Origin of the sequence: Kitasatospora sp. NBC_01266 (genome assembly GCF_036242395.1) — a bacterium.
Taxonomy (GTDB): domain Bacteria; phylum Actinomycetota; class Actinomycetes; order Streptomycetales; family Streptomycetaceae; genus Kitasatospora.
Window position 1 is genome coordinate 283,746 of sequence record NZ_CP108458.1, and the last position, 57,671, is coordinate 341,416.

Sequence of the window (57,671 nt, forward strand, 5' to 3'; positions counted from 1 at the left end):
GTCGGCACCGCCGTTCCGGAGCATTCCTATTCCCAGCAGGAGATCCTGGACATCTTCGGGATCCAGGACCCCCGGGTGCGCTCGATCTTCCTCAACAGCGCGATCGAACGCCGGTTCCTGACCCTGCCGCCCGAGGGTCCCGACGGCGCCCGGGTGCTGGAGGTGCAGGGCGAGCTGCTCGCCAAGCACAAGGCCCAGGCCGTCGACATGGGAGTGCGCGCCGTCCAGGAGTGCCTGAAGGAGGCCGGCGCGGACCTGTCCGACATCGGCTACCTCTGCTGCGTCACCACCACCGGCTTCCTCACCCCCGGCCTGAGCGCCCTGGTCATCCGCGAGTTGGGCATCGACCCGCGCACCAGCCGGCTCGACGTGGTCGGCATGGGCTGCAACGCCGGGCTCAACGCGCTCAACGCCGTCAACGGCTGGGCACGCGCCAACCCCGGCCGACTGGCCGTGATGGTCTGCGCGGAGGCCTGCTCCGCCACCTACGTCTTCGACGGCACCATGCGCACCTCGGTGGTCAACAGCCTCTTCGGCGACGGCGCCGCCGCCGTCGCGCTGCTCGCCGGCGAGCCCGAACTGCCGCTGCCCCAGGCCACCGGCCCGCACCTGCTGAAGTTCGCCAGCTACATCATCACCGACGCCATCGACGCGATGCGCTACGACTGGGACGGCGACCAGGACCGGTTCAGCTTCTACCTCGACCCGCACGTGCCCTACGTGGTCGGCGCGCACGCCGAACTCGTCGTCGACAGCCTGCTCGCGGGCACCGGGCTGCGCCGCAGCGACATCGGCCAGTGGCTGGTGCACTCCGGCGGCAAGAAGGTCATCGACGCCGTCGGCGTCAACCTCGGCCTGACCCGGCACGACCTGCGCCACACCACCAGCGTGCTGCGGGACTACGGCAACCTCTCCAGCGGCTCGTTCCTCTTCTCCTACCAGCGGCTGCTGGAGGAGCGGGTGGCCCAGCCGGGCGACTACTGCGTGCTGATGACCATGGGCCCCGGTTCCACCATCGAGACCGCGCTGGCCCGCTGGTGACCGCCCGCCCCGAGCAGCCCGCCCCCACCGAGCACGAAGGCCACACCACCATGAACCACACCCCCCAGCCGCTGCTCGTCGACGGTGCCCAGCCGCTGTCCGCCGAGACGGTGCAGGCCCTCAACGCGCGCTGCGACCAGGCCGAGGACAGCGGGACGGGTGCGCCGCTCGTCCTGCGGGTCACTGGCGCGCCGGCGACCGCGGTGACGGCACCGCTGCCGCTGGTCAACAAGTGGGAGCGCGCGCTGCGCCGCCTGGAGCGCCTCGACGTGCCCACCGTCGCGCTGGCCGACGGCGACTGCGGCGGCACCGCGCTGGAGGCCCTGCTGGCCACCGACCTGCGGATCGCCACGCCCGCGACCCGGCTGCTGCCGGCCGTCGGCACGGACGGTGCGAACGCCACGGACGGCGCGAACGGCGCGAACGGCGCGAACGGCACGGACGGCACGGACGGCACGGACGGCACGGACGGCACGGACGGCGCGAACGGCGTCTGGCCCGGGATGGCCCTCTATCGCCTGGTCAACCAGGCCGGCGCCGCCGCGACCCGCCGGAACGTCCTGTTCGGCACCGCGATACCGGCCGAGCGGGCGCTGGCCCTGCACCTGCTCGACCAGCTCGCCGACGACCCGTCAGCCGCCCTGGCGAGCGCCGCCGACCGGCTCACCGCCACGGTCGGCGCCGGGCTCGCCATCCGCCGGCAGCTGATGCACGACGCCACCACCGTCAGCTTCGAAGAGGCCCTCGGCCGCCACCTCGCCGCCTGCGACCGCCTGCTGCGCCAGGCAGCCGCCGAGGTGGCCCGATGACGACGTCCGCGATCGACACCGATCTGAGCGGCACGGACCTGCCCGGCACCGACCTGATCAGCACGGACCTGACCGCGGCCCGGCGCACCCTGGCCGGCGCGGCCGAGCGGACCGAGGCGCTGCTGGCCACGCTGCCCGAGCCGGCCGCCCGCACCCCCGAGCAACAGGCGCTCGCCACCGACGCCAAGAACGCCGCCCGCACGGTGCGCAGCCAGTTCATGCGGCAGCACGGCGAGGCCGTCTACCAGCAGCTGACCGACGGGCTCACCCTCGACCTGCGGCTGCCCGAGCTGGTCGCGGGCGCCACCGCCGGCTGGCCCGGACTGCTGGCCGGCGCCGAGGCGATGGCGGCCGAGCAGGGCAGGCCGCAGGCCGCGAAGGAGGGCCTGGAGATCGACCAGGGCATCTTCCTGCGCGAGGTGCTCCGCTCCCCCGTCTCGGGCCGCCACCTGATCGACGCGATGGCGCTGCCCACCGCCCGCGCGCTCCAGCTGCTGCCCGAGTTCCGCCGCACCGGCGAACTCGACCTCGGCTCGGTGCGGCTGGAGCGGCGCGACGGCGCGGCCCACCTGACCATGTGCCGCACCGACTGCCTCAACGCCGAGGACAACCGCCAGGTCGAGGACATGGAGACCGCCGTCGACCTGGCGCTGCTCGACCCGCAGGTGCGGGTCGGCCTGCTGCGCGGCGGCGAGATGACCCACCCCCGCTACCACGGGAAGCGGGTCTTCAGCGCCGGCATCAACCTCAAGAGCCTGCACACCGGCCAGATCTCGCTGGTCGACTTCCTGCTGCGCCGCGAACTCGGCTACATCAACAAGCTCTTCCGCGGTCTGCGGGTCGAGCACGCGGGCTCCTGGCACACACCCGTGATCGAGAAGCCCTGGGTGGCGGCCGTCGACACCTTCGCCATCGGCGGCGGTGCCCAGCTGCTGATGGTCTTCGACCGGGTCCTCGCCGCGGCCGACTCCTTCGTCAGCCTGCCCGCCGCCCAGGAGGGCATCGTGCCCGGCGCGGGCAACCTGCGGCTGGGCCGGCTGGCCGGCGGGCGCCTCTCCCGTCAGGTGGTGCTCTGGGGCCGCCGGATCCACGCCACCGAGCCCGATGCCGGCCTGCTGCTCGACGAGGTCGTCGAACCGGACCGGATGGACCAGGCTGTGGCCGAGTCGCTGGAGCGCCTCGACAGCCCGGCCGTGGTCACCAACCGCCGGATGCTCAACCTGGCCGAGGAGCCGCCGGAGCAGTTCCGGCAGTACATGGCGGAGTTCGCCGTGCAGCAGGCGCTGCGGCTGTACAGCCAGGACGTGATCGGCAAGGTCGGGCGCTTCTCGGCGGCCGCCACGGCCGCTGCTGCCGACCGCAGTTGACCGTAGCTGACCGTAGCTGACCGCGCGCCGGGCGAGATCGCTCCGGCCTGTGGTGCCGGCCCCGGCAGCACACAACCACCAGAAGAGCCGGAGAGCCGATGGACCTGGCAGACCTCACCCGCGTGCGCTACGAGAAGCGCGACCGCGTCGCCCATGTGACGCTGGACCGGCCCGACTGCCTGAACGCCATGGACCTGCGGATGCACGAGGAACTGGCCCGCGTCTGGGACGACTTCGAGGCGGACGACGAGGTGTGGCTGGCCGTCCTCAGCGGGGCCGGCGACCGCGCCTTCTCGGCCGGCCAGGACCTCAAGGAGCTCGCCGCCCGGATCGACCAGGGCAGCAACACCCCGGCCACCTTCGGCAGTCGCGGCAAGCCCGGCTGGCCCCGGCTCACCGAGCGCTTCGAGCTGGCCAAGCCGGTGCTCGCCCGGGTCAACGGCCACGCCTTCGGCGGCGGCTTCGAACTGGCCCTCGCCTGCGACGTGGTGGTGGCCGCCGAGCACGCCACCTTCGCCCTGCCCGAAGCCAAGCTCGGCCTGATGGCCGGCGCCGGCGGCGTCTTCCGGCTCTCCCGGCAGGCGCCGTACCGGATCGCCCTCGGCCACCTGATCACCGGCCGCCCGATGACCGCGACCCGCGCCCACGAACTCGGCCTGGTCAACGAGGTGGTGCCGGCCGAGGAACTGGACGCCTGCGTGGACGCCTGGATCGCGGACATCCTGCGCTGCGCCCCGCTGTCGGTGCGCGCGATCAAGCAGGCCGCGGCGGCCGCGGCCACCATGCCCCTGGAGCAGGCGTTCCGCACCCGCTTCCCGTGGGAGGAGCAGCGGATGCACAGCGAGGACGCGCTGGAAGGGCCGCGTGCCTTCGTCGAGAAGCGCGCACCGGACTGGAAAGCCCGCTGACCGACCGGCAGCCCGGCAAGTTGTTCCAGAGTTTGACCCTCGTTCACCGAACGGGCTCACGACATGACTCTGCCTCAGGCACCGTGACGCTCGAACATGATCCGCATACCCCCCGGATCGACGCCCGCCCCTGATCCGCGATCCACCGGGCCCGCGGCCCATCGGGCCCGCTGCCCACTGGATCCGGCCCCCACCCCCACCCGAAGAGACCACCTCGGAGTCTTCACCGCCGAGGTGACTCGCCTCTTCACCGCTGACCGTTGCCGCTGCCCGTCGCACGGCCACCGCTAGACGAACCGGAGCACCGAAGATGTCGGACATCCAATCCGTCACCTGGCCGCTGATGGCTGGACAGTCCGGGGTCTGGTTCGCCCAGCATCTGGACCCGTCGAATCCGTCGTACCAGATCGCCGAGTGCCTGGAGATCCACGGCCCGGTCGACCCGGTTCTCTTCGAGACCGCGCTGCGGCAGCTCGTCGCGGAGACGGACATCCTGCGGCTGCGCTTCGTGTCGAACGGCGCGGAGGTGCGCCAGGTGGTCGACCCGGCTCCGCAGTCACCGCTGCTGGTGCGGGACGTGAGTGCCGAGCCGGACCCGTGGGAGGCGGTGCAGGCGTGGATGCGGGCGGACCTGGCGCAGCCCGTCGACCTGGAGCACAGTGGCGCCTACTCGATGGCGATCTTCACGGCGGGCCCGGAGCGGTTCTACTGGTACCAGCGCGGTCACCACGTGGCCGGCGACGGCTACAGCGGCTCCCTGCTCGCCGGCCGGGTCGCCGAGATCTACACCGCCCTGGTCGAGGGGCGGCCCACCGGTGACCCGCTCCCGCCGCTGCGGAACCTGATCGAGGAGGACGCGGCCTACCGTGCCTCCGAGCAGTTCACCGAGGACCGCCGGTACTGGACGGAGCGCTTCGCCGACCACCCGGAGGCGGTCAGCCTCGGCGGCCGCTTCGCGCCGGCCGCGCACACCTGCATCCGCCACATCGAGGACCTCGCTCCCGAGACGGCGGAGCGAGTGCGCACGGCCGCCCGCCGCCTGAAGACCAGCCTGCCGGTCTTCGTCATGGCCGCGACCGCCCTCTACACCCACCGCCTGACCGGGGCCGAGGACATCGTCCTGGGCCTGCCGGTGGCCGGCCGCACCACCCGGCTCCAGCGCACCACGCCCGGCATGCTGGCCAACCTGCTGCCGATCCGCCTGACGCTGCGTCCGGACGCCGGCCTGGCCGACCTGACCCGCCAGGCCAGCAGCACCATGCGCGAGGCGCTGCGCCACCAGCGCTACCGCTACGAGGACCTGCAGCGTGACCTGAACCTGGTCGGCACCGGCGGCGCCCGCCTGTTCGGCTCGCAGGTCAACGTGATGGCCTTCGACTACGACCTGCGCTTCGCCGGTCACCCCAGCACCGCGCACAGTCTCACCAACGGCTCCGTCGACGACCTTTCGTTCGTGCTGTACGACCGCCAAGGCGGCCGGGGCATGCAACTGGTCGTGAACGCGAACCCGGCGGTGTACGACGCGGCCACCGCCGCCGAGCACGCCCAGCGGTTCGCCCGGCTGCTGGAGACACTGGCCGCCCCGGACGCGCTGGAGCTGCCGCTGACCCGGGTCGACCTGCTCACCCCGCAGGAGCGGCGGCGGGTGCTGGGCGAGTGGAACGACACGGCGGTCGAGGTTCCGGCGGGGACACTGCCGGAGCTGTTCGAGGCGCAGGCCGCGCGCACGCCGGACGCGGTGGCGGTGGTCTTCGAGGGTGTCCAGGTCGGCTACGGCGAGTTGAACGCGCGGGCGAACCGGTTGGCTCGGCTGCTGGTCGAACGCGGGGTGGGGCCCGAGTCGGTGGTGCCGGTGCTGATGGAGCGCTCGGTCGAACTGGTCGTGGCGCTGCTCGCGGCACTGAAGGCGGGTGGCGCGTATCTGCCCGTGGACCCGGACTACCCGGCCGAGCGCATCGCGTACGTGCTCGGCGAGGCGAACGCCCCGGTGGTCGTGACGCGTGAGCTGATTGACGAAGCGTCAGAATTTGTTACTGGCGACCTGGTTGGGCGTGGTCTGCGTCCGGAGCACCCGGCGTACGTCATCTTCACCTCGGGCTCGACCGGGCGCCCCAAGGGCGTTGTCGTCCCGCACGCCGGAATCGTCAACCGCCTGGCCTGGATGCAGGGCCAGTACCAGCTCACCACCTCCGACCGGGTCCTGCAGAAGACCCCGTTCGGATTCGACGTCTCCGTCTGGGAGTTCTTCTGGCCCCTGCTCGAAGGCGCCACCCTCGTCGTCGCCCGCCCCGGCGGCCACCGCGAACCCGGCTACCTGGCCAAGCTGATCCAGCACCAGCGGGTGACCATCACCCACTTCGTCCCCTCCATGCTCCAGGCCTTCCTCGCCGAACCCTCCGCAGTCTCCTGCACCGGGCTGCGCGCCGTCCTGTGCAGCGGCGAAGCCCTGCCCGCCGACCTGCGCGACGGCCTCACCCACCTCCTGCCCAACGTCCCACTCCACAACCTCTACGGCCCCACCGAAGCCTCCGTCGACGTCACCGCCTGGGCCTGCGCCGACGACACCACCAGCACCACCGTGCCCATCGGCCGACCCGTCTGGAACACCCAGCTCTACGTCCTCGACAACACCCTCCAACCCGTGCCCGCAGGCGTCCCCGGCGAGCTCTACATCGCCGGCATCCAACTCGCCCGCGGCTACCTGGGACGACCCGCCCTCACCGCCGAACGCTTCACCGCCGACCCCCACGGCCCGGCCGGCACCCGCATGTACCGCACCGGCGACCTCGCCCGATGGCGCACCGACGGCACCCTCGAATACCTCGGCCGCACCGACGACCAGATCAAACTCCGCGGCTTCCGCATCGAGTTGGGCGAAATCGAAGCCGCACTGGCCGCACACCCCGCCATCGCCCACGCCGCCGTCATCCTCCGCGAAGACACCCCCGGCGTCCGCAGACTGGTCGGCTACGCCGTCCCCACGAGCGAGTTCGACACCACCGACATACGGGCCCACCTCGCGGCAACCCTCCCCGAGTACATGGTCCCCACCACCATCGTCGCCCTCGACGCGCTGCCGCTAACCCTCAACGGCAAGCTCGACCGCCGCGCCCTGCCCGCCCCCGACCTCACCCCGACCACGGGCCGCACCCCGCGCACCCCACAGGAGGCACTTCTCTGCGAGGTGTTCTCCCAGGTCCTCGGCGTGCCCGAAGTCGGCATCGACGACAGCTTCTTCGACCTCGGCGGCCACTCCCTGCTCGCCACCCGCCTGATCAGCCGCATCCGCAGCACCCTCGACGTCGAACTGCCCATCCGCGCACTCTTCGAGGCACCCAGCGTCGCCACCCTCACCCAGCGACTGGACGACACCAGCAGGCGACGCCCGGCCCTGACTGCCGGTACGCGGCCCGAGGTACTGCCGCTCGCCTTCACCCAGCAGCGCCTCTGGTTCCTCAACGAGCTGGAGGGCCCGAACGCCACCTACAACATCCCGCTGGCGCTCCAGCTCACCGGCGACCTCGACATCGCCGCACTGGATGCCGCGCTGCGCGATGTCGTGGGCCGGCACGAGGTCCTGCGCACCGTCTTCCCGGCCGTCGACGGCCAGCCCCACCAGCAGATCCTGACCGCCGAAGCAGCGGGCTCGCTCCTCACCGCCACCGACTTCGACGAGCAGGCGATCATCCGGGCCGCCGCTCACGCGTTCGACCTGGCAGCCGAACTTCCGCTCCGCGCCTGGCTCTTCTCGCAGAGCACGGACAAGCACGTGCTGCTCGTCGTGGTCCACCACATCGCCGGCGACGGCTGGTCCACCGTCCCGCTCGCCCGCGACCTCTCCACCGCCTACACCGCCCGCCGCACCGGCCAGGCACCCACCTGGGAGGCACTGCCGGTCCAGTACGCCGACTACGCACTCTGGCAGCGCCAGTTGCTCGGCGCACCCGAGGACCCGGCGAGCCTGCTCACCGAGCAACTCACCTACTGGCGCACGGCCCTGGCCGAACTCCCCGAAGAACTGACCCTCCCCACCGACCGACCGCGCCCCACCACCGCCAGCCACCGCGGCGGCGACGTCGAGCTGGTCGTTCCCGCCGAACTCCGTCAGCGCTTGCAGGAGTTGGCGCAAGCCGAGGGCGTCACGCTCTTCATGGTGCTGCAGGCGGCACTCGCCGTCCTGATCTCCCGACTCGGCGCCGGCACCGACATCCCGATCGGCACCCCGGTCGCGGGCCGCACCGACGAGACACTGCACGACCTGGTCGGCTTCTTCGTCAACACCCTCGTCCTGCGCACCGATCTCACCGGCGACCCCACCTTCACCGAGCTCCTGCACCGCGTCCGCGAAACCGGCCTCAGCGCCTACGCCCACCAGGACATCCCCTTCGAGCGCCTGGTCGAAGAACTCGCCCCGACCCGCTCCATGGCCCGCCACCCGCTCTTCCAGGTCATGCTCACCCTGCAGAACAACACCCAAGCCGTGGTGGACCTCCCGGGGCTGGAGGCCACGGTGACGGCCGCCGGCCGGCCGGCCGCGAAGTTCGACCTGACCTTCGCGCTGGACGAGGAGTCCGGCACCTCCGGCCTGCACGGCAGCCTGACCTTCGCGGGCGACCTCTTCGACGCCGCCACCGCTCAGCAGCTCGCGGACCGCTTCCTCCGTGTCCTGCACACCGTGGCCGCCGAGCCGCACCGACCGCTCCACCGCGTCGACATCCTCGACAGCGCCGAGCGGCACCGGATCCTGACCGAGTGGAACGACACGGCGGTCGAGCCGGTGGCCGGTACGCTGCCGGAGCTGTTCGCGGTGCAGGTGGCGCGGACGCCGGACGCGGTCGCTGTGCTGGCCGACGGCGTCGAGCTGACTTACGCCGACCTGGACACACGGTCCAACGGGCTCGCCCGGCGCCTGATCGCCGAAGGCGTGGGCGCCGAGCACGGGGTCGCGGTGCTGATGGAACGCTCGGCCGACCTGGTGGTCGCCCTGCTGGCCGTGGTCAAGGCCGGCGGCTGCTACGTCCCACTGGACGCGCGCTACCCGCTCGCGCACCGCCGGACGATCGTCGCGGAGACCGGGGCGACGGTGGTCCTCACCGACGTCACACAGCACGAGCAGGCGGCGGAACTGGGACTCACTGTCCTGGAGGTCGGCACGGATTCCGGTGACGCCGTCGATGTGCGGTGCCAGGCAAGCCAGTTGGCGTACGTGATGTACACTTCCGGCTCCACCGGCCGCCCCAAGGGCGTCGCCATCACCCACCGCGACGTGGCCGCGCTCGCGATGGAGAGCCGGTTCGCGTCCCCGGACCTGGCACGGGTGCTACTGCACTCGCCGCACTCCTTCGACGCGTCGACCTTCGAGCTCTGGGTACCGCTGCTGACAGGCCGTCAGATCGTGGTGGCACCGGCACGCGATCTGACGGCGGCCTCGCTGGCCCGGGTGGTCACCGAGCACCGGGTCACCGCGCTCTTCCTCACCAGCGGCCTGTTCTCGCTCTTCGCGGACGAGGACGCGTGCTGCTTCGCGGGCCTGCGCGAGGTGTGGACCGGTGGTGACGTGACCTCCCCCGTCGCGGTGGCGCGGGTGCTGGCGAGCTGCCCGGACACGGCCGTGACGAACGTCTACGGCCCCACCGAGACCACCACCTTCGCCACCGCACACCTGGTGAGGGACACCCGCAGGGCGCTGCCGATCGGCCGCCCGCTGGACAACATGCGCGCCTACATCCTGGACGCACGCCTGCACCCGGTCCCGGCAGGCAGCATCGGCGAGCTCTACCTGGCCGGCGCGGGCCTGGCCCGTGGCTACCTGGACCGCCCCGCCCTGACCGCCGAGCGGTTCGTGGCAGCGCCGTTCGGCACCCCCGGCACCCGCATGTACCGCACCGGCGACCTGGCCCGCTGGAACCGCGACGGCGAGATCGAGTACGCCGGCCGCGCCGACCAGCAGGTCAAACTGCGCGGCTTCCGCATCGAGTTGGGCGAGATCGAGACCGCGCTGGTCACCCACCCCGCCGTCGCCCAGGCCGCCGTGGTCGTGCGCGCGGACACCCCCGGTGACAAGCGCATCGTCGCCTACACCGTCCCCACAGGCGAGTTGGACGTGCTCGCCGTGCGCACCCACCTCGCGGGCCTGCTGCCCGCGTACATGGTTCCCAGCGCGATCGTGCCGCTCGACGCCCTGCCGCTGACCGTCAACGGCAAGCTCGACCGCCGCGCCCTCCCCGCCCCCGACCTCACCCCGACCACGGGCCGCACCCCGCGCACCCCGCGCGAAGAGCTCCTCTGCGAACTGTTCGCCCAGGTGCTCGGCCTGCCGCAGGTCAGCATCGACGACAGCTTCTTCGACCTCGGCGGCCACTCCCTGCTCGCCACCCGCCTGGTCAGCCGGATCCGCACCGTGCTCGGCGTCGAACTGCCCATCCGCGCCCTGTTCGAGGCGTCGAGTGTCGCCACGCTGGCCGAGCGACTGGACGGGGCCGGCCAGGGACGTCCGGCACTCACCGCGAAGCCGCGCCCCGAGGCCGTACCGGTCTCCTTCGCCCAGCAACGCCTCTGGTTCCTCGGTGAGTTGGAGGGGCCGAGCGCCACCTACAACATCCCCATGGCGCTGCGCCTCACCGGCGCACTGGACGCGGCGGCCCTGCACCAGGCCCTGCGCGACGTGACCGAGCGGCACGAGGTACTGCGCACGGTCTTCCCGGCCGTCGACGGCCACCCGCGCCAGCAGGTGCTGCCGATCGACGCGGTGGGCCCGCTGCTGACCGTCGCCGAGACCGACGGGACCGACGAACCATCCATCGCCCGGGCCGCCGCTCACACCTTCGACCTGCGGGCCGACGTTCCGCTGCACGCCTGGCTCTTCTCGCGGAGTGCGACCGAGCACGTGCTGCTGCTGGTGGTGCATCACATCGCCGGTGACGGCTGGTCGATGGACCCGCTGGCCCGCGACCTCTCCACCGCCTACACAGCCCGCCTCACCGGCGGCACCCCCACCTGGGAGCCCCTGCCGGTCCAGTACGCGGACTACGCGCTCTGGCAGCGCGAGCTGCTCGGCTCACCCGAGGACCCGGCCGGCGTGCTCAGCCAGCAACTCGCCTACTGGCAGGCGGCACTGGCCGAACTGCCCGAGGAACTCGCACTGCCCACCGACCGACCGCGACCGGCCATCGCCAGCCACCAGGGCGGTTTCGTCGACCTGACCGTGCCCGCCGAGGTGCACCAGCGGCTGCAGGAACTCGCGCGGACCGAGGGGGTGACGGTGTTCATGGTGCTGCAGGCGGCTCTCGCCGTCCTGCTCTCCCGTCTGGGCGCCGGCACCGACATCCCGATCGGCACGGCGGTCGCCGGACGGATGGACGAGGGACTGCACGACCTGGTCGGTTTCTTCGTCAACACCCTCGTCATGCGCACCGACCTGACCGGCGGCCCCACTTTCACCGAACTCCTGCGCCGCGTCCGGGAAACCGGCCTCAGCGCCTTCGCCCACCAGGATGTGCCCTTCGAGCGCCTGGTCGAAGAGCTGGCCCCGGCGCGGTCCATGGCCCGCCACCCGCTCTTCCAGGTCATGCTCACCCTGCAGAACAACACCCAGGCGACCGTCGACCTGCCCGGCCTCACAGCGGCCCCCATGCCGACCGGGCCGGCGGCGGCGAGGTTCGACCTGGGCTTCAGCCTGGGCGAGGTCTTCGGGCCGGACGGGGCACCGGCCGGGTTGACCGGCCTGCTGACCTTCGCCGCCGACCTGTTCGACGCCATGACGGCCGAGCAGCTGGCACAGCGCTTCGTGCGGGTCCTGACGGGCGTACTGGCCGAGCCGCAGTCGCCGGTCGACCAGGTCGAGGTGCTGGGCGGCGCCGAGCGGCACCGGATCCTGACCGAGTGGAACGACACCGCCCACGAGGTCCCGGCGACCACCCTGCACCAGCTCTTCGAGGCGCAGGCGGCGCGCACGCCCGAGGCAGTGGCCGTCGCCCACGACAGTGCCGTCCTGAGCTATGCCGAGCTGAACACGCGAGCCAACCGCCTGGCCCGGCTGCTGGCCGGGCGCGGGATGGGGCCGGAGTCGCTGGTCGCGATCCTGATGGACCGCTCGGCCGAGGTCATCGTGGCCATGCTCGCGGTCCTCAAGGCTGGTGGCGCCTACGTGCCGATCGACCCCGACTACCCGCGCGACCGGATCGCCTACCTGCTGGACGACTCCCACCCGCAGGTCCTGCTCACCACCAGCGGATGCGCGGGCCGGGCAGGGGAACTGACGGATACTCAGATCCTGCTGCTGGACGGCCTTTCACTGTCCGACCACAGCGACGAGAACCCCGACACGGCTGCCACCCCGCAGCACCCGGCCTACGTCATCTACACCTCCGGCTCCACCGGCCGCCCCAAGGGCGTCCTGATCCCGCACGCCGCAGTCGTCAACTACGTCACCCGCTGCGCGGAGGCCTACCCCGAACTCTCCGGCAGCACCCTGCTACACGCCTCCATCTCCTTCGACGCCGGCATCACCGGCCTCTACGGCGCACTCACCACCGGCGGCCGGGTACGCATCGCCGCCCTGGACGAGCACCTCCCGGAGGTCCTCGCCAACGAACCGCTGACCTTCCTCAAGGCCACCCCCAGCGGCCTCTCCTACCTCGACGCCCTCTCCGACACCCACGTCCCCACCGGCCGCCTCATGGTCGGCGGCGAAGCCGTCCAAGCCACCCAACTCCAGCAGTGGCGACACCGCCACCCCCACGTCGCCATCGTCAACCACTACGGCCCCACCGAAACCACCGTCGGCTGCACCGACCACCCCCTCGACACCGACGAACTCGGCACCGTGGTCCCGATCGGGCGTCCCATGTGGAACACCCGCGCCTACGTCCTCGACGCAGCACTGCGCCCAGTACCCACCGGCGTCCCCGGCGAGCTCTACATCGCCGGCACCCAACTCGCCCGCGGCTACCTGGGCCGCCCGAGCCTGACCGCCGAACGCTTCATCGCAGCACCGTTCGGAGCCCCGGGCGAGCGCATGTACCGCACCGGCGACCTCGCCCGCTGGAACCACCACGGCAACCTCGAATACCTCGGCCGCACCGACGACCAGATCAAGATCCGCGGCTACCGCATCGAACTCGGCGAAATCGAAGCCGCCCTGGCCACGCAACCCGGCATCACCCAGGCCACCGTCATCGTCCGCGAAGACAGACTGATCGGATACGTAGCCGCCACACCGGACCTGGATGCCGCACAGCTCCGTACGCAACTCGCCGCCCAACTCCCCGACTACATGGTCCCCACCGCCATCGTGGTCCTGGACACGCTCCCCCTGACCGTCAACGGCAAGCTCGACCGCCGCGCCCTCCCCGCCCCCGACCTCACCACCACCACCCCGAACTACCGCGCCCCGTCCACCACACAGGAAACGGTCCTCTGCGAGGTCTTCGCCGAGGTCCTCGGCCTGCCCCAAGTCGGCCTCGACGACAACTTCTTCGAACTCGGCGGCCACTCCCTGCTCGCCGTCACCCTCGTCGAACGCATCCGCACCCACGGCATCAACATCAACATCCGCGCCCTCTTCACCACCCCCACCGTCGCCGGCCTCACCACCGCCACCAGCACCGGAGCCAGCACCACCGAGATCACCATCCCCCCGAACCTGATCCCCACCGACGCCCAGCACCTCACCCCCCAGATGCTCCCCCTGATCGACCTCACCCCCCACGAGATCGACCGCATCACCACCACCTTCCCCGGCGGCGCACCCAACATCGCCGACATCTACCCCCTCGCGCCCCTCCAGGAAGGCATCTTCTTCCACCACCTGATGGCCACCGGTGAGGGCGGCGAGGACATCTACGTCATGCCGACCATGCTGACCTTCGATTCACGCGAGCGCCTGGACACCTTCCTCGGCGCACTCCAGCGCGTGATCGACCGGCACGACATCCTGCGCACCGCCGTGCTCTGGCAGGACCTCGCCGAGCCGGTCCAGGTCGTCGCCCGTCAGGCCGCCCTCCCCGTCGAGCGGCACCAGCTCCACAGCGCGGACCCGGTGGCCGAGCTCTACGCCGCCTGCCCGGCGTCGATGGACCTGACCCGGGCGCCGCTGCTGCGCGCCCACATCGCCGCCGAACCGGGCAGCGACCGCTGGCTGCTGCTGCTCCAGCGCCACCACCTGGTCACCGACCACACCGCGCTGGACGTGCTGCTGGCCGAGATCCAGGCGATCCTGGCCGGCGAAGAGGACCGGCTGCCCGCCCCGCTGCCGTTCCGTGACTTCGTCGCCCAGGCCCGCCTCGGCGTCTCCCGCGAGGAACACGAGAAGTTCTTCACCGAACTGCTCGGCGACATCACCGAACCCACCGCCCCCTTCGGCCTGCTGGACGTACGCGGCAACGGCAGCCGGGTGACGGAGGCCGAACTCCCGCTGACCGCCGAGCTGGCCGCGCGAGTGCGCGAGCAGGCCAAGGCGCTCGGCGTCAGCCCGGCCACCCTCTTCCACGTCGTCTGGGCCCGGGTCGTCGCCGCCACCGCCAACCGCGACGATGTCGTCTTCGGCACCCTGCTCTTCGGCCGGATGAACGCCGGCAGCGGCGCCGACCGGGTGCCCGGCCTGTTCATCAACACCCTGCCGGTGCGCCTCTCCCTCCCGGGGATCAGCGCCCTGGCGGCGGTGCGCGCCATGCGCGGGCGGCTCGCCGACCTGCTGGTGCACGAGCACGCCCCGCTCGCGCTCGCCCAGCGGGCCGCCGGGATCGGTGGCTCAGCCCCGCTTTTCACCGCGCTGCTCAACTACCGCCACAGCCACGCCCCCGAGGACGGCACGGACGCCGGGCTGCCGGGGGTCGAGGCCGAGCACGGGCAGGACCGCACCAACTACCCGCTCACCATGGCGATCGACGACCTCGGCAGCGGGTTCCGGCTCTCCGTCCAGGCGATCGACCCCATCGACCCCGAGTTGGTCTGCGCCCTGGCGCACACCGCCCTGCAGGGCCTGCTCACCGCACTGGAGAGCGCCCCCGACACCCCGTTGACCGAGATCGAGGTGCTCACCGAGGCACAGCGGCACACGGTGCTGACCGGGTGGAACGACACCGCCGTCGACACTCCCGCCGTGAGCCTGACCGAGCTGTTCGAGGCACAGGTGGCTCGGACCCCGGACGCGGTGGCGCTGGTGCAGGAGGACACCGAGCTGAGCTATGCCGAACTCAACGCCCGGGCCAACCGCCTGGCCCGCCTGCTCGCCGAGCGCGGGGTGGGCGCCGAGTCGCTGGTGCCGGTGCTGATGGGGCGTTCGGCGCAGCTGGTGGTCACGCTGCTGGCCGTGCTCAAGGCGGGCGGCGCGTACGTGCCGATCGACGCGCGGGCGCCCGAGGCGCGGATGGCGGTGGTGTACCAGGACGCGGGTGCCGGGCTGCTGCTGGTGGACGAGGTGACGCGCGAGCACGGATTCGTCCGGGACGTCGCGGCGACGGGCGCCGACGTGCTGGTGGTCGACGCGGCCACCGGAGCGGGTGACGCGTCGGACCTGGCGGTGCACAACCCGGCGGTGCACAGCCTGCCCGATCAGCCGATGTACGTGATGTACACCTCCGGCTCGACCGGCGTGCCGAAGGGCATCGCCAACACCCACCGCGGCGTGGTGGAGCTGGTCTCGGACCGGTGCTGGCGGGAGACGGTGCCGCAGCGCGTGCTCTTCCAGTCCCCGCACGCCTTCGACGCCTCGACCTACGAGTTGTGGGTACCGCTGACGGCGGGTGGCACGGTGGTGGTGGCCCCGGAGGGCCGGCTGGACGCGGCGGCGATCCGCTCGCTCAAGACCCGGCACCGGTTGACCCACCTGCACCTGACGGCCGGCCTGTTCCGGGTGCTCGCGGAGGACGACCCGGCCGCGTTCGCCGGCATCCACGAGGTGGGCACCGGCGGCGACATCGTCCCCGCGACGGCAGTTCGGCGGGTGCTGGACGCCTGCCCCGGCATCGTGGTCCGCAACACCTACGGACCGACGGAGACCACGCTCTGCGCCACCCAGGTCCCGGTGGTCGACAGCGGGCAGGTGCCGCCGGTGCTGCCGATCGGCCGGCCGATGGACAACACCCGCGCCTACGTGCTGAACGACGCACTGCGGCCGGTGCCCGTGGGGACGGCCGGCGAGCTGTACCTGGCCGGGACCGGCCTGGCGCGCGGCTACCTGGGCCGGGCCGACCTGACCGCGCAGCGGTTCGTCGCGGACCCGTTCGCCCCGGCCGGCGGCGGCGCGCGGATGTACCGCACCGGGGACCTGGTGCGGTGGACGGCCGAGGGGCAGTTGGAGTTCGTCGGACGCGCCGACGACCAGGTGAAGATCCGCGGCTTCCGGATCGAACTCGGCGAGGTCGAGGCCGTGTTGAGTGCCCACCCGGCGCTCGCCGACGCGGCCGTGATCGCCCGCGAGGACCGCCCGGGCGACAAGCGCCTGGCCGCCTACGCCGTCCTCGCCGACCCGGCCGACACCACGGTCACCGTGGACGACCTGCGCCGGTACCTGGCCGACTCGCTGCCGGACTACATGGTCCCGTCGGCGGCCGTGCTGCTGCCGGCGCTGCCGCTGACCACCAACAACAAGCTCGACCGCAAGGCGCTGCCGGCCCCCGACCTCAGCTCGGCGGCTGCCCACCGGGCCCCGACCACGCCCCGTGAGCAGCAGTTGTGCGAGGCCTTCGCCCAGGTCCTGGGCGTGCCCGAGGTCGGCCTGGACGACAACTTCTTCGAGCTGGGCGGGCATTCACTGCTGGCGACCCGGCTGGTCAGCCGGATCCGCACCGTACTGAACGTGGAACTGCCGATCCAGGCCCTCTTCGAGGCGCCGACGGTCGCCGGGGTGGGCGAACGGCTCGATGCACTGAACAAGCTCAACAAGAAGGCACGGCCCGCGTTCCGGGCAATGCGCGGGCAGAAGGAGTCCTGATGATCCCGGTTTCATTCGCACAGCAGCGCCTGTGGTTCCTGAGCGAGTTGGAGGGGCCGAACGCCACCTACAACATCCCGCTCTGCCTGCGGCTGACCGGCACGCTGGACCCGCTGGTGCTGGATGCCGCACTGCGCGACGTGACCGCGCGCCACGAGGTGCTGCGCACGGTCTTCCCGGCCGTCGACGGGCAGCCCTGGCAGGACATCAAGGAGCCGGACTCGGTCGGCCCGCTGCTGACCGTGGTCGACGCGTCCGCCTTCGACGAAGCGGCGCTCAGCTCGGCGGTGGCCGGGGCCGCGCGCTGCGTCTTCGCGCTGGCGAGCGAACTCCCGCTCCGGGTCTGGCTGTTCTCGCGGAGCGCGACCGAGCACGTGCTGCTGCTGGTGGTGCACCACATCGCCGGTGACGGCTGGTCGATGGGCCCGCTGGCCCGGGACGTCTCGCAGGCCTACCAGGCCCGGCTGGCGGGTCTCGCCCCGCAGTGGGAGGAACTGCCCGGCCAGTACGCGGACTACGCGCTCTGGCAGCGCGAGCTGCTGGGTGAGGAGGACGACCCGGAGAGCCTGCTCACCGAGCAACTGGCCTACTGGCGCTCGGCCCTGGCGGAGCTGCCGGAGGAGCTGGCGCTACCGGCCGACCGCCCGCGCCCGGCGGTCGCCGGCCACCGGGGCGGCACGGTCGAATTCACCGTCCCCGCCGAACTGCACAGCGGTGTCGTCGAGCTGGCGCGGGCCAAGGGCGGAACCGTCTTCATGGTGCTGCAGGCGGCGCTCGCCGTGCTGCTGTCGCGCCTGGGCGCCGGGACGGACATCCCGATCGGCACGGCGGTCGCCGGACGGATGGACGAGGGGCTGAACGACCTGGTCGGGTTCTTCGTCAACACGCTGGTGCTGCGCACCGACCTGTCCGGGGACCCGTCCTTCACCCAGGTGCTGAACCGCGCGCGGCAGGCCGGCCTCGGCGCGTTCGCCCACCAGGACGTGCCGTTCGAGCGGCTGGTGGAGGAGCTGGCCCCGGCGCGCTCGATGGCCCGCCACCCGCTCTTCCAGGTCATGCTCTCGCTGCAGAACAACGCCCGGCCGGCACTGGATCTGCCCGGCCTGACCGCCGAGCCGCTGGCCGCCGGGCAGGCCCCCGCCAAGTTCGATCTGGCCTTCACCTTCGGCGAGGAGTCCGGCGCGGGCGGCGTGCCGGCCGGGCTGTCCGGGAGCGTGACCTTCGCACTGGACCTCTTCGACCTCGAAACGGCCGAGCGGATCAGCGCACGCTTCGTCCGGGTGCTGCGGGCTGTGCTGGCCCAGCCGGACCGGCCCGTGTCGGCCGTCGAGGTGCTCGATGAGGTCGAGCGGCGGCGGGTGTTGGTGGAGTGGAACGACACCGAGCACGAGGTCCCCGCCGGTACGCTGCCGGAGCTGTTCGCGGCGCAGGTGGCGCGGACGCCGGACGCGGTGGCGCTGGTCTGCGGGGACGTGGAGTTGACGTTCGCGGAACTGGACGCACGCGCCAACGGGCTCGCCCGACGCCTGATCGCCGAGGGCGTGGGCGTGGGCGCCGAGCGCGGCGTCGCGGTGCTGATGGAACGCTCGGCCGACCTGGTGGTCGCGCTGCTGGCGGTGGTCAAGGCCGGCGGCTGCTACGTGCCGCTGGACGCGCGCTACCCGCTCGCCCACCGCCAGACCATCGTCGCGGAAACCGGGGCGACGGTGGTCCTCACCGACACCACACTGCGCGAACAGGCGGCAGAACTGGGACTCACCGTCCTGGAGGTCGGCACGGACACCGGTGACGCCGTCGATGTGCGGTGCCAGGCAAGCCAGTTGGCGTACGTGATGTACACCTCCGGCTCCACCGGCCGCCCCAAGGGCGTCGCCATCACCCACCACGACGTCACCGCACTCGCGACCGACCGCCGATTCGCCGGCCCCGCCATGGAACGCGTCCTACTGCACTCCCCGCACTCCTTCGACGCCTCCACCTTCGAACTGTGGGTGCCCCTACTGACGGGCCGTCAACTCATCGTCGCCCCACCCGGCGACATCACCGCGGCCTCGCTCGGCCGCCTGATCACCGACCACGACATCACCGGACTCTGGCTCACCGCAGGCCTGTTCGCCCTCATCGCCGACGAAGACCCCCACTGCCTCCACGGCGTGCGCGAAGTATGGACCGGCGGCGACGTCGTCTCCCCCAACGCCGTCACCCGCGTGCAGACCGCCTGCCCCGGCACCACCGTCGTCAACGGCTACGGGCCCACCGAGACCACCACCTTCGCCACCACCCACACCGCCACCCACCACCCCGGCCCCCTGCCCATCGGCCGCCCACTCGACAACACGCGCGCCTACCTCCTCGACGCACACCTGCGCCCCGTCCCCGAAGGCAGCACCGGCGAGCTCTACCTGGCCGGCGCCGGCCTCGCACGCGGCTACCTGGACCGCCCCGCCCTCACCGCCGAACGCTTCATCGCGGCACCCTTCGGAACCCCGGGCGAGCGCATGTACCGCACCGGCGACCTCGCCCGCTGGAACCGCGACGGCGAACTCGAATACGCCGGCCGCGCCGACCAGCAGGTCAAACTGCGCGGCTTCCGCATCGAACTCGCCGAAATCGAAACCGTATTGACCGCCCACCCAACCATCGCGCAAGCCGCCGTCATCGTGCGCGAGGACAACCCCGGCGACAAGAGCCTGGTCGCCTACACCGTCCCAGCGGGCGAGTTGGACGTGCTCGCCGTGCGCACCCACCTCGCGGGCCTGCTGCCCGCCTACCTGGTCCCCAGCGCGATCATCGCCCTCGACACCCTCCCGCTGACCGTCAACGGCAAGCTCGACCGCCGCGCCCTGCCCGCCCCCGACCTCACCCCGACCACGCGCCGCGAACCCCGCACCCCGCACGAGGAGGTCCTGGCCACGCTCTTCGCCGAGGTCCTCGCGCTGCCCCGGGTCGGCATCGACGACGACTTCTTCGACCTCGGCGGCCACTCCCTGCTCGCCACCCGCCTGATCAGCCGCATCCGCACCACCCTCGGCGAGGAGCTGGCCTTGCGGGACCTGTTCGAGGCGCCCACCGTGGCCGACCTCGCGCAGCGGCTGACGACAGGGGCCGAGCTCGGCGACAAGTTCGCCGAGCTGATGCCCCTGCGCCGCGAGGGCCAACTGCCGCCGCTGTTCTGCGTCCACGCCGGATACGGCGTCGCGCTGGGCTACAGCCGGCTGCTGCCCTACCTGCCCGACCGTCCGATCTACGCCCTCCAGGCGCGCAGCCTCGCCCGGGACGAGGGGCTGCCCGAGACCGTCGAGCAGATGGCCGCCGACTATGTGGCCCTCATCCGCGAGGTCCAGCCGTCGGGCCCGTACCACCTGCTGGGCCACTCCTTCGGCGGCCTGGTGGTCCACGCCATCGCCGACCGGCTGCAGCGCCTCGGCGAGGAGGTGGCCGTGCTGGGCATCATGGACGCCTACCCGTACGCGACCTACACGGTGAAGGGCGCCGAGCGGGACGAGCAGGAGACGCTGGCGGTCTTCCTGGAGATGTTCCAGGTCGAACGCCCGAGCCCGGAGGGTGCGCCGCTCACCCGGGAGCAGGTGCTGCAGACCCTGGTGGAGGCGTCCTTCTCCACCTTCTCCGCCGAGGACCTCGGCGCGATGGGCGACGCCTGGGAGCGCCACGTCCGGATGATGCGGGACTTCGAGCCCGCCCAGGTTCGCGGCGACGTACTCTTCTTCACCGCCGACCGCCGGCGCCCCGAGGGCACCCCGCCGGCCACCGTCTGGGCCCCGCACATCGAGGGCCGCATCATCGACCACCACCTGGACGCCACCCACCACGGCCTGATGGATCCCGAGCCCCTCGCCGAGATCGCCCGGGCGATCACCGAGTTCACGAAGGGACGAGGCCTGACCGACGCGTGAGACGCGTCCGGGGCGGGCGGGCGGACAACCCGCCCGCCCCGGAACACGACGGGTCGGCCCGTCGGCGCTCAGACGTCGGTGAGTTCGCCCAGGCCGATGGTGCGGAGCGTGTGGTCGGCCATCTGCCGGTGGCCGACGGCGTTGGGGTGCGCGGGGTCGTCGAGCCACGGGATGGGGTCGCTGTCGGGGAAGCGGGCCAGCCAGTACGCCGCGTGGTCCACCAGCAGGGCACCGGTCTGCACGGCGATCTCACGCACGGCCTGGCAGTAGGCGGGCAGTTCGGCCCGGGCGGCGCGCCCGGCCAGGCTGACCAGGACGGGCGTGTGCAGCACGATCTGTGCGCCGCTGGTCCTGGCGATGATCGCGCTCATCGAGTCGCGGAACTCGGCGAGGCCGTCCAGCCCGGCGCGGGCGTCGTTGGTGCCCAGCGAGATGGACAGCACGTCGGGATTGAACCGGCCGATCAGGTGGTCGTACGCGGCCAGCACGTCCCTGGCGCGCCAGGCGGACACGCCGGTGTTGACGACGACGTCGGTCAGCCGGTCCAGCTGCCAGCGGACGCGCTCGTGGACGTGCTCCACCCACCCCCGCGCACCGTGGGTGTGCAGGACGGCCTGGGTGATGCTGTCACCGGTCATCACCCAGGTCATCGGCTCGCCGGTGAGTTCGACCATGTGACTGTCCCCCTGGGAGTTCCGTGTCCGACGGCGACGTTCTGCCGCGCCGCGAGAAGTTGATCATACGTATCCGCTGCTCCGGTAGTGAGCCGCCGCCTCCGCCCCACCTGGCGCTCGTCCCCGGTCGGCTCGTACCTGACCATGCGTCAGGAAGCGCTCGCTCCCTCGCTCGATCGGCGCCCACCGGAAGCGCTCCGCCCAGCGCGGTGCCAGCGTTGTCGCTGTGCGCCCGCACGCGTGGCGGTCCGCCGAGCCGCACCGGCTGCGGCCGCCCGTGCCCGCCCCGGTGCTCGCCGCCGGACCCGTTCAGCCGGACCCGTCCAGGGGGCTGATGACGGGGCGAGGCCACCGGACACCGAAGCTGAGGAGAGGTTCGCTCTTGGACACACGACGACGGCCCCGCGGACGCGGCAACGGGCGCGCGACCGGGCGAGGCGCCGCAGCCGGCGCGCGGCCGCTTCTGCGGTCCCTGGACAGCCCCAACTTCCGACTTCTCGCCATCGGCCAGCTGGCCTCCAACACCGGCACCTGGATGCAGAAGGTGGCCCAGGACTGGCTGGTCCTGAAGCTCTCCCACGGTGACGGTACGGCGCTGGGCATCACCACCGCCCTGCAGTTCCTGCCGCTCCTGCTCCTCGGACCGTGCGGCGGGGTCCTGGTGGACCGGTGCCCCAAGCGGCCGATCCTGGTGGCGGTCCAGGCAGCCCTGTGCGTCCTGGCGCTGATCCCCGGGTTCCTGGCGGTGACCGGCACCGCGACGCTGGGGTCCGTCTACCTGCTGGCCCTGGTGCTGGGCCTGACGACGGTGGTCGAGAAGCCCGCCCTGCAAGCCTTCATCGCCGAGGCGGTCCCCCCGGCCGACCTGCTGAACGCCCTGGCCCTGAACAGCACGGCGCTCAACCTGGCCCGCATCGCCGGCCCCGCGCTGGCCGGCCCGGTCATCGCCGCCTTCGGCGTGGGACCCGCGTTCTTCCTCAACTCCGTCTCCTACGCCGTCGTGCTCGCCACCCTGCTGCTGATGGACACCGCCGCGCTGCGCACGCCGCCCGCCGCCGCCCGCGCCAAGGGCCTGGTACGCGCGGGACTGCGCTACGTGCGCGCCGATCCCGATCTCGGCCTCACCCTCACCCTCGTCGCCTTCATCGGCGCGTTCGGCATGAACTTCCCCATCACCACCGCGCTGATGGCCACCCGGGTCTTCCACGCCCGGGCCGCCACCTTCGGACTCGGCGCCACGGCTCTGGCGGTCGGCGCGGTGGCCGGCTCGCTGCTCGCCGCCCACTACGGCCGCTGCGGACCGCGCTACCTGGCCGCCACCGCCCTCGCCTTCGGGCTGTCGGAAACAGGCGCCAGCCTGACCACCAGCTACCCGGCCTTCCTGCTCATGCTGGTGCCGACGGGAACGGCGCTGCTGCTCGTCATGATCGCCGCGAAGGCCCGGATCCAGCTGGGCGTGGCCGACGAGATGCGCGGCCGCGTGACGAGCCTCTACATGGTCGCCTCGCTCGGCACCACCCCCCTGGTCGCACCCCTCATCGGCTGGATCTCGCAGGAAGCCAGCCCCCGGGCCGGACTGGCTCTGGGCGGGATCGCGTCAGCGGGGGCCGCCATGGCGATCGGTCTGCTGTACCGGCGCCTGCCGGCGGTCCGGCCGCCACTGACCTCGGGTGCGCTGCGGCCGGTCTGAGCACCGCTGCACGCGTACGAGGCACTCCTGCTCGCCGGGTGAGCAGGGTGAGCCGCCCCGGTCGCACCGCCGCGCCGCCGCACTGCCGCACTGCCGCACTGCCGCACTGCCGCACTGCCGCACTGCCGCACTGCCGACAGCGAAACAGCCAGACTCATGGGGAAACTGACGATCCGTCATATCGTCGAAGGCGACGGCGGCGGGCAGGAGTGAGTATCAGGAGCCGATCGGATCAATCCGTGACGGGCAGGCACTCGGCGAGCAGAGCGACGACGTCACGCCAGGCTCGCTGTGCGTGCCGTGGGTGGTAGCCGACGCCGGGACGCACGGTGTGGTCGACCGCTGGATGGTGGAAGGCGTGAAGGGCGCCGCCGTAGACCACGAGGCGCCAGTCGACGCCCGCGGCCTGCATCTCTGCGGTGAACGCGTCCCGTTGGGCGGGCGCCATGATCGGGTCTTCCGACCCGACCCCGGCCCATACCGGGCAGCGGATGCGCGCCGCCTCGCCCGGTCGGCCCGTGATCAGCCCGTTGACTGTCGCGATCGCGCGCAGGTTGACGCCGGCGCGCCCGAGTTCCAGCGCGATGGCGCCCCCGGTGCCGTAGCCGACGGCGGCTATCCGGTCGGGGTCGGTTCGCGGTTCGGTGCGCAACACGTCGAGCGCCGCGTGGCCGATGCCTCGCATCCGGTCGGGGTCGGCGAGCAGCGGCATGCAGCGGGCCAGCATCTCCTCGGGGTCCCCCAGATAGCGCCCACCGTGAAGGTCGAAGGCCAGCGTTACATATCCCAGCTCGGCGAGAGCGTCGGCCCTGCGGCGCTCGACGTCGCTGAGCCCCGTGCCCTCTGGCCCGAGCAGCACCGCGGGCCGGCGGTCGGCACCGGCCGGGAGCGCGAGGTGGCCGATCATCGTCAAACCGTCGGCCGGATACTCGACCGTACGCGTCGTAATCGTCGTCATGAGTCTGGACGGTAATGACCGTTGCGCCCGCTCGGGGTGGTGTTCACCGATGGCAGACAGCAGTCTGTCCCGACTACAACACCCGGACGCGTCGCCCTCCTGTCGGCAAACGATCGTCTGACGACAGGAGGGCGACGCGTCCGATGAACCCGCTCAATCCGGGGGTTCGCGGCGGCTCGAATCCATTCGGATCCGATGGTGATTGCTGACAGGGTTTGACGACAGATAGGGTCCGGTCCTCCGTACGGAAGGGGCCCTCGGCGGCGAACCTGGTCTACAAGCGGGTCTCGACCGACCAGCAGTCCACCGCCCGCCAGGACCTCGTCCTGGACGAGGCCGGGATCGAGGACCCGGTCGTCTTCGAGGAAGACCCCGGCACCTCCAGCCACCTCCATCCGCTCCAACGCCCGAAGTTCCGCTAACTGCTCACCTACGCGCGGCCCGGCGACACCGTGCACATCTCCGAGATGTTCCGCCTCGTACGCGGCACCGGCCACATCCTCGACGTACTCGACGTCCTCCACCGCGACCGCCTGGCCCTGCGCACCCACGACGGAGCGTTCCCCGCGATGGACCTCACCGCCCGCCACCCACACACAGGCGAGTTGCTGTCCACCGTGAAGTTCATGGTGCAGACCCTCACCGCCGCCGGCGAACTCCAGCGCGAACTCCAGCGCGAGCTGACCTACGACGGACTGCGCGCCGCCGAGGCCAAGGGCAGCAAGGGCGGCCGCCGCCCCGCCGTGACGGCCGAAACAACCGACGCCGTGCGCACCGCGTATGTCGAGTGGCCGGGTGCTTTCCGCGGCGGGAGACCCGCTCGACGTTCCGCGAGCTGACCGAAGGCCTGCTCATGGAGTTGGAGGGCGTGAACTGCTGGACCCTCGCGGAGGCGATCGGGCACAGCGGGCCGCACCGGCTCCAGCATCTGCTGTCCCGCGCGAGCTGGGACGACCGGCAGGTCCTGGACCAGGCTGCCGCCTGGGCGGTGGCGTCGCTGGACGACGGTGAAGCGATACTGATCGCGGACGAGACCGGGGACGCGAAGTCCTCCACCGACGCGGTCGGCGCCGGCAACCAGTGCTACGGCTCCCTCGGCGGCGTCGGGGTGTGCCAGGTCGCGGTCCATCTCTCCTTCGCCAGCACTCTCGGGCACACGGTCATCGACCGCGCCCTGTACCTGCCCCAGGGCTGGGTCGCGGACGAGGAACGCCGCGAACTGACCGGCGTCCCCGAAGAGCTGGTCTTCGCGACCAAGCCCGAACTCGCCGCCGCGATGCTCACCCGCGCCGTGACCGAGAACCAGGTCAAGGCCGGGTTCTTCGCCGCCGACGAGGTCTACGGCAGCCGCCACGTGCGGCGCACCTGCCGCGCCCTCGGGCTCGGGTACGCGATCGCGGTCCGCTCCAACCACAAGGTCACCACCCCCGGTGGGGCCATGACCTGCAAGGACGCGTTACGGCTGATCCCGGAGCGAGCCTGGCAGCGGATGCGGACCGGGCACCGGGACCGAGGGCGCCCGCGACTACGACTGGGCCATGCTGGAGGTGGTCGCCGACGACACGCCCGACGGCCAGGACGACGCCGGGGTCTCGGTCCTGCTGGCCCGCCGCCACCGCTACACCGGCACCGTCTCGTTCTTCCGCTGCTGGTCACCGGCCCCGGCCCCGCTGGCGAGACTCGTGTGGGTGGTGTGCCGCAGGTGGCGGATCGAGGAGGACTTCCAGACCGCGAAGAACACCACCGGCCCCCGGTTGGCTGCCACGACCGTCACTCAATAAACAATGCATACAAAGACAGTTACTCCGTGTACATATTACGTCGATTGGTCGATTTGCACACCGTGCGGAAATGTGGGGTGATGGAGTGACGACGGTGGACAAAGCGGGCTCCTCATCCGGTCCGCCAGGTCATCGACCATGCCCAGGGATGCCGGCCGACGGCTTCGACCCCACACTGCCCCGACCTCACCAACGTGGCGGGAGAGGAAGACCATCATGACGACGATCGATATCGCGGTAACAAAGCGCTTCATCGCGGAGCTGGAACTCGCCGAAACGCCTCCCGCCGTCGCGGAACTGCCCTACGTTCCGATCGCGTTGACGACGGAAAAGTCGGCATCGGTCGCCGACGGAAGTGTCGTCTGCTTCACCGACGGGCTGAGTGTCCAGCACAAGCAGGATGTGCTCAACTCCACTCTGCTGGCCCAGCTCGCCGCGAATAAGAAGTACGACAGGGAGAAGCAGACCAAAGAATGGTATGCCTACTACAGGTCCGTTCTGGAGCAGGTCGGATGGGTCGTATCGGAGTGGCACTTCACGCGCTACCAGGCGGCGGCAGCAGCTTTTCAGGTGGACACGGTGGTCCTGCAGATTCTCACGGCCGTCGCGACCGGGAATGAAATAGCGCTGGCTATTGCCGTGATGGAGGCCCTGAAGCAGAACAGCGAAAGCCGCGCCAGTAAGCTGTTCGACCAGCAGAGCCACACAGCGTCAGACGGCTCGTTCCAGATTAGTTGCGCCTCCGGTGACGGCGAAAACGTGTCCATGGCGCTTGGTGCGTTCAGCTTTTCCACGACGACCAAGGTGACCAAGATCTTTTGGACGGAATTCAATTCCAGCCAAACGGACATGTACAAGGGCGGACAGAATGTCGTCCTGAATGAGCAGGTGTATTCTACGGTCCGCGAGGACGTCATTAAGAAGCTCGGCGACAAGGCCAAAGAGTTGGTCGCCGGCATCGAGATCTAAGACTCCTGCGCAGGAGCAGACCGCTGTTCACACATGCCCGGGCACGAAGGTACGCCACCCGCGCGCCCGGGCACAGTGACAAAGCAGCCTCCTTCATCGCCGATCTGGAGATCTGAAGGCCGGTCGGCGGCGGACGGCATCGGATACGTGCTGGCCTTCCGCCGACGCCCCGAATCGAGAGGCGCCCCCAAGGAGCCAGGCATGGCAATCGCGCGAGACGAGGAACGCGTCCGGCGCATGGTGCAGACACTCGACCGCCACCAGGCAGAGCTACTCGGCAGGAGAGGATGCACGGGGGTGGCCGTCGCCAGGAAGGAGGTGGGAGGAAGAACGACGGATACGCTTTCGATCACCGTGTACGTGCGGAACAAGCGTGCTGACCTATCAGTCGAAGAGCTGATCCCGCCAATGATCGGCGGCTTCCCCACGGACGTGGTCGAGGAGGACGAGCGGAGGTTCGAACTACTGGGAACCGACCCGTTCGCCCAGCACGATCCCCTGTTCGGCGGCATAGCAATTGCCGCGTGGGAGCTGCCGAAGGACTACGGGTCGCTCGGATGTTTCATCCGCACGACGGGCCGCCCCAATGAGGGCATAGACGCGGGTGATTACCTCCTCACCTGCCGACATGTTCTCGTCGGTGCAGTGCATAATGACCACCGAGTGATACAGCCGAACTATGACGGCAATGAACCCCCTGAAAAGTATTTCTGTGGCAACTATGTGGCAGGCTATCAGAACGCGGCCAACGACTGCGCCATAGTCAGGGTTACCTGGCGCTCCTTCGAAAATAAAGTACCCAACTATCCGTGGTGGCCGGGATTTCGATCCATCAAAGGCGTGGGTATGGCCGTCCCCGGTGACGCAGTCTACAAGTACGGCGCGACGACAAAATTCACCAAGGGTGTGGTGGACTGCATCGATTACACGTCACCGGAGGGCACGCGCACGCATGTGATCCTCATCCGGGGCACCGACGACGTATGGATTGCCGAGGGCGATTCCGGCTCGGTCGCCATACGGCAAGATGACGACTTCGTCGTCGCACTGAACTTTGGGGGAGATCCCGACCATATCATTTCCCCCGTCAGTCCTGTGACGTACAGCTACGGCTACAGCTACGATATCCAGGGACAGATGGACAACTTCGCCGCGACAGGTGGTCGCGTCGGCCTCGCCCCGTGAGCCCCGGCCTCCTGGTATTCGACTCCGGGTCATAACACGACGTGCATTTGCGGGGGCTCACACAGATAATGGAGCCCGAAACCGCGCAGCCTTGCCCATTCAATCCCGGGCTGGCACACCGGTCCCGTCACCACATGAACAGGAATCCTGGAACCCGCGCGCTTCCCGGCAGCAATTCTTCGATGTGTTCCTCGGCGGTAATTCAGCCCAGCCGGCGTTGAAGGAGTAGTACCGGCCCTCCCAGTCCGGGCTCAAGATCGCATCGAGCATCGCCAGTGAGCGGCACAGGTTCCGCAGGTCAGCGATGGAAGGGAGCCGGCGAGCTACGTCATAGGCAGTCACGTGCTCATCCAACCGGATGCCCCTGACACCCAGAATCTCCCCCCAAGGCTGTCACGCTCAGTAGCAATGCCGGAACGAACGATGTCGTCGAGGCGGCCCAGCCGATGATCGCCAAGGCCGCGAAGCAGTTGCGGGACAAGTCCTCGCCCGACAGGGCGCGGGTGGTGTTCATCGTGTCCCACTTTCTTGACCGGCCCTACGTGGAATGTCTCGACCTGGCGATTACGCACGCCTTGGCTGCCCCGACGCTGCCAGACGAGATCGACGCCGTATGGGTGTTCTTCGCGCCCACGCACCTGGTGGTGTGGTCGACTGTCGAGCAGCGCTGGACGCAGCTTCGTCTCGGCAGCAGCTCTGAGGAAGACGGGACAGTCCCAGAGATCGCCTTCGGGATGGAGTTGCTGCAGCACTACGAGGGGCTGTTCCTGGAGCGGGCGGGAATCGACGGGCCCTCGCTCTTCTACTACGGACTCGGGATTGGTGAGCCCGGATCCACGGTAGACGCAGAGTGAAGGCGGCCCGCATCCATCGGGCATACGCGACACCTCAACATGCGAGCCCACCAGTCCCGAGGCCGGTGTCAGGCCGGCACCAGGAACGCCAGGAACCTCGCGCGCAGCGCGAGCTGGATCGCCGCGATGATCGAGAGGTCGATCACCGTGTTGAACCAGAACCCGCGCGCCCCGAACGCGAACGGCACCAGGAAGACGAAGAAGCTCTGCGCGACGTAGACGTACAGCGAGCTTCGGCCGAACGGCAGCAGGACCTTCCCGGCGGTGCGCGCGATCGGCTCCTCGAACCTGCGGATCAGCAGGTACGTGCCGGCGAAGCTCACCGGCGCCACCAGGGGGCGCAGCAGGCCGAGCCGGTTGTTCTGGAACAGGCTGTCGTAGCCGGCCGAGGAGGCCAGGTCGGGGTGGTAGAGCAGGACCGTGCCGACGGCGTAGAGCAGCAGGGCGGCCACGATCAGCCCCGTGCGCAGGACTCGCCAGGTTCCCGGTGGCATCCGCGTCGGCAGGCGCCGCAGGTCGTCCCAGTGGTAGCCGGCGGTCATGCCCAGGAAGAAGTACACGCCCCACTGCAGGAACGGGCTGCCGGAGCCGGTGTCGTAGCACGAGGGCAGCACGAACCCGGCGTAGGCCGCCAGCAGCACCAGCGCTGCCAGTCGGCGCGAGAGGAGCCACACCGCCAGCGGCGCGAGCAGGAACATCGGGACGTAGAAGGTCAGGAAGTCCGCCCAGCCGTAGGTGTAGCGCAGCGTCAGCGCGTTCACCACGAGGGCGAGCGGCGTGGAGTGGTCGTCGAGGCCGACCTTGACCTGCGGCCTGCCGTGCGCCACCGCCAAGCGGCCGACGCAGGAGAACAGCAGCGTGAGGCTGACCGCGACCACGTAGAGTCTTCCGGCCCGCTGCCACGAGTTGCGTACCACCCGTGCCATCCCGTGCCGTTCCAGGTCGCGGCGGCGCAGCATGCCCACCAGCAGCCCGGAGATCATGAAGAAGCCCTCGGCCTCGGACGTGAGCAGTCCGCCGTGACCGTCGAACAGGCCGAGCAGCGAGGGAAGGTAGCCGAGGTGGATCGCGGCGAGCACGCCGACGTAGTAGCCGCGCATCAGGTCCAGCGTGACCACTCGCTCGCGTTTCGGGGCACCGCCGGCCGGCCTGGCTCCGCTGCGGACGCGGGCCGTGACGCCGGCGGTGGGCGCGGTGGGCAGGAGCAGGGACGTCATACCGATCAGTTCGCCGGATCCGTCTGTGAACCGGCTGAACCGACCTTCAGAGCTGCCTTAGTTCGCCGGGGCCGGCCTCCGGTGGCCGGCCCCGGCTCAACTCTTCCGACGGACCTCAGCCCGCCGGTACCGCAGTGGTGTTCGGCGTCGCAGCGCCCACCGAGCGGGTGATGATCGGCCATTCGCTGTGGTACTGCTTGAACGGCAGGTCCTTCTCGAGCAGCGGGGTGCCCAGGATGGCGATCCGCCCCAGCACGGCTCCGTTCACGTCGAGACCGCCGTAGAGGCCGGCCGTGCCGGTGACGGTGGGAGTGGCGCCGCTGCTGTCGATACTGGCCTCGCCGTTCACCGCCGCCCGCAGGTAGGGCTCGATGGTGGCCTTCACGCCCAGGCTGTCGTAGAGCGCGACGGAGCCGTCCGCGACCAGCCCGCTGCGCACGTCGGCGCTGCCCGTGAACGTGGCCCTGACCGGGGAGATCTTGGTGGTGACGGGTTCGGTCGCCGAGGTCCAGCCGGCTGCCTTGGTGTAGTCGGCGTGGATGCCCCAGTCGCCGTCGATCTGCTGCGTGGTGTCGACGGTGACGGTGCCGTCGGCACTGACCTCGGCGTAGACGGTGAGGTTGAGGGTGATCACCACGGGCACCTGGCCGACCATGATCGTGGGCGTGGCGGTGAGGGTGGCGATCGGGATCTTCACCTGGCCGGTGGAGCCGGAGAGGCTCGCGGTGAGGTGCCAGTTGGCGTGCGCGCCGAGGTCGAAGCCGACCCTGGCCTGGTCGGCGCCGAGCATGCCGGTGGTGCCGTGGTAGGAGAAGGCGACGCTGGGGTCGAGCTCCAGCGAGCCGCTGAGCGTGGCCGTGGAGCCGCCGGGCAGCGGAATGCTGTCGTTGGCGTCCAGTTCCAGGGCGGCCGAAGCGGAGCCGTTGCCGCCGTCGGGGTTCGGGACGTAGGAGGCCTTGAGGTCCTTGAGCTTCGGGGTGATCTGGATCTTGTGCGGGTCGAGGGCGCTCTTGATGTCGGCCCAGGTCTGACCGAGCAGTTCGGAGATGGTGGCCGGGCGGGTGCCGGCCACCACCGTGCCGTCGGCGGCGGGCTTGACGTCCGTGACGGCGAGCAGCGCTCCGTGCGGGGCGGCGGCCGACGGCGGGCTGTCGATCAGCTGGCCGGGTCGGACGGCAGCGGTGGCCGCGGCCGAGGCGGCCGGGCTGGGGGTGCCGGGGCTGCCGGTACCGGGGCTGGGGGTGCCGGGGCTGGGGGTGCCGGTGCTGGTGTCGGCGACAGCGAGGACGGCCTTGCCGCTCTTCTGGTCGTAGGAGTCCAGCGTGAGGTCGGGAGTGCTGGCCGCGACGGGCGCCCGGGACGGGGCCGGGCCGGTCGGCGTCGCGTTCGGCCCGGTGGCGCCGGCAGCGGTCGGGCCGCTCGACGGTCCGGTCGACGGTCCGGTCGGCGACGCGCTCGCCGATCCGGCCGACGAGCCGGCCGGAGCCCGGTCGGCGGCCGGAGTCACCAGGGTCACCCGCTGGCTCCCCGAGGGGGTCGGCGAGTCGGACGTGCTCCCGTCGGGGGTGGCGGGTGCGGCCGGGGCGGCCGCGTTGGAGGGGTTGGCGGACTGGGCGGCCGGTGCGGTCGGGTCGCAGGCGCTGAGCGAGAGCACAACGGAGGCGGCGAGCGCGGGCAGCACGAGGGTGCGCACGGACATGCGGAGGGTCACCTTCGGCGAAAGGCGGACAGGGACGGCTGGCAGAGCATGAGATGCCATGGTCATGCCAGATCGAGCGGCGGCAAGCTCCACCGCGGGAAGACCGCGGTGGCTGCCGGCATCGTGAAGGGGTCGCGTGGATGGCGGCCGAAGTCCGCCGTCGGCCGAGCCCGCGCGGACGAGTCGTCCGCGCGGCCCCGCCTGCCGCCACCGGGGTGCCAGCAGGCAGGGTCCACCTGACTCCCCCTAAAACTAGAGCCAGTAGTTTTGCCTGGCGAGAACGTACACTAGGCCGCGTTCACCGCCCAACACCGGGGTGGACGAGCCCGGACAGCAGGAGGAGAGCGAGATGGGCAGACCGCCACGGCCGCTGCTGACCCGGGCCGGGATCATGGAAGCCGCGCTCGCGCTGGTCGACGAGGAGGGCGCCGAAGCCCTGTCGACCACCCGGCTCGCGGCCCGGCTGGGCGTCAAGGGCCCGTCCCTCTACAACTACGTCGCCAGCCGCGCCGAGATCGTCGACGGGATCAGCGAACTCCTCGTCGTGGAGATGGATCTCGACCCGGCCATCCGCCCCTGGACCGCCGCGCTCGACAGCTGGGCACGCGCCTACCGCGCCACCTTCGCCGCCCACCCGAACATGGTCCCCCTGCTGGTGACGCGACCGACGCAGTCCATCGCCGCACTCCAGAGCTACGCCAACACCTTCGCCGTGCTGCGCGAGGCGGGCTGGCCGGAGGACCGCCTGGCGCCGATCGTCCAGTGCCTGGAGTACTTCCTCGCCGGCGCGGCCCTCGACTTCGGCCTGCCGCAGACGGTACCGCTGCCGAACCAGGGCGTGCCGCCCGGCCCGGACCCGACCCCCGGCGGCCCGTCCCAGCTCAGCGACCTGGCCTTCGAAACCGGCCTCACCATCCTGATCCGCGGCTTCGAGGAGACCCTGAACAGCCTGCGGACCCCGCATCAGCACTGACCCCCCACCGGGTTCGCGAGAACGGCCAGCTCGCCTGCGCGGGAGGCCGTCAGCGACCAAGGTGAAATGGCGCCGCGCCCGAGGAATCCTGGAACCAACGGAGACCCGAAGCGAGATGGTCAACCATGGACACGTCAGCGACCGGCGGCGGTCATCCTGCCGGAACCTTCGCCCCGGGGGCGGCCGTGGCCCTGGCGGCCGGGGACGGAGCGCTGACCGGCTGGAGTCCGGGCGCCCAGCAACTGCTCGGGTACTCGGCCTCCGAAGCCGTGGGCCGGGCCGCGACGGAGCTGCTCGCCTCCCCGCTCCCGGCGTCCGCCCACGGACGGCTGGCCGACCACGAAGGCTGGACCGGCGGCGTGGTCCTGCGCGATCGCGACGGACGGCCGGTGCGGTGCCGGCTGGCCGTGCGTTCGCTGGTCGACGGTGACGGGCGGGTCGACTGGCTGCTCCAGGCCGCCCCGCTGCCGCACGGGGAGAGCGACGACGACCAGCTGCTCCCCCTGTCGTTCGACCAGTCCCCGTTCGCCCTGGCGATCTACGACACCGAGGGGCGGTTCCTGCACGTCAACGAGGCCATGGCGGAGCAGCTCGGCGCCTCCCAGCAGGAGGTCCGCGGGCTTCGGATCACCGAGCACCTGTCGGATCCGCTGTTCGAGGGCCCGCAGCGCAGCGTCGAGCGGGTGGCGGCGACCGGAGAGCCGGAGCAGCTCGAGAACTACCTGCGGGTGCCGGGCGAGGCCCGCGCGCATGCCTGGATCACCCACTTCACCCCGCTCAAGGACCCGGCCGGGCTGGTCCGCGGTGTGCAGCTGGCCGCGCTCGACTTCTCCGAGCAGCAGGCGTCCCGGGAACGCCTGGCGCTGCTCAACGAGGCCAGCAGGCGGATCGGCAGCAGCCTGGACGTGGTCCGCACCGCCCAGGAGCTGGCCGACGTGGCCGTTCCCGCCTGCGCGGACTTCGTCTCGGTCGACCTGCTCGACGCCGTGCTGGAGGGGGACGAGCCCGCACCGATCCCGACCGGCGGGCCGCTGGTCCTGCGGCGGGTGGCCGTCCGCTCGGACCGGCCGGGCGTCGTCGCGGCCGGCCAGCCGGCCACCTACCCGGCCCGCTCCCCCAATGCCCGCTGCCTGGCCGCCGGCCGCGCCATCGCCCACCGGATGACCGATCCCGAGATCGCCCAGTGGCTGGCCGAGGACCCGGACCGGGCCGCCTGGGTGCGCCGGCACCACCCGCATTCGCTGCTCACGGCGCCACTGCGGGCACGCGGCACGAACCTCGGCGTCGTCCTCTTCACCCGGCTGGACCCCAACGCCGCACCGTACGGGCCGGACGACCTGCGGGTCGCCGAGGAACTGGCGGCCCGCGCCGCGGTCTGCATCGACAACGCCCGCCGCTACACGCGTGAGCACACCGCCGCCCTGGCCCTCCAGCAGAGCCTGCTGCCGCGGGGGACGCCCGAGCAGACCGCCGTCGACGTCGCGGGCCGCTACCTGCCCGCCGGCTCGCAGGCGGGCGTCGGCGGTGACTGGTTCGACGTGATCCCGCTCTCCGGAGCCCGGGTCGCCCTCGTCGTCGGCGACATCGTCGGCCACGGCATCCACGCCTCCGCCGCCATGGGTCGCCTGCGCACGGCCGTGCGCACCCTCGCCGACGTCGACCTGGCCCCGGACGAGCTGCTCGCGCACCTGGACGACCTGGTCATCCGACTCGGCACCGGGCAGGAGTGCGCGGACGTACCACCGGGAGAGCTCGGAGCCACCTGCCTGTACGCGGTCTACGACCCCGTCTCCCGCCGGTGCTCGCTCGCCGACGCCGGCCACCCGTGGCCCGCGCTGGTCACCCCCGACGGCACCGTGGACTTCATCGAACTGCCCACCGGCCCACCGCTGGGCCTGGGTGGGCTGCCCTTCGAGTGCGTCGAAACCGAGCTCCCCGAAGGCAGCCTCCTCGCGCTGTACACCGACGGCCTGATCGAAGCCCGCGGTCGCGACGTCGACACCGGCCTGAGCACCCTGCGCACGGCCCTGGCCACGGCTGCCGGCCCCTCGCTCGACACCATCTGCGACACCGTCCTGGCGGAGCTGCTCGACGCGCGGCCCACCGACGACGTCGCCCTGCTCATCGCCCGCACCCGTGCCCTGGACATCGCCCACGTCGCCCGCTGGGACGTCCCCGCCGATCCGGCCGTCGTCGCCGAGATCCGCGCGAAGGCGACCGCGCAGCTCCACGCGTGGGAGCTGGACGAGCTGGCCTTCGTCACCGAACTCACGGTCAGCGAGCTGGTGACCAACGCGATCCGGTACGCCGCCCCGCCCATCCAGCTACGGCTCATCAAGGACCGGACGCTGATCTGCGAGGTCTCCGACGCCAGCAGCACCGCGCCGCACCTGCGCCGCGCCCGCATCTTCGACGAGGGCGGACGCGGCCTGCTGCTGGTCGCCCAGCTCACCGAACGCTGGGGCACCCGGCACAGCGGCACCGGCAAGACCATCTGGGCCGAGCAGCCGCTGCCCCGCCTGCCCCGGCTCTGACCAGGCCCTGGCTCACGCCCGAAGCCGGGCTCGGCGGGGCGGCGGGTCCGGGCGCACTACAGCGGGCGCGTCGCTGTCCGGTCAGCCGCGCTCGACCGCGGTCTCGTCCGGGGTGGGCGGGCTGATGATCCACAGCACCTCGGTGGTGCCGGCCGCGGTGTTCACCAGGCGGTGCGGCACCGAGGTGGCGTACTCGATGCTGTCCCCGGTGCGCAGCACGTACTTCTCGTCGTCGAGCTCCAGGCTGACCTCGCCGTTGAGGACGAGCAGGATCTCCTGGGCGTCGCCGTGGGTGTAGGCGCCGTCGCCGGTGCTGGCCCCGGGCTCGAAGTCGGCGCTGTAGACCTCCAGATGCCGCAGCGGCGGCTGCGCGATCATGAACTTCCGCGAGCCGGCCTGGACTCCCACCTCGGGTCGGTCCTCGCGTCGCAGGACCTGGTGCCGCACCGGCGCACGGGTCTCGAAGAGGTCGGCGACCGCGATGCCGAGCGCGAGGGCGATCCGGCGCAGCGAGCTGACGCTGGCCTCGGTGCGCCCGTTCTCGAGCTGGCTGAGGAAGCTCGGGCTGACTCCGGCCGCCTCGCCCAGCGCGCGCAGCGTCAGCCGGCGCATCTGGCGGTAGTCGCGCACCCGGGCGCCGACGTGCGAGTCGCCGCCGTGCGTCGAGCGGGCGCCCTTGCCCCCGGGCTTCTCCTTGGGCTCGTCCTCGGGCTTGTCCTTGGCGGACTTCCCCCCGGATGAACGCATCCTGACCACCGTCCTCTGCCGTCGAGCCGCCTGCCCGATGAAGTCTAGGCCCGGGGGCGTTGACCTGGGTACATGTGACTCTTGCCACCACTGAACACCGATGATAGCTTCACTGAACAAGCTGTTCAATCAAGCTTTACGATCTTCGAGAGGCGATCCCATGCGGATTCTTCTGGTCGGCGCCGGCGGTGTGGGTTCGGCGGTCGTGGCGATCGCCGCCCGCAGGGACTTCTTCGAGCACCTGGTGGTCGCGGACTACGACCTCGCGCGGGCCGAGCGGGCGGTGGCGGCGGTGGCGGACAGCCGGTTCTCGGCGGTTCGCGTCGACGCCGCCGACCCGGCGGCCGTGCGGGCCCTGCTCACCGAGTGGCGGTGCGACGTGCTGCTGAACGCCACCGATCCGCGCTTCGTCCCGCCGCTCTTCGCGGCGGCGCTGGCCGGCGACGCAAACTACCTGGACATGGCGATGTCGCTCTCCACGCCGCACCCCGAGCAGCCGTACCAGCTGACCGGGGTCAAGCTTGGCGACGCGCAGTTCGAGCAGCAGGCCGACTGGGCCGCCAAGGGCCGGCTCGCGCTGGTCGGCATCGGCGTCGAGCCGGGCCTGTCGGACGTCTTCGCGCGCTACGCGGCCGACGAACTGTTCGACGAGATCGAGGAGATCGGCGTCCGGGACGGCGCCAACCTGACGGTCGACGGCTACGACTTCGCGCCCTCGTTCTCGATCTGGACCACCATCGAGGAGTGCCTGAACCCGCCGGTGGTCTTCGAGAAGGACCGCGGCTGGTACACCACCGAGCCGTTCACCGAGCCCGAGGTCTTCGACTTCCCCGAGGGCATCGGGCCGGTGGAGTGCGTGAACGTCGAGCACGAGGAGGTGCTGCTGATCCCGCGCTGGGTCGACGCGGGCCGGGTCACCTTCAAGTACGGCCTGGGCGAGGAGTTCATCAGCGTCCTGCGGACCCTGCACAAGCTCGGCCTGGACCGCACCGCGCCGGTCACGGTGGCCAGCGACGCCGGACCGGTGAAGGTCTCGCCGCGCGACCTGGTCGCGGCCTGCCTGCCCGACCCGGCCACCCTCGGCGACCGGATGCGCGGCAAGACCTGCGCCGGCACCTGGGTCAGGGGCACCAAGGACGGCGCGCCGCGCGAGGTGTACCTCTACCACGTCGTCGACAACGAGTGGACAATGCGGGAGTACGGCTCGCAGGCCGTGGTCTGGCAGACGGCCATCAACCCGGTGGTCGCGCTGGAGTTGCTGGCCCGCGGCACCTGGAGCGGCTCCGGGATCCTGGGCCCCGAGGCACTGGCGCCGCGGCCGTTCCTCGACCTGCTGGTCGAGTACGGCTCCCCGTGGGGGCTGCGCGAGCAGGACCCGACCGTCCGCGGCTGAGCACCCGCCAGGACCCGGACCGGCGGCGGGCGACCCGGCCCGCCGCCCGGCGGACGACCCGCAGCAGCCGCCGCGCAGCGCGCGGCCGCGCCGCCCGCCGGTCACAGCATCGAGCAGCAGAGAACGGAAGCAGGTTTCCCGTGGGCACAGCCACCACCGCCAACGGCGGTGTCTCCTTCTGGTACTCCACCCTGGGCGTGCCGCAGCCCGGCCAACCGCTGGACGGCTCCACCGAGGTGGACGTCTGCGTGGTGGGCGGCGGCTACACCGGACTGTGGACCGCCTACTACCTGAAGAAGGCCGATCCGAGCCTCCGGATCGCCGTCCTGGAGCAGCGGTTCTGCGGCTACGGCGCCTCCGGCCGCAACGGCGGCTGGCTGTACGGCGGGTTCGCCGGGCGCGGCGCCTTCGCCCGCAGCCACGGCAAGGAGGCCGCGATCCGCATGCAGCGGGCGATGAACGCCTCGGTGGACGAGGTGATCAGGGTCGCCGCGGCTGAAGCCATCGAGGCCGGCATCGTCAAGGGCGGTGTCCTGGAGGTGGCCCGCAGCCGCCCCCAACTGGCGCGCCTGGAGGCCTTCGTCGCTGAGGAGCACGCCTTCGGCCAGCTCGAGCAGGTGCTGCTCTCGGCCGATGAGGCGGCCGAGCGGCTCGCGGTGGCCGGCACGCTGGCCGCCAGTTGGAGCCCGCACGGGGCCCGGATCCAGCCCGCGCTCCTGGTCCGGGGCCTGGCCGCGGTGGTGCGGGCGCTGGGTGTGCGGGTGTACGAGGGCACCGCGGTCACCGAGATCCGGCCGGCCGCGGCCGGCGCCCCGGCGCAGGCCGTCACCGCGCGGGGCACGGTCAGCGCCGCCTTCGTGCTGCGGGCCACCGAGGGCTTCGCCGCCGCGCTGCGCGGCCGGCGCCGGACCTGGCTGCCGATGAACTCGTCCATGATCGTCACCGAGCCGCTGCCGCCGTCCTTCTGGGCCGAGGTCGGCTGGCAGCGGTACGACACCCTGGGCGACCTGGCGCACGCCTACATGTACGCGCAGCGCACCGCCGACGACCGGATCGCCCTCGGCGGGCGCGGCGTGCCGTACCGCTTCGGCTCGCGCACCGACCACGACGGCGGCACCGCGCCCCGCACGGTGCGCCAACTGCGGGCGATCCTGGACGACTTCTTCCCGGCCGCCGCCGAGGTGGGGATCGCGCACGCCTGGTCCGGTGTGCTCGGCGTGCCACGCGACTGGTGCTGCACCGTCGAGTTGGATCCGCACTCGGGCCTGGGCTGGGCGGGCGGCTACGTCGGCAGCGGCGTGACCACCGCCAACCTGGCCGGCCGGACGCTGCGCGACCTGGTGCTGCGGGCGACCGGCGCGGGCGGCGGGACCGAACTGACCGCGCTGCCCTGGGTCGGCCACACCGTGCGCCGCTGGGAGCCCGAGCCGCTGCGCTGGCTCGGCGTGCACGGCATGTACGCCGCCTACCACGCGGCGGACCGCCAGGAGCGCGGCGGGCGGGCCACCACCTCGCCCATCGCCCGGGTCGCCGACCGGATCGCCGGGCGGCACTGAGACCCGGCCGTGCCCGCGGCGCCCCTTGTCGACACCTGAGGGCGGTGGTAGCTTCACCGAACACTGCGTTCAGTAGGTGTGAATTAATATTCACCGTCAGTGCAGACCGAGCGCGCCCATCCCGCGCCCCGGTGTGCCCCCACGTACCTCGCCCAGTGACAGCCGATCAGCTCCGTCGGCCGTCCCCGCGTCCCCCACAGACTCGGAGACCCTCATGCCAAGCACACCACCGCCGCCCGCCCAGCCGGTCGCCGCCGACTTCCAGGCCGGGGAGAAGGGACTCAGGGGCAGCTCGCTCGGTCTGGTGTCCAGCGTCGCCATCGGCCTCGCCTCGACCGCACCCGCCTACAGCCTGGCGGCCACCCTGGGGATCGTGATCGCCGGCGTCGGCCTGCAGTCACCGATCGTCATGATCCTCGCCTTCATCCCGATGCTGCTGATCGCCTACGGGTACAAGGAGTTGAACGAGGCCGACCCCGACTGCGGCACCACCTTCACCTGGGCCGCCCGGACCTTCGGCCCGCGCACCGGCTGGATGGGCGGCTGGGGGATCATCGTCGCCGACGTCATCGTGCTCGCCAACCTCGCCCAGATCGCCGGGCAGTACGGCTTCACCCTGATCGGCGCCGACTCGCTCGCGGCCAGCACCACCTGGACCACGGTGGCCGGCGTGGTCTGGATCGTCCTGATGACCTGGCTCTGCTACATCGGCATCGAGATCTCCGCCACCCTGCAGAAGATCCTGCTGAGCGTCGAGGTGGTGCTGCTCGCGATCCTCTCCGTCACCGCCCTGGTCAAGGTCTACAGCGGCCACGGCGTCGCGGGATCGACCCACATCTCCCTCTCCTGGTTCAACCCGCTGGCCATTGACTCCCCCAGCGCCTTCACCAAGGGCATCCTCGCCGCGATCTTCATCTACTGGGGCTGGGACACCGCCGTCTCGGTCAACGAGGAGACCAAGGACGCCACCCGCACCCCCGGGCGGGCGGCCGTGATCTCCACCGTGCTGCTGCTGCTGATCTACGCCGTGGTCAGCACCTCGGCGCAGGCCTTCGCGGGCGTCGGCGCCACCGGCAGCGGGCTGGGCAACCCCGCCAACTCCGGCGACGTGCTCTCCGGCCTGGGCGGGGAGGTGTTCGGCAGCAGCGGCATCGGCTGGTTCATGGCCAAGCTGCTCATCTTCATGGTGCTCACCTCCTCGGCCGCCTCCACCCAGACCTCGATCCTGCCGACCGCGCGCACCACGCTGTCGATGGCCGCGCACAAGGCGCTGCCCGACCGCTTCGCCCGCATCCACAGCAGGTACCTGACCCCGACCTGGTCCACGGTCGGCATGGGCGTCGCCTCGATCGCCTTCTACATCGTGCTCACCGTGGTCAGCAGCAACGTGCTGACCGACTCGATCGGCTCGATCGGCCTGGCGATCGCCTTCTACTACGGACTCACCGGCCTGGCCTGCGTCTGGTACTACCGCAAGGTGCTCACCCGCAGCGCCCGCGACCTGTGGTTCAAGGGCATCCTGCCGGGCCTGGGCGCGCTGATCCTGTTCGGGCTCTTCGTCTACGCCGCGTTCTTCGTCTACGCCGACCCCGCGTACGGGACCGGCAGCGTCACCCTGCCCCTGCTGGGCAAGGTCGGCCGGGTCTCGGTGATCGGGATCGGCTCGCTGGTGGTCGGCGTCGTGGTGATGTTCGGCTACGCCGCCGTGCGCCCCGCCTTCTTCCGCAAGGAGGTCATCCCCACCTCGGCCGCCCTCCCGGCACCCGCCGAGTAGCCCGCGCCTCCCCTGGCCCGTCCTGCGCCTCAGTCGGCGAGCGGCTCGTCCGCGAGGTACGGCGGCGCCGGCTCGTACTGGATGTGGCGGCGCACGGCGCGGGCGTGGTCGCGGCCGTGCAGCCGCCCGATCAGCCACAGGGCCAGGTCGATGCCGGCCGAGACGCCCTGGCTGGTGGCGAGTCGACCGTCGATCACGTACCGGGCGTCGCGCACCACCGTGATGTCGCCGCGGGCCTGCAACGCGTCCTCGAAGGCGTGGTGGGTGGCCACCCGGCGGCCGCGGGCGGGTCCGGCCTCGTGCAGCAGCAGGGCGCCGGTGCAGACGCCGGTGGTCCAGTCGGCCTGGGCGGCGGTCTTGCGGATCCACTCGACCAGCACGGGGTTGGACACCTCCCGCCGGGTGCCCTGGCCACCGGGGACCAGCAGCAGGTCCAGCGGCGGGTGGTCGTCGAAGGTGTGGTCGGGCAGCACCCGCATGCCCTTGCCGCAGCGCACCGCGCCCGGCCGCTCGGCGATCAGGACGGCCCGGTCCAGCTGTTCGGCCCCGCTGTCGTGGTCGGCCCCGCCGCGGAGGATGGCCGAGGTGGTGAACACCTCCCAGGGTCCGACGAAGTCCAACTCCTCGGCGCCGTCGAAGAGCAGCAGCCCGTACGTGGTCATCTGTACTCCCTCATGGGGTCGGCGAGACCCTGGCCGGGCCTCGCGGGTCGGAAGCGGTCCCGGTAGTCGGACGGCGTGACGCCGACCTGCCGGTGGAACGAACGGCGCAGCGTCTCCCCGGTGCCGAAGCCGCAGCTGCGGGCGATGGCCTCGACGGGGTCGTCGCCCTCGGCGAGCGCGCGGCGGGCCGCCTCGACCCGGACCCGTTCCACGTAGCCGGCGGGCGCGGTGCCGAGTTCCGCGGTGAACCTGCGCTGCAGGTGACGGGGGCTCAGGCCGGCCCGCGCCGCCAGGTCGGCGATGGTGTGCCGGGCGCCGGGGTCGGCGTGGATCGCCGCGACCGCCGTGCGGATCGGGCCGCTGGACGGCTGGCTCGACCAGAGCGGCACGCTGAACTGCGACTGGCTGCCGGGTCGGCGCAGGAAGAGCACCAGTTCCTGGGCGACGGCGTGCGCCACCGGCCGGCCCAGGTCGTCCTCGACCAGGGCGAGCGCGAGGTCCATGCCGGCGGTCACCCCGGCCGAGGTCCACACCCGCCCGTCCTGGGTGAAGATCGGATCGCAGTCCACCCGCAACGCGGGATGCTCGCGGGCGAGTTGTTCCGCGCGGGCCCAGTGCGTGGTGACCTGGCAGCCGTCGACCAGGCCGGCGGCGGCCAGCAGGAAGATCCCGCTGCAGACCGAGGTGATCCGCCGGGCCCGCGCGCCGGCGGCCGCGATCCAGTCGACCAGCGCCCGGTGCTGCCGGGCCTGGTCGACCCCCTGGCCGCCGACGGCCACCAGGGTGTCGATCCCCCGCGGTTCGAGCCCGGCCACCCCGAACTCGGCGTGCACCGGCAGGCCGCTGCTCGTTCGTACCGGCCCGGCGACGGGGGCGACGACCTGGCAGGTGTAGCCGCCCGAGAGCCGGCTCGCGTGCTGGAACACCTCGTGCGGGCCGACCAGGTCGAGCGGTTGGAACCCTTCGAAGATCACGAAGACGATGCGGGGCTTCTCCACGTCTCCAGCCTGCGGCCGCGCGTCCGATGGCGTCAACGACGGCCACCCAACGATTCGCGCCACCCGGCGCGGGCGCCGCGACGGCACGTAACGTCGATCCCGAGCTGGACAAGTACCGTCTCGCCGCCCCCGCGCACTCGCCGGCGTCCCGGACCCGGTCGGAGGATGACGTCGCGCGACGCCGGCCGCCGCGGTGGGAACGCGCGGGGAGGGGATCGGGATCGGGCGGTGCGACCGTCAGGCTGACCGGTTCGCCGCCCCAGGAGGCTGCTGTGACACATCCCCCCGACCGCCCCGGTGCGGTCCAACTGCGCGCCGCGCTCCAGGAGCTGGCCACCGTGGAGCGCTGGGCCCGGCGGGTGCGGGACGGGGGCAGCGGGGACGGCGGGGGCGGTGGACCGGACGGGGGCGGGGTTCCCGGCGGGCCGGCGGGGCCGGTGCTGCGGGTGGAGACGATGACCGGGAGCGGGATGCACAAGGTGGTCACGATCAGCCCGGCGGCCGGCCAGGACGAGGCGCAGTTCGCGGCGGTGCGCTCGGTGGTCAGGGCGCTGCTCGACCTGGCGGGCCATCAGGAGGGGCCCGTGTGCACCGAGGTGGAGCTCACCGCGCGCGGTCCGCGGATCCTGGCGTGCCGGCTCGGCGGGGCGGCCGCCGGGCCGGCCGGGTAGCGGGTGCTCGCGCGGTAACCCGGTGGGAACCGTTCGGGAAGTGCCGCAGCCACCATGGCTGGAGTCAGCAGCGGACACCGCGTGGCACAGCACGCGGAACAGCACGCGGAACAGCACACGGAACACCACTCAAAGGACGTGACCATGGGACGCAAGCCGGCCGCACTGCTCGGGATCCTCCTCGCTTCGCTGGCCCTGGTCCTGGGCCTGGGCACCGGTTGGGACGCGGCTGCCGGGGCAGCGCACCCGCAGCACCAGGTGCTGGCCGAGGACAAGGGCCCCACGGGCGGCTTCCCCCTCGCGCCGTGAGGACCCCGGCCGGGATCCCGGACAGCGGCCGGGGTGGGCGCCCACCGGCCTGCCTCACGCCCGCCGGCGGTCCGCCGGCACCCCCAGCGCCGTGAACAGCCGCTCGGCGGCCGCGCGATGGCCCGGCGCGCCCGCATCGCCCAGCGCCTCGGCCGCCTGGGCCAGCCCGGCCAGCGCGTAGGCCTCCTCGGTGCGGTAGTCGATCGCCGCGGCGCGCTGGTGCGCGTGGGTGTGCAGGGCCAGCGCCGCGCCGTGCTCGCCGCGGCGGTGCAGCAGCCGGCCGGCCGTGTTCTCCACCTTGGCCCGGCGCAGCGGCGAGGAGCTCGCCTCCACCAGCGCCAGTGCCCGCGCCAGGTGGTCGGCGGCCCGCTGCGGGTGCCCGAGCCGGTGCGCGACGTCGGCCGACAGGGCCAGCGCCAGCGCGACCTGGCCCGGTTCCTTCGTCTCGTCGCACAACTCCCGCGCCTGGCACAGCTGCTGCTCGGCCTCAGGGTACGAGCCCAGGCCCAGCAGGGCGGCGGCCAGATCGGTCAGCGCCACCAGTTCGTTCTCGTGCCGGCCCAGCTGCCGGCCCAGCTCGACCGCGCGCCGGGCCGCCTCGGCGGACTCGCCGTACCGCCCCCACTGCTCGTACAGCGCGCTGAGCAGGGTCAGGCTCTCCGCCTCGGCGCGTAGCGAACCCAGCTCCCGTTCGTGGGCGATCGCCCTGGTCAGGTGGGCGAGCGCCTCGGGGAAGCGGCCCAGCAGGCTCTTGTACAGGCCCAGGGTGCTCTCGCTGTGCGCCTCGGTCTGCCGGTCGCCGAGCCGGGCGGCCACGTCGCGGGCCTCCTGCGCGACCTCGACGCCCTCGGCGAAGTGGCCCAGCTTCCAGCAGGCGACGCCGAGGTTGGCCAGGCTCACCCCGAGCAGCGCCAGGTCGCCCAGCCGGCGCGCGGCGGTGACCGCGATCCGGCCCAGCGCCTGGAACTCGTCCAGGTGGCCGCGCGCGTGCAGTTGGAACATCACGTTGCGGGCCAGGCAGACGGTGTGCCGGTCGTAGCCGCGCCGCTCGGCCAGCGCGACGGCCGAGCGCAGCGCGGTGTGCTCCCGGGTGAACCAGGCCTGGGCCCGGGTGCCGTCGGCCAGCGCGGGCAGTTCGGCCGTGGCCTGCGGCATCCCGGCCAGGCTGCGGCGCCGGCCGGGGAACAGCTGCTCGCAGGCCGCCTCGGTGGCCGCCAGGTAGTAGTCGAGCAGCCGTTCGACGGCGGCCGCGTCCGCCGCCTCGGTCGGCCCGCCGCGCAGGCTCTGGGCGAAGCTGCGCACCAGGTCGTGGAAGGTGTAGAGGTCGATCTCCGGCTGCTGGAGGAGATGGACGTCGAGCAGCAGTTCCAGCACCGACTCGGCCGCCCGGGCCCCGCTGTCCAGCAGCGCGGCGGCCGAGTAGACGTCGAGTTCGCCGCCGGGGTGCAGGGCGAGCTGCCGGAACGCCGAGCGGCTCTGCTCGTCCAGGGTCTGGTAGGACAGGCGCAGCGTCGCGGCCACGCTCCGTTCGCCGGAGCTGAGTTCGTCCAGCCGCCGGGTCTCGTCGCGCAGCCGGTCGGCCAGGTAGCGCAGGGTCCAGCGCGGGCGGTTGCGCAGCCGGGCGGTGGCGATCCGCAGGGCGAGCGGGAGATGGCCGCAGAGCCGGGCCAGTTCGGCGGCCGCCTCGGGCTCGGCGGCGATCCGCGCCGCGCCGAGGATCTCGGTGACCAGGCTCGCGCTCTCCTCGGGTGCCAGCACGTCGATCGAGATCCACCGCGCACCGTCCAGGTCCACCAGGCGGGCCCGGCTGGTGACCAGGACCAGGCAGCCGGGCGAGGTGGGCAGCAGCGGGCGCACCGCGGCGGCGTCGGCGGCGTTGTCGAGCAGCAGGAGCAGCCGCCGGCCGACCAGGGTGGCCCGCCACAGCGCGGTGCGGCCCGCCACGTCGTCCGGGATCCGGTCGCCGGGCAGGCCGAGCGCCCGCAGCAGGGTGTGCAGCGCGGTGCCGGCGCCGACCGGCGGCTCGCCGGGGGCGTGGCCGCGCAGGTCGATGTGGAGCTGGCCGTCCGGGTAGGCGGCGGCCAGCCGGTGCGCGGCCCGCACGGCCAGCGAGGTCTTGCCGCTGCCGCCCATGCCGTCGATGGCCACGATCCGGGTCCGCGGCCCGCCCTCCTGCCGCGCGCAGGCGAGCAGTTCGGCGAGTTCGCGGTCGCGGCCGGTGAAGTCGGTGAGGTCGTACGGGAGGGTGCTGGGCGAGCCGGCGCCGGGCGGGGGCGGCGGGGCGGCGGCGGGCGGCAGGGTTGCTGACGGTCTGTCGGCCGCCGGCGGGGCGGCGGCCGGTTCGCGGTTGTCGCGCAGGATGCCCTGGTGGATCCGGGCCAGGCCGGGGCCGGGGTCGATGCCGAGCTCCTCGACCAGCAGCTCGCGGACGCGGCCGTACTCCTCCAGCGCCTCGGCCTGCCGCCCCGAGCGGTAGAGCGCGAGCATCAGCTGGCCGCGCGGGGTCTCGCGCAGCGGGTGCTGCTGGACGAGTTGGCGCAGGTCGGCCACCAGCTCGGCGCTCTCGCCCAGGCCCAGCCGCAGCTCGAAGAGCTGCTCGGCGGCGGCCAGTCGGCGCTCCTCCAGCGCGGTGGCCGCGGCCTGGATCACCGGGCCGCCCGCGCCCGAGAGGACCGGGCCGCGCCAGAGCGCGAGTGCGTCGCGCAGCGCCTCGACCGCCTCGGCGGGCTGCCCCGCCGCCGCGGCCTGCCGGGCGGTGCGGACCAGGGCGCCGAACTCGGTCAGGTCCAACTGCGCGTCCGTGATCGCCACCCGGTAGCCGGGGCCGTCGGTGACCAGCACCTCGCCGCCGGCCCGCAGGCTCCGGCGCAGCTCCGCGACGGCCTTGCGGACCTGGTGGGAGGCGGTGGCGGGCGGGTCCTCGGCCCAGACCGCGGCCACCAGCCGGGAGACCGGCAGCACCTTGCCGGGGTCCAGCAGCAGGGTGACCAGCACCCGCTCGCGGATCGTCCCGCCCAGCCGCAGCCGCTGCCCGTCCTGCCAACCCTCCAGCGGGCCCATGATGTTGAAGCGCAGCCCACTCCGAGCGCCAGCAGGCATAGTTCCCCCTACCCCTTCTCACCCCGCAGAAGATCGCCGCGATGGAATGTCGCCGCGGCCGAACATCGGATCACGGACAGAACTGGCCCCCGCTGGATGATAGGCCGCGCGCTGATCATGCGGTACTGCCCCGGGAAGCCCGCTGGTCACACGGTGCCGCCCGGGGCTGCCGGGGGAAGCCGGGAGAGGTCGGCGGGAAGCCGGTGGGAAGCCGCCCCGGCGGGCGGTACCGCGCAGGGAAAAGATCGGGAAGCGCCTCCCGGAAGCTGCTGTCATCGGACGCCCCGCCGGACCGGACCCAGGGCCTCACCGCCCGGGGACCGGCAGCCCGCGGCGGGGCACGGCGGCTGATCGGGCCGGCGCACGGTGCCCGGACGGGCCGGCGTGCGGCCATCCTCGGACCACGGAGGTCATCTGATGAACGCTCAGGCTCCATCGGCCGGACTCGGCGTCCTGCTGCGCAGCGCGCGCCGCAGGGCCGGCCTCACCCAGCAGCAGCTGGCCGGTCTCTCGACGGTCAGTGTCCGGGCCATCCGGGACCTCGAGCAGGGCCGGGTCCAGCACCCGCGCAAGGACACCATCCGGCTGCTCGCCGACACCATGCGACTGAGCGACACCCGCCGGGCCACCCTCCAACTCGCGGTCGGGAACGCCTCGGTCGGCAGCACCCTGGGCGACCTGTACGGCGTCGAGCTGGCGCCGCCGCCGGCCCCGCTGCGGCCGCTGACCGGGCGCGGGGCGGAGCTGCGGGCGCTGACCTCGCTGCTCGGCGCGGAGCACGAGCGGCTGCTCACCGTGGTGGGTCTGCCCGGTGTCGGCAAGTCGCGGCTCGCGCAGGAGGCGGCGCTCTGCTGCCACGCCCAGGCCCGGACGCCGGTGCTGTGGGTGCCCATGGACCGCACCGCCGAGCAGCCGTCCGGGGCCCCGCAGCGACCGCAGTCGGCCCTGGTCGGCTGGGTCAGGTCGCTGCTCGCACAGGGCGGGAACGGCGGGACCATGGACGAACTGGCGGCCCTGGTCCGGGATCGGCCCACCCTGCTGGTGCTGGACGGCTATGACGCGGCGCAGGGCGGCCTGGGGCCCGGCCTGCTGGGTCTGCTGCACTCCTGCGAGCGGCTGAAGGTGCTGATCACCAGCCGCCGCCCGGAGCGGACGCTGGACGGCCGGGTGCTGCCGCTGACCCCGCTGCCGCTGCCGGGGCCGGGGCCGGGCGGCCCGGGTCGGGCGGGGGCGACAGCCACGGCCGAGCAGGCCGGGCCGGCCGTGGAACTGATGCTGTCGTACGTCAGCCACCTGCGCCCCGACCTGCTGCCGACCGAGTCGGTGGTGGCCACGCTGGCCCGGATCTGCCAGGCGCTGGACGGGCTGCCGCAGGCGCTGGAGGCGGCCGGCTCCTGGCTGCTGCTGTACTCCCCGGAGCAGTTGCTGGAGATCGTCCGCAGCACGCCGCTGGCGCTGATCGACGGCGCCGCCCCGCCGCTGCCCGGGGACGGCCCCCGGTTGAGCGGGCTGCTTGCGGACACGGTGCGCGAGCTGAGCCCACGGCTGGCGGCGCTGCTGCGCGCGGTGGCGCCGCTGACCCGCTCCTGGACGGTGGAGACCGCCGCCCGGGTGCTCGGCATCCCGCCGGCGGCGGCGGCCCGGGAGGTCCACGCGCTGGTGCTGCACGGCCTGCTGCGCCAACTGCCGGCCACGGCGGGCGGGCCGGCCCGGTTCAGCGTGCTCAACCTGGTCCGGCCGCTGGGCCTCGGGCAGCCGTCGGCGCCGTGCGCGCCGTCAGCGCGGGCGGCCGTGGCCGGGCAGGCGCCGGTGCTGGCCGGTGCGCTCGCCTAGGCGGCCGGCTCACCGCCCCGCACGGCCGTCGGGAACGGCGGCCGAGTCGAGCTCGTGCTGCCGGCGCAGCCAGGAGCGGCCGAGCAGCAGGGCGGGCAGCAGCGCGGCGGTCATCACGCACCACAGGGCGCCGCGCGGCCCGAGCAGCGAGCCGAGCGCGCCGCCGGCCAGGGCGCCCAGCGGGATCGCGCCGAAGACCAGGAAGCGCATGGTCGCCGAGATCCGCCCGAGCAGCCGGTGCGGGGTGTGCCGCTGGCGGAAGCTGCTGACCACCACGTTGTAGACGACCAGGCCCGCCACCGGCACGATGGCGCCGGGCAGGAAGTACCCGGTGGCCGGGCCCGGTCCGGTGAGCGGCAGCAGCAGGCCGAACGGAGCGGTGGCGGCCAGGCTGTACACGATGGCGCGCGGCTCGCCCAGCCGGCGGGCCAGCGGGGCGGCGGCGACGGCGCCGGCGATCCCGCCGACCCCGGTGGCGGCCAGCAGCAGACCCACGGCGGCGGGCGGCAGGTGCACGGTGCGGACCAGGAAGACCACCAGGATCGCCTCGTAGGCGGTCATCGCCAGGTTGGCCAGCGCGGCGACGACCGTCAGCAGCCGCAGCACGCGGTGCCGCTGGACAAAGCGCAGGCCCTCGCCGATCTCCCGCCAGACCGAGGCCGCCGGTCCCCGGCCGGGAGCGGTGCCCTCGGTGCGGCGGGCGGGCTCGGGGGCGAGCAGCAGGCAGAGGGTGGAGACGGCGAACGAGCCGGCGTTCACCAGCGGCCCGACGGCGGCGCCGAGCAGTTGGGCGAGCGCGCCGCCCAGGCCCGGGCCCGCGATCTGGGCCGAGGACTCGCTGCCCTGCAGCCGGCTGTTGGCGGCGACCAGGTCCTCGGAGGGCACGATGAGCGGCAGGTAGACCAGGTAGGCGGTGCTGAAGAAGACGTTCGCCAGGCCCAGCACCAGGGCCACCAGGAGGATCTGAGTGATCGTCAGCAGCTGGGCGGCGGCGGCGACCGGGATGCTGAGCAGGGCGGCGGCCGAGACGGTGTTGCAGCAGATCATCAGCCGCCTGGGGCTGCACCGGTCGACCCAGACCCCGGCGGGCAGGCCGACCAGCAGCCAGGGCACCCACTGGACGGCGGTGATCAGCCCGACCTGGAAGGTGCCGGCGTGCAGCACCACGGTGGCCAGCAGCGGCAGCGCCACCCCGGTGATCGCGGTGCCGAACTTGCCGGCGGACTCGCCGATCCAGAGCAGTCGGAACGCACGGTTCGTCCGCAGACCGGAGCCGGCCGCGGCCCCCGGCGTCGGCTCCAGCGTCGTGGTCATCCGGCACCGACCAGCAGCGGCCCACCGCTCAGCGTGCGCAGCAGCGCGGGTCGGTCGATCTTGCCGTTGGGGTTCAGCGGGAGCCGGTCGAGGTGCACGAAGCGGCGCGGCACCATGTGGACGGGGATCCGCTGCCGCAGCCAGGCCTTGGTGTCGGCGCGGGGCAGCGGCTCGCCGGTGTGGCAGGCCACCAGTTCGGCTCCGCCCGCCCCGGGGACGGTGAGCACCACCGCCTCGACCACGCCGGGGTGCCGCCGCAGGGCCGTCTCGATCTCGCCCGGCTCGACCCGGTAGCCGCGGACCTTCAACTGGTCGTCCATCCGCCCGAGGTGCACCAGCGTGCCGTGCTCCCAGCGCACCCGGTCACCGGTGCGGTAGTAGTGCTCCGGGGTCAGCGTGCCCTCCTCCTGCCGGACCTCGGCCGGGTCGGCGGTCGGCCGCAGGAAGCGGCCCCGGTCGTTGGCCGGATCGAGGTAGCCGTCGAACCGCTGGACCCCGCGGACGCACAGCTCGCCCTCGGCCGCCTCGCGTCCCTGGTCGTCCAGGACCGCGAAGTCGAGGTGGTCGTGGACCAGTCCGATGGGCACCGAGTCGGTGGAGGTCCGCGGCCACTGCGCGGGGTCGGCGGGGAGCTGGTACGCGGTGCAGGCGATGGTCAGTTCGGTCGGCCCGTAGACGTTCGCGATGGCGCTGTTCGGCGCGACCGCGCGCCAGGCCTCGACGTGCCGGTAGGTCAGCTGCTCACCGCCGAACACGCTGTGGCGCAGCGAGGTCGCCAGTCCGGTCGGCAGATTGCCGAGCGCCGCGCTGACCGAGATGAGCGAGGGGACCGACAGCCAGTGGGTGATGCCGCGCTCGACCACGTAGGCCACCGGGTTGAGCAGTTCGCCGCGCTGCGGGACGACCAGGGTGGCGCCCCCGCCCCAGGTGACGAAGAGGTCGTACACCGACGGGTCGAAGGTGAGGTCGAAGATCTGCGTGGTCCGGGCCCCGGGGGCGACCTCGAAGCGGTCGATGTGGTGCGCGATGAACGGGGAGACGTTGCGGTGCCGGATCGGTACGCCCTTGGGCCGGCCGGTCGAGCCGGAGGTGAACAGGACGTACGCGAGGTCGTCCGCACCCGTCCGGTACGGCGGCAGCGGGACCTCGGGCTCGGCGTCGGCCGGTTGTGCGGTGAGCTCCCGGTCGGTGAGCGCGAGCAGGGTGGGCCGGGGCCCGCCGTCCGTGGCCGGGTGGCACTCGGGCGCGTCGCTGACCAGGACGTCCGCGCGGGCCAGCGAGCACACCGCCTGGTTCCGGGCCGCGGGGTGCTCGGGGTTGAGCGGGGTCACCGCGGCACCGAGGCGCTGCGCCGCGAGGTAGCCCGCGTAGGCGACCAGGGTGCGGGAGGCGCGCAGGGCGACGCGTTCGGGTCGGGTGCCGTGGGCGGCCAGGATCCGCCCGGCCAGCCGGTCGGCGTGGCGGCTCAGCTCCTGGTAGCTGTAGCGGGCGTCGCCCACCTCCAGGGCCGGAGCGTGCGGACGGGCCGCCACGGAGCGGGCGAACCACTCGTACAGGGTCTCGGGGATCCGCGATGGCGTTGGGTCAGACATGGAGCACCTCGGCTCGGGGGGCGGCCAGCCGGCTCAGCTGGGCGGCCACGGGTTCGACATCGGTGTACAGGAAGTCATGGGCGCCCTCGAACGTCGCGAACTCCGTGGCCGCACCGGTGTACCCGCGCCAGGCGCTCAGCGCCGCTCCGCTCGGCGCGGACGGGTCGGCGGCCGCGTTCCAGACCGACAGCGGGGTGGCGATCGGCCGCACGGGCCGGGACCGGTAGGCGTCGACAGCCCGGTAGTCGGCGCGCCACGAGTCGATCAGGAAGCGCAGCAACGCGGGCTCGCCGGCCAGCCCCTGGGGCAGCGCGCCGCCGCTCACCCGGCGCAGCACCGACGCGTCGTCGAGCCAGTCGCCGGCGGGGGCCGGGAGGCGGTGCGGCGGAAGCTGGCCGGCCACCACCAGGGCGCGCACCACGCCGGGGGCCGACTCCTCCAGCCTGCGGACCAGTTCCAGCGCGATGTACGCGCCCAGGCTGTGCCCGAGGACCACCAGCGCGTCCGGGCAAGGGCCGTCGGCCAGCTGCCGCGCCAGCTCGGCGGCCCAGCCGGGGATCGCGTCCACCTCGCCGGCGGGGCCGGCGGCGACCGGCCGCCGGAGCGCGACGGCCGTCGGCACGTCGGTGAGCGCCGCGGTCAGCGGTCCGACCGTGCGGGCGGTGCCGCCGATGCCCGGAATCACCAGGACCGCGCTCCCCCGGGCCGGCAGCGGCGGGTGCAGCCGGATCACCGGGCGTCTCCCCGCAGCGCGTCGGCCAGTTGCTCCAGCACCTCGCGGTAGGCGGCGGCCAACGCCTCGGCGCCGGCCCCGGCGGGCGCGGCCCCGTCGCAGGTGATGACGGTGACCAGCCGCGCGCCGTCGACCGCGGCGTGGACCTCGATCGGGTGGGAGAGGAAGTTGTCCGGGTACCGGTCCGCGCCGACCGCCTCGGTGGCGTCGGTGAACAGCTCCTCGGCCCGCTCGGTGAACCGGCCCAGGTAGTTGACCAGCACGGTGGGCACCACCGCGCCGGCGGCGTCGGCCCCGGCAGCGGCGAGCTCCCGGCCCGCCGCGGTGATCAGGGCGCGGGGGCCGGGTCGGCCCGGGGTGAGGACGACGGTCCGCAACTGGGTGAACCAGCCGGTCGTGCGGCTGATGTCCAGCCCGGCGGGGGCGGTGTCCCGGCCGTGCCCTTCGACCTCGACGCCGACCTGCTCCAGGCCGTTGACCCGGGCGACGGCGCGGGCGACCGCGGCGACCAGCACCGCGTCCATCCCCACGCCCAGCTCGGACCGGACCCGGCCCAGCAGGGTCGCGGTCACCTGCTCGGACGCGCGCACGGTGACCGTGGCCGCGTCCGCGACCCGCGCGCCCCGGGCCGCCGGCGAAGTGGCCCTCGCGGCGGGCCCGGTGGCGCAGTGCCGGGCCCACACGCCGTACGGGCTGGTCGGCGCCGGGAGGTCGACCGGCTGCCCGAGTTCCAGCCGCCGGTAGCTCCTGGTCAGGTCGGCGCGCAGGATCCGCCAGGAGGCGCCGTCCACCGCCAGGTGGTGGGCGGTGACGAAGAGCCGGCGCCCGGCGTCGCCGAGTTCGAAGAGCGCGGCCCGCACCAGCGGGCCGTGGCCGGGATCGACCGAGCGCTGCAGGCGGGTGGTGTGCGCCAGCAGCTCCCGCTCCCGCGCGGCGGTGGGGCGGCCGGACAGGTCCAGGTGTTCGAGCATGACGCCGGTGCGCGCGGCGTAGCGCAGCCGGGCCTCGCCCGGGCCGTCGACCAGGCGCAGCCGGAAGGAGTCGTGGTGGTCCACGACGGCGGTCAGGGCCGCCGCCAGCAGCGCGGCGTCCAGGCCGTCCGCGTGCCACAGCGCCGACTGGGTGACGTGGCGCGGGTGCGGCTGCGCGGTGCACAGCCGGTGCTGGGCGGCGGTCAGCGGGAAGTCCTCCGGCGCGGCCTCGGCACTGCGGGCGAGTGGGGCACGGGTGATCCGGGCCGCGAGTTCGGCCACCGTCTGGTGCTCGATCAGGTCGAGCGGGGTGAAGTCCAGCCCCTCCTCGCGGGCCAGCGCGACCGTCTCGATGATCAGCAGCGAGTCGCCGCCGAGTTCGAAGAAGTTGTCGGACCTGGTGACGGGCACCCCGTCCAGGACCTCCGACCAGACCGCGGCCAACCGCTCCTCGACGGTGCCGGCGTTCAGGGTCACAGTCATGTCATCCCCTCCCGAGGATTCAGCGGCCGACGAGCCGCACCGGCAGCTCGTCCAGGCCGAAGTTGATGATCGACTTGTTGTGCCGCGGGATCCCGGTCAGCTCCACGGTCCGCACCTGGTCCCGCAGGGCCGTGAAGATGGCGGCCAGTTCGGCCTTCGCCAGGGCCGCGCCGAGGCAGAAGTGCGGCCCCCAGCCCAGGCCCAGGTGCCGGTTGGGCGACCGGTCCAGCAGCAGTTCCTCGGGGCGCTCGAACTGGGCCGGATCGTGGTTGGCCGCCCAGGTCCACACCACCACCTTCTCCCCCGCCCTGATCTCGGCCGCGCCGAGCCGCACATCCCGGGCCGCGGTGCGCAGCACGTGCAGTCCCGAGGAGGTCCAGCGCAGCAACTCGTCCACCGCGTCCGCCGGTTCGATCTCCCCGTCCCACAGGGCCCGCAGCTGGCGGGGGCTGCGCAGCAGTGCGAGCATGCCCAGCGCGGCGGTGTGCCGGACCGTCTGGACGCCGCCGACCAGGATGTTGTCCAGGTTCAGCACCACGTCCTCGATCGGCAGCAGGCTGCCGTCCGTCCGGTGCGTGGCCAGCACGCTGACCAAGTCGTCGGCCGGGCGCGCGCGGTGGGCGATGGTGTGCATGAACAGGTAGCGGATCAGCTCCTGGTGCCCCGCGCGGCGCTCCTGCGGGCCGGCGCTCAGGAAGGCGCGGTCGGAGAGCGCGACCACCTTGGCGCGGTCGGCTTCCGGGATGTCCAGCAGATCGCACATCACCGCGAGCGGTACCGGGGCGATCATGTCGACGAAGTTGACCTCGCCCCGGGCCAGCCCGGCCCGCACGGCCTGCCCGGCGATCTCGGCCAGCCGTGGCGTGTAGCCCGCGGTGTTGCGCGCGTTGAAGAACGGGGTCAGCGGGGTGCGGATGGTGCGGTGCACCGGCGGGTCGCTGAACGCCATCATCCGGCCGGAGCCGGCCGGCGCCGAGCCGTCCGGGGAGGTGCCCAGCAGCGAGCCGCCCAGCGAACTGAAGTTCTCGGCGTCACCGAGCACTTCGGCCGCGTGCTGGTAGGAGAGGACCGCCCAGGTGGGTCCGTCGCCCGCGACCGTCATCCGCCGAACGGGCGCGTCCTCGCGCAGCGCGTCGATCCGCGCCGCGACGTCCGGGCCCTCCCAGAACGTGGTGTCGGACAGGTCCAGGGCCGCGTCAGGCACTGGGGCCCGGTCCGCCGCGACGGCGGCGGGCCGGCGGGCGGGCGCGCTCGGCCCCACCGGCTGGACGGCGGTGGCGGCGACGGCGCGCAGCAGCTCGGCCGGGCCCGGGTCGGTGGGGACGGCGAGCAGGTGCCCGCCCTCGACCACGGTGGTGTCCACGCCGTGCTCGGCGACCTCCGCCCAGGCCGCCAGGTCCTGACCGCAGACCAGCGGATCACCGGCGCCGACCACCGCGTGCAGCCGCGTCCCGGACAGCGGGCCGGGGCGGTAGCGGTAGGTGCGGCAGAGCGCGAGGTCCGCGCCGGTGGTGGCCAGCGCCAGCGCCTCGAACTCGGCGTTCTGCGCGACGATCCGGTCGAACCCGGTGGCCGCCAGCAGCCCTGCCGCGTCCAGCCGCTCCGACAGCTCGCCCGCCCACCGCTGCGGCGCGTGGCAGGAGGCGGGGACCAGGAAGCGGGGGCGGTGGCCCGGCGGCAGGGCGCGGGCCACCTCGTAGCCGAGCAGGGCGCCGAAGCTCTGCCCGTAGAGCCCGAAGGTGATGCCCGGGTGGGTGTGCGGCAGCAGTGCCCGGACCACCTGGTCCACCAGCGCGTCGAAGTCCGCCGGCAGCGCCTCGCGCAGCCGGGCGCCGCGACCGGGCAGGCGCAGCGCCCACACCTCGGTGTCGGGTGCCAGGGCGCGGGCCAGTGGCGCGAACGCCGAGGCGTCGCCGCCGGCGTGCGGGAAGCAGAACAGCCGGACGGGCGCCGCGGGCCGCGGGGCCGGCAGCAGGAACCAGTCGTCCACCACGTGCGGCCGGTCCGGTCGGCTTTCCACCATCGTCGTCATCGTGATCCGTCCCGCCGTGACCCGTCGTGGGCCGTGGTCAGGGGCCGGCCGCCGTCGAGCAGCGGGCCCAGGGGGGTGTCCGGGTGGTCGCAGAGCGCGGCCAGCAGGTCGAGGTAGTCGTCTCGGACCTGCTCGGCGGTGCGTTCCCGGTAGCGCCGGGTGTCGTAGGTGAGGCAGCCTTCGATCGTCTCGGGGCCCCGCCGGCGCAGGTCGAGTTCGAGGTCGAAGCGGGCGCCGTCGTCGTGCAGGATGCGGCACTCCTCGGCGGCCAGGCCGTACCAGTCGTCGGCCTCGCCGCCCACCGTGGCGTCGTCGACCAGTTGGAACGCCACCTGGGCGAGTGGCGGACGGCCCGCGCCGCGGCGGATGCCGAGGGTCTTGACGATCCGGTCGAAGGGCAGCAGGTCGTGGTCGAGTGCGGCGGCGATGGTGGTGTGGGCCGTGCGCACCGTCTCGGCGAAGGTCGACTCCGCGCGCAGCTCGCTGCGCAGCGGCAGCAGGTTGACGAAGTAGCCGACCACCTCGTCCAGTTCGGGGAACGGGCGGCCGCAGCTGGGCGCGCCCACCACCAGGTCGGTGCGCCCGGTGGCGCGGGCCAGCCAGAGGGTGAAGGCCGCGTGGCAGACGGCGAACGGGCTGCTGGCCTGGCGGGCGGCCAGCACCCGCACGCCGCGCACGGTGGCGGCCGGCAGGTCGAAGTGGAGCGAGCGGCCGCCCCGTCCGCCGTCCGCCTGGGCCGTCTCCCGGTCCGGCGGCGGGGTGGACTCCTGCGGTGCCTGCGCCAGGGTGCGCCGCCAGTGGTCGAGCGCGGCCGCGTAGCGCGCCGACGAGCTCAGCCCGCTCTGCTGCCAGGCGGCGAAGTCGGCGTACTGGTACCGGAGTTCCGGCAGGTAGGCGGGCGCTGCGGCGGCCTGGGCCGAGTAGAGCGCAGCCAGGTCGCGCAGGATGATCCGCATCGACCAGCCGTCGACCACGAGGTGGTGCAGGGTCAGCACCAGCGCGTGGTCGTCCGGTGCGAACCGGAGCAGTCGGGCCCTGACCAGCGGGCCGCCGGCCAGGTCGAACGGCACCGCCAGGTCAGCCTGCGCCGCCTGCTGGATCCGCGCCTCGCGCAGCTGCGGCGGGCAGCCGCCGAGGTCGGCGGCCACCAGGGTGGCCGGGCCGGCGCCGGGCGGGTGCAGCAGGCCCTGCGGGCGCCCGCGCCGCCCGGCGCGGATGTTCATCCGCAGCACCGGGTGCCGTCGGATCAGGGCGGCCAGCGCCCGTTCCAGGGCGGTGGTGTGCAGCGGGCCGCGCAGCCGCAGCGCGGTGCACACGTGGTAGGTGGTGGCCTCGGGCCACAGCTGCTGGAGGAACCAGAGCTGCCGCTGGCCTTCGGTGAGCGGGACCTCGCCGTCCTGGCCGGTGCCCTGCGGGAGCGGACTGGCCGGTGCGGCGGCCGGGTCGACCAGGGCGGCCAGCAGCTCGCGCATCACGTCGTCCGGGGCGGCCTGCGGTCGGGCGGCGGTCACGGCGCCAGCCTGCGCAGCAACTGCGGCAGGTCGGGCTGGACCGCCGCCCGGTCCAGTTCGGCCCGCACCCCCGCCGTGAACTCCGCCAGGTCGGCGGCGGCGAGCAGGCTGCCGAGGCTCACCTGCACGCCCAGCGCGGCCCGCAGCACATGCACCAGCCGCACCGCGAGCAGTGAATGCCCGCCCAGGGTCAGGAAGTTGTCACTCGGCGCCACCTGTCCGACGCCGAGCAGCCGGGCCCAGGTCAGGCCGATGAGCCGCTCCAGCGGGTCGGCGTCCTGGTTCTCCGGCGACCGGTCCGTCGGCCGGTCCGCGGTGGGGTCCGGCGCCGGCAGCGCCCGGCGGTCGATCTTCCCGTTGGCGGTCATCGGGAGGGCGGGCAGCACGGTGACGGTGGCCGGGACCAGGTACTCGGGCAGCCTCGCCCGCAGTTGCTCCCGGATCCCGTCCGGGTCGGGGGTGGCGCCGTCGGCGGCCGTGAGGTAG

At 72.7% G+C, this 57,671-nt stretch carries 35 protein-coding genes and 1 pseudogene (2 of these 36 cut by a window edge); 21 read left to right on the plus strand and 15 right to left on the minus strand.

Annotated features, from left to right (window positions below; all coding sequences use genetic code 11):
• The 6 genes from dpgA to OG403_RS01370 all read left to right on the plus strand — a co-directional run.
• On the plus strand, positions 1-1,041 hold the 3' portion of the coding sequence (gene dpgA, locus OG403_RS01345; protein WP_329560674.1) for a 3,5-dihydroxyphenylacetyl-CoA synthase DpgA. It extends 39 nt beyond the left edge of the window; 1,041 of the gene's 1,080 nt are visible here — the last part of the coding sequence; its start codon lies beyond the left edge, outside the window; its stop codon occupies positions 1,039-1,041.
• The gene (locus tag OG403_RS01350; protein WP_442910846.1) at positions 1,038-1,850 is read left to right on the plus strand and encodes an enoyl-CoA-hydratase DpgB; all 813 of its coding nucleotides are present in this window, start codon (positions 1,038-1,040) and stop codon (positions 1,848-1,850) included. Before dpgA ends, OG403_RS01350 begins: the two co-directional genes overlap by 4 nt.
• Positions 1,847-3,217 (plus strand): (3,5-dihydroxyphenyl)acetyl-CoA 1,2-dioxygenase DpgC, encoded by a 1,371-nt coding sequence (dpgC, locus tag OG403_RS01355; RefSeq protein WP_329560676.1) that lies wholly within the window; start codon positions 1,847-1,849, stop codon positions 3,215-3,217. The genes OG403_RS01350 and dpgC overlap by 4 nt, the downstream gene beginning before the upstream one ends.
• A 98-nt stretch (positions 3,218-3,315) precedes the next feature.
• Complete coding sequence (gene dpgD, locus OG403_RS01360; RefSeq protein WP_329560678.1) at positions 3,316-4,125, plus strand: enoyl-CoA-hydratase DpgD; 810 nt, start codon at positions 3,316-3,318, stop codon at positions 4,123-4,125.
• A gap of 310 nt (positions 4,126-4,435) precedes the next feature.
• Positions 4,436-17,059, plus strand: coding sequence for a non-ribosomal peptide synthetase (locus OG403_RS01365; RefSeq protein WP_329560680.1), 12,624 nt, complete (start codon positions 4,436-4,438; stop codon positions 17,057-17,059).
• Positions 17,059-20,973, plus strand: a complete 3,915-nt coding sequence (locus OG403_RS01370; protein WP_329560682.1) for a non-ribosomal peptide synthetase — start codon at positions 17,059-17,061, stop codon at positions 20,971-20,973. Before OG403_RS01365 ends, OG403_RS01370 begins: the two co-directional genes overlap by 1 nt.
• A 68-nt stretch (positions 20,974-21,041) precedes the next feature.
• On the opposite strand, the gene OG403_RS01375 is transcribed toward OG403_RS01370, so the two are convergent.
• Positions 21,042-21,647, minus strand: coding sequence for an SGNH/GDSL hydrolase family protein (locus OG403_RS01375; protein ID WP_329560683.1), 606 nt, complete (start codon positions 21,645-21,647; stop codon positions 21,042-21,044).
• 382 nt (positions 21,648-22,029) lie between these two features.
• On the opposite strand from OG403_RS01375, the gene OG403_RS01380 reads away from it, so the two are divergent.
• Positions 22,030-23,337: an MFS transporter gene (locus OG403_RS01380; protein ID WP_329560684.1), complete on the plus strand. Its 1,308-nt coding sequence runs from the start codon at positions 22,030-22,032 to the stop codon at positions 23,335-23,337.
• Positions 23,338-23,569: 232 nt separating this feature from the next.
• Here the strand turns inward: OG403_RS01380 and OG403_RS01385 are convergent, their stop codons facing one another.
• Positions 23,570-24,295: a dienelactone hydrolase family protein gene (locus tag OG403_RS01385; protein WP_329560686.1), complete on the minus strand. Its 726-nt coding sequence runs from the start codon at positions 24,293-24,295 to the stop codon at positions 23,570-23,572.
• Positions 24,296-24,510: 215 nt separating this feature from the next.
• Here OG403_RS01385 and OG403_RS01390 point away from each other — a divergent pair, with 215 nt between their 5' ends.
• The 6 genes and pseudogenes from OG403_RS01390 to OG403_RS01415 all read left to right on the plus strand — a co-directional run bounded on the left by OG403_RS01390 (position 24,511) and on the right by OG403_RS01415 (position 29,084).
• Complete coding sequence (locus OG403_RS01390) at positions 24,511-24,717, plus strand: hypothetical protein (RefSeq protein ID WP_329560688.1); 207 nt, start codon at positions 24,511-24,513, stop codon at positions 24,715-24,717.
• A gap of 45 nt (positions 24,718-24,762) precedes the next feature.
• Positions 24,763-25,134, plus strand: a complete 372-nt coding sequence (locus OG403_RS01395) for a hypothetical protein (RefSeq protein WP_329560689.1) — start codon at positions 24,763-24,765, stop codon at positions 25,132-25,134.
• A pseudogene (locus OG403_RS01400) lies at positions 25,083-26,043 on the plus strand (IS701 family transposase); the annotation flags it as partial. The gene OG403_RS01395 and the pseudogene OG403_RS01400, both read left to right, overlap by 52 nt.
• A 249-nt stretch (positions 26,044-26,292) precedes the next feature.
• The gene (locus tag OG403_RS01405) at positions 26,293-27,045 is read left to right on the plus strand and encodes a hypothetical protein (protein ID WP_329560692.1); all 753 of its coding nucleotides are present in this window, start codon (positions 26,293-26,295) and stop codon (positions 27,043-27,045) included.
• Between the two features lie 201 nt (positions 27,046-27,246).
• Positions 27,247-28,230: a hypothetical protein gene (locus tag OG403_RS01410; RefSeq protein WP_329560694.1), complete on the plus strand. Its 984-nt coding sequence runs from the start codon at positions 27,247-27,249 to the stop codon at positions 28,228-28,230.
• Positions 28,231-28,676: 446 nt separating this feature from the next.
• Positions 28,677-29,084: a hypothetical protein gene (locus tag OG403_RS01415; RefSeq protein ID WP_329560696.1), complete on the plus strand. Its 408-nt coding sequence runs from the start codon at positions 28,677-28,679 to the stop codon at positions 29,082-29,084.
• 68 nt (positions 29,085-29,152) lie between these two features.
• On the opposite strand, the gene opgC is transcribed toward OG403_RS01415, so the two are convergent.
• A complete protein-coding gene (gene opgC / locus OG403_RS01420; protein WP_329560698.1) occupies positions 29,153-30,301 on the minus strand; it encodes an OpgC domain-containing protein in 1,149 nt (382 codons plus the stop codon).
• Positions 30,302-30,416: 115 nt separating this feature from the next.
• Positions 30,417-32,000: a hypothetical protein gene (locus OG403_RS01425; protein ID WP_329560700.1), complete on the minus strand. Its 1,584-nt coding sequence runs from the start codon at positions 31,998-32,000 to the stop codon at positions 30,417-30,419.
• A gap of 349 nt (positions 32,001-32,349) precedes the next feature.
• Between OG403_RS01425 and OG403_RS01430 the strand changes: the two genes are divergently transcribed.
• Together OG403_RS01430 and OG403_RS01435 are read left to right on the plus strand one after the other, a co-directional pair.
• The gene (locus OG403_RS01430; protein WP_329560701.1) at positions 32,350-32,973 is read left to right on the plus strand and encodes a TetR/AcrR family transcriptional regulator; all 624 of its coding nucleotides are present in this window, start codon (positions 32,350-32,352) and stop codon (positions 32,971-32,973) included.
• 125 nt (positions 32,974-33,098) lie between these two features.
• Positions 33,099-35,507 carry a SpoIIE family protein phosphatase gene (locus OG403_RS01435; RefSeq protein WP_329560703.1) on the plus strand — a complete coding sequence of 803 codons (2,409 nt, stop codon included), beginning with the start codon at positions 33,099-33,101 and terminating at the stop codon, positions 35,505-35,507.
• 81 nt (positions 35,508-35,588) lie between these two features.
• On the opposite strand, the gene OG403_RS01440 is transcribed toward OG403_RS01435, so the two are convergent.
• The gene (locus tag OG403_RS01440; protein ID WP_329560705.1) at positions 35,589-36,254 is read right to left on the minus strand and encodes a cupin domain-containing protein; all 666 of its coding nucleotides are present in this window, start codon (positions 36,252-36,254) and stop codon (positions 35,589-35,591) included.
• 160 nt (positions 36,255-36,414) lie between these two features.
• Between OG403_RS01440 and OG403_RS01445 the strand changes: the two genes are divergently transcribed.
• The 3 genes from OG403_RS01445 to OG403_RS01455 all read left to right on the plus strand — a co-directional run bounded on the left by OG403_RS01445 (position 36,415) and on the right by OG403_RS01455 (position 40,977).
• Entirely contained in the window at positions 36,415-37,647 is a 1,233-nt protein-coding gene (locus tag OG403_RS01445) for a saccharopine dehydrogenase family protein (protein WP_329560707.1), read from the plus strand.
• Positions 37,648-37,787: 140 nt separating this feature from the next.
• A complete protein-coding gene (locus OG403_RS01450; protein WP_329560709.1) occupies positions 37,788-39,203 on the plus strand; it encodes an NAD(P)/FAD-dependent oxidoreductase in 1,416 nt (471 codons plus the stop codon).
• A 214-nt stretch (positions 39,204-39,417) separates the two neighbouring features.
• Positions 39,418-40,977, plus strand: coding sequence for an APC family permease (locus OG403_RS01455; RefSeq protein WP_329560711.1), 1,560 nt, complete (start codon positions 39,418-39,420; stop codon positions 40,975-40,977).
• Positions 40,978-41,006: 29 nt separating this feature from the next.
• On the opposite strand, the gene OG403_RS01460 is transcribed toward OG403_RS01455, so the two are convergent.
• A complete protein-coding gene (locus tag OG403_RS01460; RefSeq protein WP_329560714.1) occupies positions 41,007-41,639 on the minus strand; it encodes a DJ-1/PfpI family protein in 633 nt (210 codons plus the stop codon).
• Complete coding sequence (locus tag OG403_RS01465) at positions 41,636-42,637, minus strand: GlxA family transcriptional regulator (RefSeq protein ID WP_329560716.1); 1,002 nt, start codon at positions 42,635-42,637, stop codon at positions 41,636-41,638. Before OG403_RS01465 ends, OG403_RS01460 begins: the two co-directional genes overlap by 4 nt.
• 272 nt (positions 42,638-42,909) lie before the next feature.
• Here OG403_RS01465 and OG403_RS01470 point away from each other — a divergent pair, with 272 nt between their 5' ends.
• Positions 42,910-43,308, plus strand: coding sequence for a hypothetical protein (locus OG403_RS01470; RefSeq protein ID WP_329560718.1), 399 nt, complete (start codon positions 42,910-42,912; stop codon positions 43,306-43,308).
• 144 nt (positions 43,309-43,452) lie between these two features.
• Complete coding sequence (locus tag OG403_RS01475) at positions 43,453-43,617, plus strand: hypothetical protein (RefSeq protein ID WP_329560719.1); 165 nt, start codon at positions 43,453-43,455, stop codon at positions 43,615-43,617.
• 54 nt (positions 43,618-43,671) lie between these two features.
• Here the strand turns inward: OG403_RS01475 and OG403_RS01480 are convergent, their stop codons facing one another.
• Positions 43,672-46,716, minus strand: a complete 3,045-nt coding sequence (locus OG403_RS01480) for an AfsR/SARP family transcriptional regulator (RefSeq protein WP_329560721.1) — start codon at positions 46,714-46,716, stop codon at positions 43,672-43,674.
• A 417-nt stretch (positions 46,717-47,133) separates the two neighbouring features.
• Here OG403_RS01480 and OG403_RS01485 point away from each other — a divergent pair, with 417 nt between their 5' ends.
• Positions 47,134-48,549, plus strand: a complete 1,416-nt coding sequence (locus OG403_RS01485) for a helix-turn-helix domain-containing protein (protein ID WP_329560723.1) — start codon at positions 47,134-47,136, stop codon at positions 48,547-48,549.
• A 9-nt stretch (positions 48,550-48,558) separates the two neighbouring features.
• Here OG403_RS01485 and OG403_RS01490 read toward each other — a convergent pair whose 3' ends face one another.
• The 7 genes in view from OG403_RS01490 to OG403_RS01520 are tightly spaced (at most 19 nt apart) and all read right to left on the minus strand, a layout consistent with a single transcriptional unit that may run on beyond the window.
• Positions 48,559-49,863: an MFS transporter gene (locus tag OG403_RS01490; protein WP_329560725.1), complete on the minus strand. Its 1,305-nt coding sequence runs from the start codon at positions 49,861-49,863 to the stop codon at positions 48,559-48,561.
• The gene (locus OG403_RS01495; protein WP_329560726.1) at positions 49,860-51,455 is read right to left on the minus strand and encodes an amino acid adenylation domain-containing protein; all 1,596 of its coding nucleotides are present in this window, start codon (positions 51,453-51,455) and stop codon (positions 49,860-49,862) included. The genes OG403_RS01490 and OG403_RS01495 overlap by 4 nt, the downstream gene beginning before the upstream one ends.
• Positions 51,448-52,188 carry a thioesterase II family protein gene (locus tag OG403_RS01500; protein WP_329560728.1) on the minus strand — a complete coding sequence of 247 codons (741 nt, stop codon included), beginning with the start codon at positions 52,186-52,188 and terminating at the stop codon, positions 51,448-51,450. Before OG403_RS01500 ends, OG403_RS01495 begins: the two co-directional genes overlap by 8 nt.
• Positions 52,185-53,642, minus strand: coding sequence for a condensation domain-containing protein (locus tag OG403_RS01505; RefSeq protein ID WP_329560729.1), 1,458 nt, complete (start codon positions 53,640-53,642; stop codon positions 52,185-52,187). The genes OG403_RS01500 and OG403_RS01505 overlap by 4 nt, the downstream gene beginning before the upstream one ends.
• A gap of 19 nt (positions 53,643-53,661) precedes the next feature.
• The gene (locus tag OG403_RS01510) at positions 53,662-55,665 is read right to left on the minus strand and encodes a cytochrome P450 (RefSeq protein WP_329560731.1); all 2,004 of its coding nucleotides are present in this window, start codon (positions 55,663-55,665) and stop codon (positions 53,662-53,664) included.
• A gap of 5 nt (positions 55,666-55,670) precedes the next feature.
• Positions 55,671-57,185, minus strand: coding sequence for a condensation domain-containing protein (locus tag OG403_RS01515; RefSeq protein WP_329560733.1), 1,515 nt, complete (start codon positions 57,183-57,185; stop codon positions 55,671-55,673).
• Positions 57,182-57,671 carry the 3' portion of a non-ribosomal peptide synthetase gene (locus OG403_RS01520; RefSeq protein WP_329560734.1) on the minus strand. Its footprint extends 1,367 nt past the window's final position, so 490 of the gene's 1,857 nt are visible here — the last part of the coding sequence; the start codon falls outside the window, past its right edge — the gene reads right to left on this strand; its stop codon occupies positions 57,182-57,184. Before OG403_RS01520 ends, OG403_RS01515 begins: the two co-directional genes overlap by 4 nt.

Bases quoted from the DNA above. Each gene is read 5' to 3' on its own strand.
- dpgC (WP_329560676.1), top strand. From the start codon at position 1,847: ATGACGACGTCCGCGATCGACACCGATCTGAGCGGCACGGACCTGCCC.
- dpgD (WP_329560678.1), top strand. From the start codon at position 3,316: ATGGACCTGGCAGACCTCACCCGCGTGCGCTACGAGAAGCGCGACCGC.
- OG403_RS01365 (WP_329560680.1), top strand. From the start codon at position 4,436: ATGTCGGACATCCAATCCGTCACCTGGCCGCTGATGGCTGGACAGTCC.
- OG403_RS01370 (WP_329560682.1), top strand. From the start codon at position 17,059: ATGATCCCGGTTTCATTCGCACAGCAGCGCCTGTGGTTCCTGAGCGAG.
- OG403_RS01375 (WP_329560683.1), bottom strand. From the start codon at position 21,647: ATGGTCGAACTCACCGGCGAGCCGATGACCTGGGTGATGACCGGTGAC.
- OG403_RS01385 (WP_329560686.1), bottom strand. From the start codon at position 24,295: ATGACGACGATTACGACGCGTACGGTCGAGTATCCGGCCGACGGTTTG.
- OG403_RS01395 (WP_329560689.1), top strand. From the start codon at position 24,763: ATGTTCCGCCTCGTACGCGGCACCGGCCACATCCTCGACGTACTCGAC.
- OG403_RS01405 (WP_329560692.1), top strand. From the start codon at position 26,293: ATGACGACGATCGATATCGCGGTAACAAAGCGCTTCATCGCGGAGCTG.
- OG403_RS01410 (WP_329560694.1), top strand. From the start codon at position 27,247: ATGGCAATCGCGCGAGACGAGGAACGCGTCCGGCGCATGGTGCAGACA.
- OG403_RS01415 (WP_329560696.1), top strand. From the start codon at position 28,677: ATGATCGCCAAGGCCGCGAAGCAGTTGCGGGACAAGTCCTCGCCCGAC.
- opgC (WP_329560698.1), bottom strand. From the start codon at position 30,301: ATGACGTCCCTGCTCCTGCCCACCGCGCCCACCGCCGGCGTCACGGCC.
- OG403_RS01425 (WP_329560700.1), bottom strand. From the start codon at position 32,000: ATGTCCGTGCGCACCCTCGTGCTGCCCGCGCTCGCCGCCTCCGTTGTG.
- OG403_RS01430 (WP_329560701.1), top strand. From the start codon at position 32,350: ATGGGCAGACCGCCACGGCCGCTGCTGACCCGGGCCGGGATCATGGAA.
- OG403_RS01435 (WP_329560703.1), top strand. From the start codon at position 33,099: ATGGACACGTCAGCGACCGGCGGCGGTCATCCTGCCGGAACCTTCGCC.
- OG403_RS01440 (WP_329560705.1), bottom strand. From the start codon at position 36,254: ATGCGTTCATCCGGGGGGAAGTCCGCCAAGGACAAGCCCGAGGACGAG.
- OG403_RS01445 (WP_329560707.1), top strand. From the start codon at position 36,415: ATGCGGATTCTTCTGGTCGGCGCCGGCGGTGTGGGTTCGGCGGTCGTG.
- OG403_RS01455 (WP_329560711.1), top strand. From the start codon at position 39,418: ATGCCAAGCACACCACCGCCGCCCGCCCAGCCGGTCGCCGCCGACTTC.
- OG403_RS01460 (WP_329560714.1), bottom strand. From the start codon at position 41,639: ATGACCACGTACGGGCTGCTGCTCTTCGACGGCGCCGAGGAGTTGGAC.
- OG403_RS01475 (WP_329560719.1), top strand. From the start codon at position 43,453: ATGGGACGCAAGCCGGCCGCACTGCTCGGGATCCTCCTCGCTTCGCTG.
- OG403_RS01480 (WP_329560721.1), bottom strand. From the start codon at position 46,716: ATGCCTGCTGGCGCTCGGAGTGGGCTGCGCTTCAACATCATGGGCCCG.
- OG403_RS01485 (WP_329560723.1), top strand. From the start codon at position 47,134: ATGAACGCTCAGGCTCCATCGGCCGGACTCGGCGTCCTGCTGCGCAGC.
- OG403_RS01490 (WP_329560725.1), bottom strand. From the start codon at position 49,863: ATGACCACGACGCTGGAGCCGACGCCGGGGGCCGCGGCCGGCTCCGGT.
- OG403_RS01495 (WP_329560726.1), bottom strand. From the start codon at position 51,455: ATGTCTGACCCAACGCCATCGCGGATCCCCGAGACCCTGTACGAGTGG.
- OG403_RS01505 (WP_329560729.1), bottom strand. From the start codon at position 53,642: ATGACTGTGACCCTGAACGCCGGCACCGTCGAGGAGCGGTTGGCCGCG.
- OG403_RS01510 (WP_329560731.1), bottom strand. From the start codon at position 55,665: ATGGTGGAAAGCCGACCGGACCGGCCGCACGTGGTGGACGACTGGTTC.